Genomic DNA, 57,671 nt, shown 5'->3' with positions numbered 1-57,671 from the left:
ATGTTGGTTATATAAAAATGAATATTAATAGTGCTCAAACTGAAGAAATGGGGGAGACCTATTTAGAAGTGCAGCGCATATATTTTTTGAAAGACTTTCAAGGTGGCGGAAGAGGTTCACAATTGATAGAATTGGCCGAAAAAATTGCACAAGAACATAATAAACATAAAATTTGGCTAGGAGTTTGGGAGCATAATCCTAGTGCTCAAGCATTTTATAAACGCCATGGATTTAAAGTGGTTGGTGAACATCATTTTCAAACAGGTGATGTAACGGATACAGATTTAATTATGGAAAAAGAGTTATAATGATTGTTTTTGCAGCAGATAAAATGAAATCATAGTAATAAATATTGTGTATACCTTGAAATGCTAAATGCGTAATGAATTGTTAAAGTAAAATAATTAAATTTATAGAAAACATAAAATTCACAAAAATTAAATAATAATGAACAAAAATTAGGGTATAATAAAAAGAACCTTAGATTGTAGTTATGGATATTGTGATAATTCAGATCATATTAATGTTGACGTCTTTGGTAACAAGCCATGAAAAGATACACATGGTAGATATGTATTTCAAGATTATTCAATGAATATCGAATTATAGGAGGAGATATGTATGAAAAGATTAGTTACAGGGTTACTAGCATTATCATTATTTTTAGCTGCATGTGGTCAAGATAGTGACCAACAAAAAGACGGTAATAAAGAAAAAGATGATAAAGCGAAAACTGAACAACAAGATAAAAAAACAAATGATTCATCTAAAGATAAGAAAGATAATAAAGATGATAGTAAAGACGTAAACAAAGATAATAAAGATAATAGTGCAAACGATAACCAGCAACAATCTAATTCAAATGCAACAAACAATGACCAAAACCAAACAAATAATAACCAATCAAGTAATAATCAAGCGAATAATAATCAAAAATCAAGTTACGTTGCACCATATTATGGACAAAATGCCGCGCCGGTTGCACGTCAAATTTATCCGTTTAATGGAAATAAAACTCAAGCTTTACAGCAATTGCCAAATTTCCAAACAGCTTTAAATGCGGCTAATAATGAAGCAAATAAATTTGGTAGTAATAATAAAGTGTATAATGATTATTCTATTGAAGAACATAATGGCAACTATAAGTATGTGTTTAGTTTTAAAGACCCAAATGCAAATGGAAAATATTCAATTGTAACGGTTGATTATACTGGACAAGCAATGGTTACTGATCCAAACTACCAACAATAATGTTAATATAACTATGATGCAAGTTAAAAAAATAAAACGGTAAACTCTATAATATGAATTAGGGTTTACCGTTTTTTGCGTATTTTAAAGTATAAAATTTTACGTTTTATAGCACTTTTAAACCTCATTCACAGCCACTGAGAAATTTAAACACTATTGATTAGATGTCATCTTAGACAATATAAGTTGTGAAATAGATTCTAATGGTTGTTCTTTATGTTGTATTTGTGGATATTTAATCACTGGTATTGCCTGGGAAATTAAATTATTAATTAATAATTGTCGGTCTGTATACCAAATTTTTGATAGATGACGCCAAATATCTTCGTTAACACCTTGAGACTCAATGTATTGACTGTGATTTGGAGTGTATAATGCTACTGTTTTGTCTATAGCCATCGCATCAAATATTATATTTGAGTAATCAGTGATAACGACATCAGACATTAGAATTAAGTCTTGAGCACTAAGATACTTTGGTGCAACAAGCGCCTCTTCTGGTAACATCGCTTCATCAACACCCTGAACCACAACATGATAGGCTTTGAATAAAGCATCTGATAGTGGTAATTGTTGCGCACTCACTAATCCAATAGGTGCGTATAATAAAACTGGTTTTTGATCATTTATTTTAAACGATTTCTTATACTGTTGTTGAGTAGTACTTTCGTTACGCTTTTGTAGTAAATATTGGTGTTTAGGATTACCATAAGCCAATACATTTGCTTGGTGACTAGGAAAAGCCGTTTGATAAAAGTGGCTAATATCATCAGCAGAATGTATAACATAATCGAATTGCAACCAGCGATTATACCTTTTAGCACGATAAAAAGGTGTTTCTATATTTTTAATAGGCTCTTTACTATCTAAAAATAATTGCATTATTGGTGTGCCTTGATGTAATTGAATTAAAGTACCGTTTGGTTGTAACGTTTCAGGTATATCATTTTCAACTATAACTACGCGTGCGCTGTTAATCAATTCGTCAGCTTTTTCAGACTTAGGTGATATGAAATGTGGTCCGCGACGATCGTCAGTAACAAAATAACAGGCAGTCATTGGATTATGTTTAACGAAGTAAGTAAATAAATATTTTGAATTACCTATATATTGATGATGATCACCGATAAAAACGATGTGATCTTTTAAAACGTTTGGTTGCTTCGTATACAGGCCGAAGTTTTGTAATTGTTTGTTATCAGCACGTTGCTTTGCTATTTTATATAACCATTTAGGTAGCATAAACTTGGTAGAATACAACCAATTATCTGGCGAATTAAGTTGTTCTGAATCCTCGATAAAAAGGTTGCGAAAAGGTATAGGATGATGATCAATATAAGCCATTTTATTCAAATAAAACTGAGACATCATATCAAAATCTTCAATAGTTTTAATAGTTTCCCATATTGAAGCACTTGTTGCTAAAGGGGCTTTAAAATCAAAAACGACATGACCATCGATTGATAAATCACCTTTCAGAAGTGTCAATAAAGCTAAATCGAAAATCGTTTCTACAGAGTAATAATGTATTAAATCAAGAGTCTGTTGAATCGCATATATCAGGTTAGGATAATAATTATTGTTTTGAGCCCAATCGGCAATGTTGATCGATGATTGACCGAAATAGTGACAATCATTTTTGTATTGTCCATCCACAGTATAATCAACCACGATAGACTTAGGATATAATTGAACCGCATCTAACATCGATTGATAAATCATTATCTCATTGGCATATGGAACGACATGTGTATAACCTTCAGACTGAGCTTTCATTAATTGAGATTCAAACTTTTGCATATTAGAAACATTTATCTGTTTAATCATTGCTATAACTTCCATTTCTCATCGTAGTATCTTCCTTATTTTAGCACGGTCTTATGTAAAATTCATGAATAGTATAAGTTACTTCATTACATTAAGTACAATTCATTTTGATGAACAGATTTAAAATGAAAAATAAAACAATTAAATAGGAAAGTGATATTGTTAATAGTCTGAAAAAATGGTATATTTTAATTGTGAAAAAAATCACATTAATCTCACTGTTCTGTAAAATGTTATCGATAACAAAATGCTATAGCCAGAGCATGATTTTAATGAAGCAATTACACTACTACTTTATGGAAAGAAGAGTCAGCCTATGTTAGTAAATACGTTTAACCCATTTGATAATTTATTATTATCGTCTTTAATTGCAGCAATACCGATTGTACTGTTTTTACTATGTTTAACTGTTTTTAAAATGAAAGGTATTTATGCAGCCATTACAACACTTGTTGTAACATTACTAATTGCAATACCATTTTTCAAATTGCCAGTTGGTATCGCTTCTGGTGCAGTAGTCGAAGGTTTCTTCCAAGGTATCATTCCGATTGGCTATATCGTTATGATGGCAGTATTGTTATACAAAATTACTGTTGAATCTGGACAATTTTTAACAATTCAAGATAGTATTACAAATATTTCACAAGACCAACGTATTCAAGTTTTACTTATTGGATTTGCATTCAACGCATTTTTAGAAGGTGCAGCAGGATTTGGTGTACCAATTGCAATTTGTGCACTTTTATTAACACAATTAGGATTTAATCCATTAAAAGCTGCGATGTTATGTTTAGTCGCAAATGCAGCGTCTGGTGCTTTTGGTGCGATTGGTATCCCTGTAGGTGTTGTAGAAACGTTGAAATTACCTGGAGATGTTTCAGTATTAGGTGTTTCTCAATCAGCAACTTTAACATTGGCAATCATAAATTTCATTATTCCATTCTTACTTATCTTTATTATTGATGGTTTTAGAGGTGTTAAAGAAACATTACCAGCAATTTTAGTAGTTTCAATCACTTATACACTTACTCAAGGATTATTAACTGTATTCAGTGGACCTGAATTAGCAGATATTATTCCACCGTTATTAACAATGTTAGCATTAGCAGTATTTTCTAAAAAATTCCAACCAAAACACATTTATCGTGTTAATAAAGATGAAGAAATTGAACCTGCAAAAGCACATTCTGCAAAAGCAGTATTACATGCATGGAGCCCATTCATTGTATTAACAGTCATTGTAATGATTTGGAGTGCGCCATTCTTTAAAAACTTATTCTTACCAAATGGTGCTTTATCATCATTAGTATTTAAATTCAACTTACCTGGAACAATCAGCGAAGTTACGCATAAACCATTAGTATTGACTTTAAATATTATTGGACAAACAGGTACAGCTATTTTATTAACTATTATTATTACAATTTTAATGTCTAAAAAGGTTAACTTTAAAGATGCAGGTAGATTATTCGGCGTTACATTTAAAGAGTTGTGGTTACCAGTTCTTACAATTTGTTTCATCTTAGCAATTTCTAAAATCACAACTTATGGTGGTTTAAGTGCAGCAATGGGTCAAGGTATTGCTAAAGCAGGTAATGTCTTCCCAGTTCTATCACCAATTTTAGGTTGGATAGGTGTGTTTATGACAGGATCAGTTGTAAATAACAACTCATTATTTGCACCAATTCAAGCTTCTGTTGCACAACAAATTGGAACAAGTGGTTCACTTCTTGTATCTGCTAATACAGTTGGTGGTGTAGCGGCAAAATTGATTTCACCACAATCAATTGCAATTGCAACTGCAGCAGTAAAACAAGTTGGTAAGGAATCAGAATTATTAAAAATGACATTGAAATACAGTGTATGTTTACTAATATTCATCTGTATTTGGACTTTCATCTTGTCATTATTATAAAAAAACGTATTTCAAAATATAAATATACAGAAGGTGAGATGTTTTCTAACATCTCATCTTTTTTTTATGGATCATTAATGAAAGAAGTTTGACATTATAATAATGGTAGCGCTTTATGTTAAAATGAATAGTGAGTAATCAGCAATCAAATTAAATTGGTTGATAGCTGTTAAGGTTTGTGGTTTTGTCTTTGTGCTATCGCACATAAAGTATATAATTAAAGTAGTTTCGTTATTATAAAATATTAATATACATAGTAGATAGTAATAGAGCATCACCATGGGAACCTATTGAGACACTTATTGATTTAAAGTGGTATTAATATGTCGTATTTCTCGAACGTTCCATTATTCATTTTAAAAAGGGGGACTGTATTTGTTATGACAACACAACATAGCAAAACAGATGTCATCTTAATTGGTGGCGGTATTATGAGTGCAACATTAGGAACATTACTTAAAGAATTATCACCTGAGAAAAATATTAAAGTGTTTGAAAAATTAGCACAACCTGGCGAAGAGAGTTCAAATGTATGGAATAATGCCGGTACAGGGCATTCAGCACTTTGCGAGTTGAACTATACAAAAGAAGGTAAGGATGGCACAGTTGATTGTAGTAAAGCAATTAAGATAAATGAGCAGTACCAAATTTCAAAACAGTTTTGGGCATATTTAGTTAAAACAGGACAATTAGATAACCCAGATCGCTTTATTCAAGCGGTGCCACACATGAGTTTTGTCATTGGCGAAGATAATGTAGCTTTTATAAAAAGTCGTGTTGCAACGTTAAAGAAAAGTGTTTTATTCGAAAAAATGAAATTATCGCAAGATGAAGAAGAAATGAAATCTTGGGTACCGTTAATGATTGAAGGTCGTAAGTCTGATGAACCAATTGCTTTAACTTATGATGAAACTGGTACAGATGTTAACTTTGGTGCGTTAACTGCAAAGTTATTTGAAAATTTAGAGCAACGTGGTGTGGGAATTCAATATAAGCAGAATGTATTAGACATCAAGAAACAGAAATCTGGGGCATGGCTAGTTAAAGTTAAAGATTTAGAAACTAATGAAACGACAACATATGAATCTGATTTTGTATTTATTGGTGCTGGCGGTGCGAGTTTACCATTACTCCAAAAGACTGGGATTAAACAATCAAAACATATTGGTGGTTTCCCGGTAAGTGGATTATTCCTGCGCTGTACAAATCAAGAAGTGATTGATCGTCATCATGCTAAAGTGTACGGAAAAGCAGCAGTGGGTGCGCCACCAATGTCAGTGCCGCACTTAGATACACGTTTTGTAGACGGCAAGCGTTCATTGTTATTTGGTCCATTTGCAGGTTTCTCACCTAAATTTTTAAAAACAGGTTCACATATGGATTTAATTAAATCGGTTAAACCAAATAATATCGTGACGATGTTATCTGCAGGTATCAAAGAAATGAGTCTTACGAAGTATTTAGTGTCACAATTGATGTTATCTAATGATGAGCGTATGGATGATTTAAGAGTCTTTTTCCCAAATGCTAAAAATGAAGATTGGGAAGTGATTACAGCAGGGCAACGTGTCCAAGTAATCAAGGATACTGAGGATTCTAAAGGTAACTTACAATTTGGTACTGAAGTCATTACGTCAGATGATGGCACATTAGCTGCATTACTTGGTGCATCACCTGGTGCGTCAACAGCTGTAGATATTATGTTTGATGTTTTACAGCGATGCTATCGTGATGAATTCAAAGGATGGGAACCAAAGATTAAAGAAATGGTGCCGTCATTTGGTTATCGCTTAACAGATCATGAGGATTTATATCACAAAATTAATGAAGAAGTAACTAAGTATTTACAAGTTAAATAATAAATGAAACGGTAATGTCTTTTTTAATGTGATAGACATTACCGTTTTTTAGTTGTTAATGAAAATCATTTTAATTGTTTCAGTTGCTTGTTAATAGTGTCTACGTAGTTCTTATTTTTAAAGAATTGAATTATCCAAATTAATACATAAACCACAATGAAGATAATTGTGAATATGATTAGATAATGCACTGTTAGTGGAAACCAACCGGCAAGCATTGCTAAAGGCAAGAATCCGACATACGTTGTTATGAAATGCATTATAGTTGCTTTAGTAATGCTCCAATCTGTGTATTTAAAGATAAAATCTCCAAGGAAAAAGACGACGCCTATGAGTAACCATAAAATGATAGAAATCAACATTACGGTAGTTTCTGTGAAATGCGTATAATACAATATGCCAATAGTTGATTGTGGGTTCAGTGGATAATATTTGCCGTCTGCAAATAACATACTAAAGAACAGTGAAAGGGACAAACCAATGATTAAGCTAATAAATAATGAGTTTTTCAAATTTTTCATATTGATAAGCGCTCCTTTATAGATTTTAAATAACGTCTAGAAGAATAGGTGTAGTGTGCATCTTTAAGATACATACGTATAAGTCCATTTGGCTCTAATAATAATTTTTCAATGTAATACTTGTTGACGATTTCTGATTTGGAAATGCGAATGAAATGTTGTGGTAACTGTTTTTCTAGTTCATAAAGTCGTAATTTTAGTTTGAATTTTTGATTGCTTGTAATGGCTGTTACATTTTTATTAATAACTTGGAATGTTATAACATCTGATACATTAATGATATGGATTTCTTTGTCTATGTATCCGACTAATGTATGTGATTTGTCTAAATCATTGACTGCATTAATAATACTTTGAACGTGATCATTCATTTTAGGTGCATGTATATCAATATAAGATTCCGTCTCTTTTGCATTGATAAATAAATTGAGTTTCATCATAGGTTAATGCCTCCTTCAAAATTATTAAACCATAAATGACCATCGATATATTTAAATTTTGTTGAATGGTAGAAATTAAATGTTAAGTGGCTAGAAAGCGCTAATCAATATAAAAGATACCTCCTGAAATAAAAACAGAAATGTTTTTTCAGGAGGTAGAGATTAAAGTGAATTATTTGGCAGTGTAATAGTAAAGGTGGTTACATACTCGTTACTTTGTGTGAATTGGATTGTACCATGATGCAATTCAATGATGGATTTTGTAATTGCAAGACCTAAACCATTGCTATTATCATGTTTGCTCACTTTATAAAAACGTTCAAATAAACGTGCTTCAGCTTGTGGACTAATTGGTGAACCATCATTACTTATTGTGAAAATGATGTTGTTGTGACTATGTTGCAAAGCGATGTCAATGGCACCACCAACATCTGTATACTTAATAGCATTTATTAATAAATTACTCAATGCTTGATGTAACAAACGTTGATTTCCTAGGAAATTGATTGATTCTAGGTCAGCTAAAATGATTAACGACTTTTCATCAGCAGCAAATTGTTCATGTCGAATGATATCTTTAATGAGTTGATCGACTTGAATCTTATCATCGAATAATAAATGTTGGTGATTATCTAATTCGGATAAGAGTAACAATTCAGTTGTTAATCCGCTCAGCTGCGTTGTAATGGTATAAATATCATTTATATATTGTTGTCTTAATGTTTTATCAGAAGTTTGTTGTAACTCGCTTAATAAATGATGAATATGTGTTAATGGTGTTTTGATTTCATGAGATACATTTTGTACAAAATGCTGCCTCATTTGATCAACTTGTCCCAATGACTCTCTCATCTTATTAAAGTGATACTGTAATGTTCCAATTTCATCTTTGCGTGTTTGTTTGATAGGTGTTTCAAAATCACCATCAATTAAGCGTTCGGTCGCTAGCTTTAACTTTTTTACTGGACGAATGATTGAATAGGTTGATGCGATAACTAATGAAATCGAGATAAATAATAACAACATTAACAAGACGGCTAAGAATGTTCTAAACTCGCTAAATGTTTCTCCAATATCTGGACGCATGAATACTGCTATTGAACCGTCTTTTGTCTTAAAGTTAATACCAACAGTATTATCTGTTACATTGTCGAAAAATCCAGTTACGAATAATGCGAATGATTTATCTTTAATACCATGGTAATCTTTATTATTTAATACGTTGTTAATAGCATTTTGTGATAAAGTATCTTCTCTAAATGGCTCCCCATAAAATGTCTTATGACCTTTTTGATCAACGGTCATTATTTGGTAATTCATTTGCCCTAAATGTTTGAAATATTGTTGAATGTGCGTTGGTTTAGCTGATTGTTCATATTGTCTTGCTTCTTTAAGCGTCTTCATGATTTTCGCGTCATTAGATGCTTTTAAATTATAATGATAGTAAACATTTGTTAATACAAAACTTATTAATGCACTAAATAAAATAACCGTAATGGAATAAATCGCAATTCTAGCATAGAGTGTGTTAAACATGATTCTCCACCTTATAGCCTTGTCCTCTTACTGTTTCAATTGTAAGTGTGGCATTTAATTTTTTTAATCTTTGGCGTAGTCGCTTAATATGAACGTCAACTGTTCGCTCATCTCCTTCATAATCATAGCCCCAAATTTTTTCTATTATTTGTTCACGAGTAAAGATTTGCTTAGGACGTGCTGCAAGCATAAATAATAATTGAAATTCCTTGTTCGGTAACGTCATCGTTTTATTAGATACTTGGAGTTCCAAATAGGATTGGTTTAGCGTTAAGTTGCCAATAGTCATTTCTGAATTTGAATTGATATTATATCGACGTAATACCGCACGAATTCTAAAAATAAGTTCCTTAACCTCAAAGGGTTTGGTTACATAATCGTCAGTACCGCTTATAAACGCACGCTCTTTGTCACTAAGTGCATCCCGCGCTGTTAACATAATAACTGGTATATCATAATCATTTTTTAATGTATTACATAATTGAAAGCCGTCCATACCATCCATCATAATATCTACCACTGCAATATCGACACGCTGTTTTTCTAAAAGTTTTAATGCAGCTTCACCACTTGGTTGTGTATATGCATCAATGTGCTCTGTTTGTAAATGGCTAGCTATATAATTTAGGATTCGAGGATCGTCATCGACAACAAGACATTGCACCATAGCTATAAACTCCCTTATCTTTTTCATTTATTATACATGTAAAATATTTTTGCGTAAAAAAACAATTGTTCATATTGAGTTCATATTTCAACCTTATACTGACGCTAAAGAAGAAATAGGGAGAAGTGAATCGATATGAAATTAGCGATAAAAGAGATTATGTTTTACAAATTTCGTTATATTTTAATCACATTAATCATTCTTTTATTAAGTATTATGGTGTTATTTATTAGTGGTTTAGCTCAAGGGCTTGGTAGGGAGAATATTTCGTTATTTGAACACTTTGATAATGATGAATATGTTGTTCAAAAAATGAAAGAGCCGCAAATTGAGAAATCGCAACTTAGTGATACGCAACAGAATCAAATTAAAAAGGTAATTCATCAAGAACCATATAAAATGAATATTCAAACATTGAAATTATCTAATAAAGAACAAGATGTGATTACAATGAATGACGTTAAACAACAACGCATACAACTTAAAAAAGGTGATTATCCTAAAAATGCTCATGAGGTCGCTATTAATGGTAAGTTAGCTGCAGACAACATTAGGGTCGGGGATAGATTACATTTTAAAAATAATTCAACTAGTTATAGAGTTTCTGGTATTTTAAACGACACAATGTATGCGCATAGTTCCATTGTGCTATTGAACGATAACGGATTTAATGCATTGAATAAGGTTAATACGGCATTTTATCCAGTGAAAAATTTAACACAACAACAACGTGATGAGCTTAATAAAATAAATGACGTTCAAGTTGTGAGTGAAAAAGATTTAACAGGTAATATTGCGAGTTATCAAGCAGAGCAAGCACCGTTAAATATGATGATTGTTAGTTTGTTTGCTATTACAGCAATCGTTCTAAGTGCATTTTTCTATGTTATGACGATTCAAAAAATATCACAAATTGGCATTTTGAAAGCAATTGGTATTAAGACAAGACATTTATTGAGTGCGTTAGTTTTACAAATTTTAACACTAACAATAATTGGGGTAGGTATTGCTGTGATCATCATAGTAGGACTATCATTTATGATGCCGGTAACGATGCCTTTTTACTTAACAACGCAAAATATTTTATTAATGGTGGGGATATTTATATTAGTAGCGATTTTAGGTGCCTCACTATCATTTATCAAATTATTTAAAGTGGATCCTATCGAAGCAATTGGAGGTGCAGAATAATGGCATTAGTCGTTAAAGATATCGTCAAAAATTTCGGAGAAGGTTTGTCTGAAACAAAAGTTTTAAAAGGTATTAATTTTGAAGTGGAACAAGGGGGATTTGTCATTTTAAATGGTGCCTCTGGTTCTGGGAAAACAACATTGCTAACGATATTAGGCGGATTGTTAAGTCAAACGAGTGGTACAGTGCTTTACAATGATGCACCATTGTTTGATAAACAGCATCGTCCTAGTGATTTGCGATTGGAAGATATTGGTTTTATTTTTCAATCTTCACATTTAGTTCCTTATTTAAAAGTGATAGAGCAATTGACACTCGTAGGCCAAGAAGCGGGAATGACCAAACAACAAAGTTCAACAAGAGCAATACAACTTTTGAAAAATATTGGGTTAGAAGATCGCTTGAATGTATATCCGCATCAGTTATCTGGCGGTGAAAAGCAACGTGTTGCGATTATGAGAGCATTTATGAATAATCCGAAAATCATTTTAGCAGATGAGCCCACAGCAAGTTTAGATGCCGATAGAGCAACAAAAGTTGTTGAGATGATACGTCAACAAATTAAAGAACAACAAATGATTGGTATTATGATTACACACGATCGAAGATTATTTGAATATGCAGATCGAGTGATTGAATTAGAAGATGGCAAAATAACTGATTAGTGGCTTGTAAAGACGCTAAATGTTAATGATTTAAGACATAGTAGTATAAAAGTTAGATAACAGAATACGATTTGGGTTTACAAAAAAGCGCGTCACTATTATATAAAATGATGACGTGCTTTAGTTTATTTATTTTCAATATAACAATTGTCTAATCAAGGATTAACGAATATTTAAAGATAGTTTGACGCAATATTAGAAACAACCTATAATAATAGTTTGTTTGTGGATTAACTATTATAAATAAAAGCGGCGTAAAGACATATAAACCAACTACTTGAACAATATAACGTTAATAACAATCTATACTGATACATTACGCCTAGATAATCTTTAATGAGCACATGTAAGAAAAAGTGATATGGTGTATGACTTCCGACACCATCGATAGATAAACCTAATTTTTGGGCTAGTCGTAAGGCGCGCAATACATGAAACTGACTTGTTACACAAACAATTTTAACTGCTTCATGATACAAATTGTTGATGATTTGTTTAGAATATAAAAAGTTTGTGTATGTATTTATAGAGTGAGATTCCATTAGTATATCTGTTTTATCAACACCATGTGCAATCAAATAACGTTGCATAGCTAAAGCTTCAGAAATTGGTTCGTCTGGTCCTTGTCCGCCAGATACAATAATCTTTGTTGCTGATGCTTGTTGTTGATAGATATCAAGTGCACGGTCTAAACGCGCTGCAAGCATTGGTGTGACAAATTCGGTAAAAATACCAGCACCTAACACAATTATGATATCAACTTCTTTGTTGTATGATCTATGTCTATATGATACTGTCCAAACGAGATAACAAATAAAGGTTAGTAACAGGGAAAGACATAATATAGCTAACCACATAGACAAACCTTTCACAATAGGTGACTGAATCGTACTTATAAATAGAAGTGCTGATGTGTAGAGTACAAATTTATATGAAAAAGATAATAATTTTTTAATAAATAAGCGACTAGAAGTATGAGAAAATAAATATCTATGTTTGAATAGCATGATAATACTGATTATTATAAATGTTACAAACATAGACCAAGGGAAAGTATAGGTCATGATGCTATAGATGAGTGACAAAAATATCGATATGACAACTAAGATGTAGCATGTTAAATTTAACGTCAGAGTATAGTTGAAAATTAACGGACAAATAACGATAAGTATAAATATTAATAATAAATTCAATAACATACTGACACCTCGCTTATAATAAATATTAAATATAAATGTAGATGATTTAATTTATTAAAGCAAGGAGAACGCAGCAACATGTAAGTCTTAATTTGTTATATTATATATGGGTCAATATTTTTGTGTTTTTTAGATGTGCGATACAATGATTGCTGAGGATACTTTATAAAAATAGTAATTAGGGAGAAATAATTATGGTAAAACATTTACAAGACCATATTCAATTTTTAGAGCAGTTTATAAATAACGTTAACGCATTAACTGCAAAAATGTTGAAAGATTTACAAAATGAATATGAAATTTCATTAGAGCAGTCTAACGTATTAGGTATGTTAAATAAAGAACCTTTGACAATTAGTGAAATCACGCAAAGACAAGGAGTAAATAAGGCCGCAGTAAGCCGACGAATTAAAAAGTTAATCGATGCTAAATTAGTTAAGTTAGATAAACCAAATTTAAATATTGATCAACGTTTGAAATTCATAACCTTAACTGACAAAGGTAGAGCATATTTGAAAGAACGTAATGCGATTATGACAGATATTGCGCAAGATATTACTAATGATTTAAATTCTGAAGATATTGAAAATGTAAGGCAAGTATTAGAAGTCATCAATCATCGCATTAAAACATATAGCAATCATAAATAGGTTTTTGAAGGTGTTCAAATATAAGACTAAATATGTATGTATTGAACACCTTCTTTTTAGTTATAATTGAGAGAGTACTTTCATAAATAATGTAATAAGGTACAATTCTAAAGTAAAGTTAATCATTTCTTGAATTGTATTCTTGGGATAATATTTGTAAAATAATAATGGTAAAATAATGAAATAATTTTTGTGATATACATATAACAATTGAAGAGGAACAGAATTGAGGTGAAAGTATGAAATCTTGCCCGAAGTGCGGACAACAAGCACAAGATGATGTACAGATATGTACACAATGTGGACATAAATTTGATAGTCGTCAAGCATTATATAGAAAGTCAACCGATGAAGATATACAAACTAATAACATCAAGATGAGAAAAATGGTGCCTTGGGCAATTGGTTTTTTCATTTTAATCTTAATTATTATATTGTTCTTTTTACTAAGAAACTTCAATTCACCTGAAGCGCAAACTAAAATATTAGTGAATGCGATTGAGAATAATGATAAACAAAAAGTAGCAACATTATTAAGTACTAAAGATAATAAAGTAGATTCTGAAGAAGCGAAAGTATACATTAACTATATCAAAGATGAAGTTGGGCTTAAGCAATTTGTCAGCGACCTTAAAAATACGGTACATAAATTGAATAAGAGTAAGACCAGCGTAGCTTCTTATATTCAAACCAGATCTGGTCAAAATATATTACGTGTAAGTAAAAATGGCACGCGTTATATCTTTTTCGATAATATGAGCTTTACTGCACCTACCAAGCAACCAATTGTTAAGCCGAAAGAAAAAACAAAATATGAGTTTAAATCTGGTGGTAAGAAAAAGATGGTTATAGCTGAAGCAAATAAAGTGACGCCAATAGGTAATTTTATACCGGGGACATATAGAATTCCAGCTATGAAATCAACTGAGAACGGTGATTTTGCAGGCTATTTAAAATTTGATTTTAGACAAAGTAATTCTGAAACGGTAGATGTTACTGAAGATTTTGAAGAAGCAAATATAACTGTAACTTTAAAAGGCGATACAAAATTAAATGATAGTTCTAAAAAAGTAACTATAAATGACCGTGAAATGGCATTTTCAAGTTCCAAAACGTATGGTCCATATCCACAAAATAAAGATATTACCATTTCAGCTTCAGGTAAAGCGAAAGGTAAAACATTTACAACACAGACGAAGACGATTAAAGCCAGCGATTTAAAATACAATACAGAGATAACTTTGAATTTTGACAGTGAAGATATCGAAGACTATGTTGAAAAGAAAGAAAAAGAAGAAAACAGCTTGAAGAACAAATTGATAGAATTCTTTGCTGGATATTCTTTAGCGAATAATGCTGCGTTTAATCAGTCAGATTTTGATTTTGTATCGTCATATATAAAAAAAGGATCATCTTTTTATGATGATGTAAAGAAGCGTGTATCTAAAGGAAGTTTAATGATGATTAGTTCACCACAAATTATAGATGCTGAAAAACATGGTGATAAGATTACCGCAACCGTAAGATTAATAAATGAAAACGGTAAGCAAGTAGATAAAGAATATGAGCTTGAACAAGGCTCGCAAGACCGCTTGCAATTAATCAAGACATCAGAAAAATAGAGTATAAAACTTAAATAAGATGCATGTGTCATGGAATACAAACAACATCCTTTCAAAGTATTTACAATTAGTGTGAATTACTTTGAAGGGATTGTTTTTTGTGGAAAAATTTATGAAGTGCTGAGGTTTATATCATTTTATACCTTTTATAAGTTGTAATGATGTTCATGAAACTTGTGACTAATGCTAATATATAAAAGAGCATATTTAAATTTAGTTTCTGTTCGTGATAGTTATAAACTAATCATTATATAAAGGAGATAGTCATATGAATGATTTAACGCATTTTAACAAGCGTTCACCGATATTTATTATTATTTTAGGATCTTTGACTGCCATTGGAGCATTATCGATAGATATGTTTTTGCCTGGATTACCAGATATTAGACATGATTTTCAAACAACGACGTCTAACGCACAATTAACATTATCGATGTTTATGATTGGTTTAGCGTTTGGTAATTTGTTTGCTGGTCCAATTTCAGATTCAACTGGGCGCAGAAAGCCGCTTATTATAGCTATGATTATTTTTACATTAGCAAGTTTAGGTATTGTTTTTGTACATAATATTTGGCTGATGGTTGCATTAAGATTTCTTCAAGGAGTGACAGGTGGCGCAGCAGCAGTTATTTCAAGAGCTATAGCAAGTGATATGTATAGTGGTAATGAACTAACTAAGTTTATGGCATTATTGATGCTTGTTAATGGTATTGCACCAGTTGTTGCGCCAACAATAGGGGGCATAATTTTAAATTATTCTGTCTGGCGTATGGTCTTTGTCATTCTGACTATCTTTGGCTTCGTCATGGTCATAGGTTCTTTATTAAAAGTACCTGAATCATTAACAGTGACAAATCGTGAGTCAAGTAGTGGATTAAAGACAATGTTTAAAAACTTCAAAATATTATTGAAGACGCCACGTTTTGTATTACCAATGCTCATTCAAGGTATGACATTTGTAATATTATTTACTTATATTTCTGCGTCTCCGTTTATTATTCAAAAAATTTATGGCATGACTGCAATACAATTTAGTTGGATGTTTGCAGGAATTGGTATTACGCTCATTATATCAAGTCAACTTACTGGGTACCTTGTTGATTTTATAGACTCACAAAAATTGATGAGAGGCATGACGATGATTCAGATTATCGGTGTAATTTTAGTGACGATTGTATTGCTTAATCATTGGAACTTTTGGATTTTAGCGATAGGATTTATCATTTTAATAGCACCAGTGACAGGTGTTGCGACACTTGGTTTTACTATAGCTATGGATGAAAGTAGTAGTGGTAGAGGGAGTTCATCAAGTTTATTAGGTTTAGTGCAGTTTTTATTTGGTGGTGTTGCATCGCCATTAGTGGGGGTAAAAGGTGAAGATAATCCTATACCTTACATAATTATTATTATAGCTACAGCAGTTATATTAATTATTTTACAGATTTATAATATGAGGGTATTTAAAACAAATCGATGATAAACATAGTTTCTTCTATTATATTGAATTGAAAAATTAAAAAACAAAACTTGAGCTATTCATAGACCTATGAATTTAGCATCAAAAATAAAAATGCCGAGATTATTATGTGGAAATCTCGGCATTTTTATATTGATAGCACCGTTACATATGTACTATTATCTATCCATTTGGTTTAACTTTATCTAGTTGTTTTATAGCATTTCTTTATTAGAATGAAACCGTATTATTGGATTTGAAGTTTAATCGTATTAGCCAATAAAATGTCAGCAACTTCTTCAGGTGATTCATTACAACCATTCGAAAGCCAATTAATAAACACCCCAGCTTGACCGCCTATGATATATGTAACATAAAGCTGTTTATTGGTTACTGTAGTACTATAGTCATTCATAATTTGTTGATAGTAATCTCTCGCTAAATTTATATAGTCTATGAATAATGTTTTCATTGGATAGGTAACTAAAATGTCTTTGAAAAACTGCTCATTGTGCTTGATATACTTAGCAATAATAATGAAGAATTTATAAAGTTTAAGCTTATCCTGTTTAATATTTTCGAAATTATGATGTAGCGCGCTTAGAAGAAATTGGAATTTTTCTTTATGCTTTGAGTTGATGGTATCCAATAAATCAAATTTATCTTTGTAATAATCATAAAAAGTAGAACGATTAATATTACAATACGCGCAAATCATTTTAGTGGATATTTCTTGAAAAGGATATTCAGCCATCAAATCAACAAGTGCGTTTTGAATTTCTATTTTGGCTTGTCGTTTCATATTGTTACACCTTTGTGAATTTTAACCAACACTCTTATAAAAATTGTTGGTGTTTTTTTAGTTATCATGTCTCTATAATAAATAAAGTGAATTTTAAAAGCAAATAGGAGGAAATGTTTCATGAAAAAGATGATATTAATTAATGTCATTACGGTTGTTGTACTGTTAGCAATTGGGATTGCTGGCTTTTATTTCTGGAATAAAACAACAAGCTATGTAACAACTGATAATGCAAAAGTAAATGGCGATCAAATTAAAATAGCAAGTCCTGCATCTGGACAAATTAAATCACTTAATGTTAAACAAGGTGACAAACTCGATAAAGGTGACAAAGTAGCAACTGTTACTGTACAAGGTCAAGATGGCGAAACGAAAGATATGGATCTTAAAATGCCTCAAAAAGGTACAATTGCCAAATTAGATGGTATGGAAGGTTCAATGGTGCAAGCTGGTAACCCAATCGCTTATGCATACAATTTAGATGATTTATATGTAACAGCAAATATTGACGAAAAAGATATTAAAGATGTTGAAGTAGGTAAAGATGTTGATGTGACTATTGACGGTCAAAAAGCTTCTATTAAAGGTAAAGTTGATAGTATTGGAAAAGCAACTGCTGCAAGCTTTTCATTAATGCCATCATCAAATAGTGATGGTAACTACACTAAAGTTTCTCAAGTAATACCTGTTAAAATCACTCTAGAATCAGAACCGTCTAAACAAGTTGTTCCTGGAATGAACGCTGAAGTAAAAATCCATAAAAATTAAGGGGGTCATTAAATGACTACGACCTTCATTATTAGCTACATTATTTTAGCGCTCATTATTGTTGGGGTTATCAATTTATTTTTAATAAGATCAAGAAAAAAAGGCAAACGCCAACAAAAGGAACAACAATTTACGACACGTCAATCAAATCAATCTAAATTTAAAGCTAGTGATTTAGACAAAACAACTGATCAATCGACACAACGTATGACGCATGAAGAGTTGCGTGTTGACAATCAAGATGATCATAGCCAAGTTAGTCTAAATGGTTACACAAAGGGGTCTGAGAAAGATCAAGAAGCATTCACTAATAATAATGGTGAGGAAGCAGTTGCTGCTAAAAATCCTGAATCAGAAGAATATAAAGTGAATGAAAAAATAAAAAAAGAACATAAAAACTTTATTTTTGGTGAAGGTGTTTCACGCGGTAAAATATTAGCGGCATTATTATTCGGTATGTTTATTGCGATTTTAAACCAAACATTATTAAATGTTGCTTTGCCAAAAATTAATACGGAATTTAATATTTCTGCGTCAACAGGGCAATGGTTGATGACGGGATTCATGTTAGTAAACGGTATTTTAATACCAATTACGGCGTATCTATTTAATAAATATTCATATCGAAAATTATTTTTAGTTGCGTTAGTACTCTTTACAATTGGTTCATTAATCTGTGCGATTTCAATGAATTTCCCAATCATGATGGTTGGACGTGTATTACAAGCCATTGGTGCAGGTGTACTAATGCCATTAGGTTCAATTGTTATTATTACAATTTATCCACCTGAAAAACGTGGTGCTGCCATGGGTACAATGGGTATCGCAATGATTTTAGCACCTGCAATTGGTCCAACATTATCAGGTTATATTGTACAAAATTACCATTGGAATGTGATGTTTTACGGTATGTTCATTATCGGGATTATCGCTATTTTAATTGGTTTTGTATGGTTTAAGTTATATCAATATACAACAAACCCTAAAGCTGATATCCCAGGTATCATTTTTAGTACGATTGGTTTTGGTGCTTTGTTATATGGTTTCTCAGAAGCTGGCAACAAAGGTTGGGGTTCAGTAGAGATAGAAACAATGTTTGCGATTGGTATTATCTTTATTATTCTATTCGTTATTAGAGAATTAAGAATGAAATCACCAATGTTGAATTTAGAAGTATTGAAATTCCCAACATTTACATTAACAACAATTATTAATATGGTTGTAATGTTAAGTTTATATGGTGGTATGATTTTATTACCGATTTATTTACAAAATTTACGCGGATTCTCAGCATTAGATTCCGGATTGTTATTATTACCTGGTTCTCTAATTATGGGTCTACTAGGACCATTTGCAGGTAAATTGTTAGATACTATTGGTTTAAAACCATTAGCTATCTTTGGTATTGCTGTCATGACTTATGCAACATGGGAATTAACTAAATTGAATATGGATACGCCATATATGACAATCATGGGCATCTATGTACTACGTTCATTTGGTATGGCATTTATAATGATGCCAATGGTAACTGCAGCTATTAATGCGTTACCGGGACGACTTGCCTCTCATGGTAATGCTTTCTTAAATACGATGCGTCAATTAGCAGGCTCTATAGGTACAGCAATCTTAGTTACTGTAATGACAACACAAACTACACAACACTTATCAGCTTTTGGGGAAGAGTTAGATAAAACGAATCCTGTTGTACAAGATCATATGCGTGAATTAGCATCACAATATGGCGGACAAGAAGGCGCAATGAAAGTGTTACTACAATTTGTAAATAAACTAGCAACGGTTGAAGGTATTAATGATGCATTTATAGTTGCAACGATATTTAGCATCATCGCCTTAATTTTATGTTTATTTTTACAAAGTAATAAAAAAGCAAAAGCTACAGCTCAAAAGTTAGATGCAGATAATAGTATCAATCATGAATAAATAAAATAAATTAATTGAAGTGTGACTAATCAAAAATTATGTTGTGGGGACATGATTTTTAAAGTATCGGTGCCAAATATGGTTATCGATACTTTTTTTATTTGTTGATTTATAGAATGTTAGAGGAATTATATTAAAATTTGGCATTGACGTAGTAGGTCATTAATAAAGAAAAAGCAGGAAGTGGGTCAACGAAATGAATTTTGTGAAAATAACATTTCTGTCCCAATCCCTACTATATAACATTATTTTAAACGAGGCATGCGATTACGGAAGAATAAGCTTATAACAAGTAAACCGATGCTACAGCCAAGTAAAATGATGCCGTTATGAATAGCGTCAGCTTCTGTAATCACTTGATCTGGTGGTACATTTAAATAATATTTTTTGAAAACATCTGCAATTTCTTGTGCGAGTGCTTTAATAATATAACTGAAATACAATGTAATGACTAACATAATTGTTAACACTAAAATATTTACTACTTTTAGAACTGTGCGATTAAATACAATTGTCAGTATTGTTATGACTAGGCTAACGATACATAAAATAAAGAAACCGTTAAAGACTAAAATTAAGCGATCGATTCCTTGTTGTAAATCATTGATATTACCCAAATTAATATTTAATTGATGCATTTTTCCAATTGTCTCGTTAAAATTTTTAATGCCATCAAAATCTACAGATTCTTTGGTGAAGACAATATTAAAAATGGGTTGTTTCCACATGCTGTATCCAGCGATTGCGGTTAATATAACAACAATGATTTGAATAATCATGCTTACCAATGAACGTTTTTTCTTACCATATCGCTTACCACGATGAATATTCGGTTGTTGAAATGTCTCATCAAATGGTTCTAATCGTTGATTTGGATTTGTCATGCAAGGTACCTCCGTATAAAGTTCTTTTCTTTACTTATCAATATGTCTAGTTGTCTGTTATAATGATGAAAAATCACTGTTCAATTGTAGTCTTAAATTTGAAAGTGAAAAAGAAAATATCTTCTACATTATATACTTTTTTTGGCAAAGAATGTAGGGGATAGACAATCATTGGATACATAAAATATATAAAGGTAGGTTAAGACATTGATTAGAAACCGTGTTATGAATAGCGTTGTCAATAAATATTTGCTTCACAATCGCTCGATTATGTTTAAAAATGATCAAGATGTTGAAAGATTTTTTTATAAAAGAGAAATTGAAAATAGAAAAAAACATAAGCAGCCTTCAACATTAAATGTTAAAGCAAATTTAGAAAAATTATCATTAGATGATATGCAAGTCTTTCGCTTTAATTTCAGACATCAAATTGATAAGAAAATTTTATATATTCACGGTGGATTCAATGCACTACAACCATCACCGTTCCATTGGAGATTGTTGGATAAAATCACTTTAAGTACATTATATGAGGTTGTACTGCCTATCTATCCAAAGACACCAGAGTTTCATATTGACGATACTTTCCAAGCGATACAACGTGTTTATGATCAATTAGTATCTGAAGTAGGACATCAAAATGTCGTAGTCATGGGTGATGGTTCAGGTGGTGCACTGGCATTATCCTTTGTACAATCTCTTTTAGATAATCAACAGCCATTACCGAATAAATTGTATTTAATCTCACCAATTTTAGATGCAACACTATCTAATAAAGATATTTCGGACGCCTTAATCGAACAAGATGCGGTTCTAAGTCAGTTTGGTGTCAATGAGATTATGAAAAAATGGGCGAATGGCCTACCATTAACAGATAAGCGCATATCGCCAATTAATGGCACAATAGAAGGATTGCCACCAGTTTATATGTTTGGTGGTGGACGTGAAATGACACATCCTGATATGAAGCTATTTGAACAAATGATGTTGCAACATCATCAATACATTGAGTTTTATGATTATCCTAAGATGGTACATGATTTTCCAATTTATCCAATTAGACAATCACATAAAGCTATTAAACAAATTGCCAAATCGATAGATGAGGATGTAACACAAAATAACTAATAACATATAAATGACCCAGTTACGATTTCATGCAAGATGATATTTGACATGAAAACGTAATTGGGTTTTGTTTTTGAAAATATAGCAAGGGTTATATAGACTAATTGTTAATGAGCTTCTGAGTGAAAATCACCAATAAGTGTATTGATATGTGTGATGATAAAGTATTGCCCTTTAATTTGATAAAATTGATCTAAAAAATTATCGAATTGACGTGGAATATCACTAAGTTCTGCAAAGTTAGCTGTTTTATCATAATTGCGATGAGCAACCTCATTTTGAAATTTATCATAATGTTCTAGGAAATGTTGATCTTCAAGCTGTTGTTCCACAATAGTCATAATATTATCGATGGCTTGCTTTTGTCCTTGAACATAAGCCATATGCACGCCACGCTTAAGTAGCTGATTTGCTGGTCCGTTAATGTATAACCCTTTTTGTGCATTTAATTCTGTTAATTCAAACTTAACATCATCTAATAAATCTAGTAATTCGATATGAATCTTTTGTTGTAATGCATCTGTCATTTTAATGCTCCTTTGTGTGGAATTGCTATTTTATGTCCTAATTGTTCAGGCCAAGTGATAGTTGATTGATTTTTATAATAGTGTGCTATTTGTGTTGAAAATGATTCAGGAAAAGCATCAGAACGACGTGTGTGCTGATTAATTCCCATCATCATTACTTCATTTGTTGATGCTAGTGTACCATCTTCTTTAGTTAATGTTAAAAATAAATGCAACCGCTTATAATCGTAATCATAAATATATAAAGTAACAGTAAATACATCGCCAAGAGACAATTCTGAGAGGTATGTCGTATGTTCTTCTAGTGTAAATAGCGTATATGCTAAATTTTCGCGTTCTTTTAAAGAAAGACCGTGGCTGTAATTAAAACGATTCACGACGTCACTAAAAATGATATTATAATTTGCATCATGCATATGATTGTTATGGTCAATGAATTCAGATGTTACGGTTTGAGTATGTGTAAAAAGTTGTTTGATAATAACCATCTCCTTAGTGACTATCATACTAAAATAAATTAAGACATACACGTTATTTAATTCATGATAAAATAATAGAGAATTCGTTATTTAGGGGGAGTATCGATGGCTTTAAAGATACGGTATCAAACTACATATGAACCGTTTAAAGTAGTTGATGATATCAAAGAGATACCAAAAGATGCGACTATTGTTTGGTATGATTTTGATGAACCGAATGAACAAGAAAATGAATGGTTTAAAGCACATTTTAATTTTAATGATTTAGAAGTGGATGATGCAATTAACGGTATGCCACGAGCTAAATATAAATCTTATAAAGATTATCAATACTTAGTATTCCATAGTATTATGGGGTCAAACTATTCACCAATAGCACTAAATATTTTTATACAAGACAATGTATTAGTAACATATCATCATCAAACGTTGGAATCATTAAATAAAGTAGTCTATAAGTATATGAATACATTAGATGCAGAATTAGATTGTGCAGATGTCGTCATATTAATTTTAGATATGATGGTTGATAAATATTTCAACTTTGTATATGCACTTGAAGATAGTGTTTATCATTTTGAAGACCGCCATGTAGATGATCGCTTTAATAAAATGGTCATGGATAGTGTCTTTAAGTTACGTTCGGATTTGATTAAAGTAAAACGTGTACTGTTTCCTATGCAAGAGCTAATTGATACAATGAAACAAAATGGTGATTTGATTATAGATAATAAACATTCGCTATACATTCAACATATCGATGACCACTTGATTAAGCAACGTAATATCATTCGTACTGCTCAAGAAATGACAAACGAAATACGAGAAAATTTTGAGTCATACACGTCATTTAGAATGAATAGTATTATGCAAGTACTGACATTAGTATCAGTTATATTTTCACCGTTAACATTCATAGCTGGGATTTATGGTATGAACTTTGTAAATATGCCGGCATTACATTTACATTATGGATATTATATTTGCTTAGCTGTAATGTTTGTTATAGCTGTCGTATTAATCATCTTTTTCAGACGTAAAAAATGGTTTTAAATTAGAAATGACGAAAAGGTAGGTTTAATCATGAGTGATTTTCAAAGAGAACAGAGAAAAAATGAACATGTTGAAATAGCAATGGCCCAATCTGACGCAATGCATTCAGATTTTGATAAGATGCGTTTTGTGCATCATTCTATCCCATCAATTAATGTAAATGATATCGATTTGACATCACAGACGCCTGACTTAACGATGGCATATCCGGTTTATATTAATGCAATGACGGGTGGTAGCGAGTGGACGAAAAACATCAATGAAAAGCTAGCTGTAGTTGCAAGAGAAACTGGCTTAGCGATGGCAGTTGGATCAACACATGCGGCATTGAGAAATCCACGCATGGCTGAGACGTTTACGATTGCGCGAAAAATGAATCCTGAAGGCATGATTTTTAGCAATGTTGGTGCGGACGTACCAGTAGAAAAGGCTTTGGAAGCAGTTGAATTACTTGAGGCACAAGCGTTACAAATCCATGTTAATTCTCCTCAAGAATTAGTTATGCCTGAAGGGAATCGTGAATTTGTGACTTGGTTAGATAATATAGCGTCGATTGTATCACGAGTGTCTGTTCCAGTCATTATAAAAGAAGTTGGATTTGGTATGAGCAAAGAATTAATGCATGACTTACAACAAATAGGCGTCAAGTATGTCGATGTTAGTGGCAAAGGTGGTACTAACTTTGTAGATATTGAAAATGAACGTCGTGCAAATAAAGATATGGATTACTTATCATCATGGGGACAGTCTACAGTTGAGTCATTACTTGAAACAACGGCTTATCAAAGCGAAATTTCAGTTTTCGCGAGTGGTGGTTTACGTACACCACTCGATGCAATTAAAAGTTTAGCACTTGGTGCAAAGGCAACTGGTATGTCACGTCCGTTTTTAAATCAAGTTGAAAATAATGGCATTGCACATACAGTAGCTTATGTAGAATCATTTATTGAACACATGAAATCAATAATGACGATGTTAGATGCTAAAAATATTGACGACTTAACACAAAAACAAATCGTATTTAGTCCGGAAATATTGTCATGGATAGAACAACGTAACTTGAATATACATCGAGGATAAATAAAAGAGGAGGCGAAGGCCTCCTCTTTTATTTATGAGTTTGGTGTTTAACTAAACCATTGTATGAATCCCATAATGACTATAACACCAATTAAATCGATTAAGAATGCACCAACAATAGGTACAACTAAATATGCTTTAGGTGAGTTTCCATATTTTTTAGTAATAACATCTAAATTTGCCATGGCATTTGGCGTTGCACCAAGCCCATGACCGATAAAACCACCTACCATTACTGCAGCATCATAATCTTTTCCTAAACCTCTAAATAAAATTAAAACAGCAAATAAAATCATAACGACAACTTGAACTAAAACGATAATAATAAGAGGTATAGCAAGTTTATAAATTTCGATTAATTGAATGCTCATTAGCGCAAGAGATAAGAAAATACCTAATGCGACATCGCCAATTTGATTAGTAATTTTTAAATCTACAATATTAAAATTAAAACTTTCAGAGATATTTCGGACAATAACAGCTACAAATAATGAGCCAACGTAAATTGGAACATTAATCCCTGTTTGAGCTGTAAACAAATGACTGAAATAACTTCCAACTGCCATACAGAATACAACGATTGTAAATTGAATGAAGAATACTTCAGTGGCATTAAATTTACTATGTAAATGTTCGTTATATGCTACTTGGCTATAATCTTTAAATGTATCGTCACTATGTTGAGGCTTTAAGTTATAACGTTTGATTAAAAATTTTACAACTGGACCACCGATAAGCCCTCCAAATACAAGACCTAAAGTTGCAGCTGCAAGAGCCGCTGTCAGTGCCGAATCAATACCTAAATCTTGAATTGTCTTACCATAAGCAGCAGCATTACCATGACCGCCTTCCATAGACATGGAACCTGCTGTTAATCCTAACAAAGGTTTAATATTTAATACTTTTGCTAGTGATACACCAACTATGTTTTGAATGACTGAAATGATAGCACAAAACATAAAGTATAATAGCAAGACTTTGCCACCTAATTTAAATAATTTCAATGATGCACCAAGACCGATTGTCGTAAAGAATGCTAACATGAAGAAATCTTGAATGAATGAAGCATCTAATTTAATCTTAACCATGCCAAATGAATCCAAAGCCGCAACTAAAATAGCAAAGATTAAGCCGCCAATCACTGGTGCTGGTATACAAATGCGTTTCAAAAAATTAACGTGATTAACGATAGCTTTACCAAGTAAGTAAAGTATACAGGCTAAACATAATGTTGTAATTGCATTAAGTTCTATCATTTTCAAATCCCCCTTGTTGAATATCCCTCTCCCTAAATAAGCTTTTATATGTAAGCGTTATAAAAGGGCACTTTTAACATTATACATGCAACAAATCAATATTTCTAGTTTTTGAAAATAATATCAATAATATTAATGCATCTAAATTTAATAATTATAAATAATTCTATTGTTATATTTTATAATTAAGAACAAGTTCAATAAGAGGAGATGAATCAAAAAATATGATGGACAAAAAAACAATCAACCCATCCGCATGTTGGCGGCACGATTGATTGACTTATAAGGAGATAGATTTCATTTTCATGATAGTAATCAATGAAAGATGGCATTTATTTCCAAGTATCTTCGGGAAACATACAATCTGATTTACGCATGCGAGACACAAATGGATTACCTTTCACTGTGTAACGTAAAGATTTATGTGTCCAATCACCTTTATTTGGAATACCGATTCGTGGACTAGCAATAATATCTTTAGGATATTTACGATTCTTAGTATCAATAGACAATCTACAGTCATTTAACGTAGCGCCATCGATAGCCCGTGGAATGTTAAATGCCTTAGTCCATTTTCCTGGGCCATTCGTTACCTCGTAGCCTTTCTTACCTCTGTTATGGAACATAGCGGATAAACCGTCTTCTGGTTCAATTGCGCGGATAAGTACGCCTTCAGGTATACCTTCAGATTTTGTTACAAAATTAATGAGTAAATGCGTATGCATGACATGTGCATAAATTGTACCACCACGTTTATATAATGACGTGACTTTAGGTGTTATTTTACCGCCATAGCCATGAGCCGCACGATCATTCAAACCTAAGTATGCTTCCGTTTCCACGATGTAGCCTGTATACGTTTGAGTGGTATCCTGATAAATCACTTTGACACCTAATAAGTTTTTAGCAATTTGTCTTGTATCATTATTAACGAAATCCATAATATTCTCCTCGCAATTATATGATTAATTTAAATAAAAATGAAAAAGATATTTTTATTGTGGTAAATGTTTGATAAAATAGTATTGTTAAGAATTATAAAAATGTAAAGTATATACTTTGTTATGGAATATTTTATTTGCAGAGATTGAGACTCTTTTAAACGTGAACATTGCAGTGTGACATATTTTTAGTATAGTTAACGAAGCGTTGACTTTCAAATGAGTCTCCATATAGATGTGTACTTGTAGCGGGTTTTCATTTTACTAGTGATGAAATATAAAGTTCATTTTCCAAAGTGATTGACGATTGAAATGAAGTGGCTTGATAATGAATCTTGTAAATTATAACGGTAACAATAATTAAAAATATAAATATGATTAACGAAAGGGAGATTACAATGGAACAATTACCTCAAGTAGGTTTTATGAAATCATTCGTATTATTTTGGAAAAATTATGTAAATTTTAAGGGGAGATCAAGACGTAGTGAATATTGGTATATGGCACTATGGCATTTGATACTTATGGTTCCAGCTGTGTGTGTGCTAATAATAAACCTATTTCTATTCTTTATTTCTATAGCGGCAGATAACGAAACATTAATAGTTATGAGTATATTGATGATTATCCTTACATCTGTGTATACTTTTGTCTATAGTTTGGCAACGTTTATTCCAAATTTAGCGTTGTGCGTTCGAAGATTTCACGATATATCAAGAACAATGTTATTTCCAATGATTATGACAGTATTCAGTATTATATTTTATATAGTATTACAGATTATCGATAGTTATTATGACAGTGATTTTACATTAATGCCGATGGGTCTTAATATTTTGTTAGTACTTCTTTATTTTGTTTATTTAGGCCTAACAATTGTTATGATAGTATTCCTATGCTTTGACAGTAAGCCGGCAAATAAATATGGCGAAAGCCCAAAATACCCGTCTACAATTAAAAATCAACCAGTGACATCTGAAACACCGAAAACACCGGAAGAAACAGATAATCAATTGTAATGATATAAATATCTCGGCACAATGATGCTGGGATATTTTTTTACAAATAAGGCAATAAAGGTATGGGAAATGCGTATCTAGCGCTAATGATACTTAACATGCAAAGAAGATACTATTTAAATATTTCAATTTCAGAAATTTTAAAAATAAATTCACTTTTAAAATATTGTATTTGTAGAGAATAGAAATGTTATATTAAGATAAATACATATTGTTTTAGGAGGCAAAGTATGGGACTTGTAATTGAACATGTTACGAAACGTTTTGGCAAGATGACGGCAGTAAATGATATTTCATTAGAGTTAGAATCAGGCAAAATGTTAGGTTTTCTAGGCAGAAATGGTGCAGGTAAAACAACGACATTTCGTATGATTTTAGGCTTAAGTGAACCAACTGAAGGACACATTACGTATAACGGTAAAAAACTAGATAAAACAATGTACAATCGTATTGGTTATTTACCGGAAGAACGCGGTTTACATGGGAAATTGACAGTTGAAGAAGAATTGAAATATTTGGCAACTTTAAAGGGAATGTCAAAAACAGAAATACAACAGCAAATATCGTATTGGCTTGAGCGTTTTGATATTACTGAAAACCGCAAAAAACGAATTGATAGTCTATCAAAAGGGAATCAACAAAAAATTCAGCTGTTAGCAAGTATGTTACATAAACCAGAATTACTAATATTAGATGAGCCTTTCAGTGGTCTAGACCCAGTTAATGTTGAGTTATTAAAAGAAGCAGTTAAAGACTTAAATGATTGGGGCAGTACAATCGTTTATAGTTCTCACCGTATGGAGCATGTTGAAGAATTATGTGATGATGTTTGTATTTTAGATAAAGGTCAACTTGTTGTTTCTGGTGATATCAATCATGTACGTGCATCTAATGGTAACAAGAAAGTTGTCATTGAATCAGAAACAACACTACCAGATTTAACAAACATTAGAGGCATCATTCATAGTGAAAACATGAAGCAAGGTCTTCAGTTGACGATTGAGAATGAAGACGTAGCCAAAGATATTTATCAAGTTGTGGCACATCAAGGTTATGTTAAACGATTCCAAGTTGTAGAACCATCATTACAAGATATATTCATTGAGAAGGTTGGTGGCAAGGATGCATAAGTTTTGGGCGACATTTACTTTGACATATATCAAAAAAATTAAAGCTAAATCATTTGTAATTTTTATGATTATTATTGCTGCCTTAATGATTGGCCTATCTAACATTGATAAGATTATTAACATGTTTGATGATGGTCCAGATAAAATTGGTGTAGCAGCACCGAATGAACAAATCTATAAGGTTTTCAAGCAACAGGCGAATACATTTCATAGTGATGCTAAGTTTACTAAAGTTTCTATAGAAGATGCTGAAAAAGAAGTAAAAAAACATAAACTTGATAAAGCTTATATTATCAAGGTGAATCAAAATCGCACGTTACAAGGGACAATCATTAGTGAGAAGCGAGTAAGTCATGAAGATTCACAAAAAGTACAAGCACTGCTTACAGCTATTCAAACAAATATGGTAGCCGGGGAATTAAATATCAACAAAGAAGACTTACAAAAATTACAAGCACAAAGTAAAGTTGATAATAAGGTGATTTCTAATGATGAAGTCGATAAAGTATCAGAAGGACAAAAGATTTTCAACTATGCTTTAGCTTATGGCATTATCTTTCTAATGTTCTTCATTGTTTTAAATTATGCATCTCAAATAGCTATGGAAATTGCTAGTGAGAAAACATCGCGTGTCATTGAAATGATTATTACAAGTATTTCACCAATCCAACATATTTTTGCTAAAATTTTAGGCGTTATAGCAGTTGCCGTGACTCAGATTATTTTAATTGTATTGATGGCATTTATATGCATTTTTGCCTTTGACTTAAAAGACTTGCTACAAGGTTTTAACGTGGAAATGAATCAATTGTCTTGGCAAATTATTATTGTCGGAATTATAAGTAGTATTGTTGGAATTATGGCGTATGTATTACTTGCAGCCATCCTCGGATCATTAACATCTAGAATAGAAGATTTAAATCAATCTTTGATGCCACTGACATTACTTGGTATGATTGCATTTTATATCGCGATATTCACGATAAATAATCCTGATGGACAACTTGCTTTAATCACAAGTTATATTCCGTTTTTAGCGCCATTTCAATTAGTTGTACGCGCTCAAACTTCAGGGCTTCAAATATATGAGGTCATCTTAAGTTCTTTAATCTCAATTGTAATGGTAGCTGTCTTGATATGGATTGCAATTAAAACATATAAAGATTCAGTACTTACATTTGAACGTGGCTTATTTAATTCAATGAAACGTGTATTTAAAAAATAAAATTGATGAGAGTGACACACATTTATCATATAAAATGATGATGAAAGCGTGTTACTCTTATTTTTTTATATTTAGCTATAGAATAATGTCTAAAAAAGTGTACAATATGAATGTGAAAACGAACTTTTTAAAATGGGAATGTGAAGTAAGAAGAAATGTAAACAAATGATATGTAGCCGATAGATTATTGATAGCAAATATGTGATGGAGTGATTTCATGTTATATCCGATTTTTATATTTATATTAGCTGGCTTATGTGAAATAGGTGGGGGATACCTGATTTGGCTGTGGCTTAGGGAAGGACAGTCTTCACTTGTTGGGCTAATAGGCGGTGCGATACTCATGTTATATGGTGTCATTGCGACATTTCAATCATTTCCATCATTCGGAAGAGTATATGCAGCATATGGTGGCGTATTTATCATCATGAGTTTGATTTTTGCGATGGTCGTAGATAAACAAATGCCAGATAAATATGATGTTATCGGTGCAATCATTTGTATTGTAGGTGTTTTAGTAATGTTGCTACCCAGCAGAGCTTGAACACTTGTGGTTAGAAGGGAGAAGTAAAAATGATAGTTGAAGTTGAGCACCAAAGACAAGGTGTAGATTTAATCAAAATTGATAATGATGAAACTAAAATTATTTTTACGAATTATGGAGCAAGAGTAGTGTCTTGGAAATATCATGATAATAATATTGTTCTTGGAAATGTTGTTGAAGCGGATGAATTTTATCATAGTAATCCTTTTAAATTTGGTGCTTCTATAGGAAGATATAGCGGTAGAATTGATAATGCTAAATTTAAGTTGAAAGGTAAAGAATATCAGTTAGAAAAAAACAACGGTGAACATCATTTACATGGTGGATGTCATGGTTTGGACAATAAGTTATTTGATTATGAAATTAGAAATGAAATTGCTCAAATTAAAGTTATATTTAAGACGGTGTTGAAATCAGCTGATGATCATTTCCCGGGTGATATCGATGTGACGATTACACATATTTATGATGCGGATCACCAATGGTCGATTGAATACGAAGCAGTTGCATCAGAAGACACATTGTTTAGTCCTACGAATCATGTGTACTTCAATTTGAATCGAGATAATAATGTCGTTGATAATCATCGCATTTCAAGTAATCAATTAGATATGTATGTATTAGATGAGCGAAATATTGTTACAGGTGATATTCTAGATTTACATGAAGTGTTTGAAGATAACAAGATAAAATTGAGTGATATTTTTACATCACAACATGCGCAATTAAGCCAACAAATGACACGTTTTGGTGGTCTTGATCACCCATTTACAGTTGGTGAACATAAAATGTATGTTGAAAATCATGAATTTATGTTAGAGGTCGATACAGATATGCCTCATGTTGTGTTCTTTACTTTTAACCAGCCTGATGAGTGGGATAGTCCATTTAATATTTATAAACCACATTCTGGCTTTACATTAGAAACACAATTTTTACCAAATGATATTAATTTATATGGTGAAAAAGCACCGTCAATTTTAAAAGCTGGTGAAGTGTTCAATTCGAAAACAAGTTTCCGTATCGAAGAAAAAGTAGAAAATGATTAAAAGTATCGGCATTTATATAATATTTATGTTATTTGGCGGAATTTTGAATAGGTTATCAAGAATCGTATCAAATGAAGTGACATCATTAATATACAGTTTGAAATAAAGAAAATATATAACATAAAAAAGGAATCAATAGCATCAGTGGTTATAGATAAGACTATTATACAAACGATGTGTAAGTTGATTCCTTTTTGTTTTGAAAAGTTCATTTAACACTTATAATGAAAGGTAATTATTTCAATGTTCTGTTATACATTTTTTGAAGTTTATCGCGTCTTGTTGGTGACAGAAATGGATTGTTTAGTGCATATCGTAACATATCTTGATTTTGTCTATCATTATAATAAAGGTCATTAAGCTGTTGTACAGATAAACGATGTTCGATTGGTGCTTCTTGTATTAAGTAAAGCTGATCATTTGGAGATACATAGCCTTGTTTTAATACCCGGAAATAGAAACCTGTTTTACCAGATGTAGACATGCGCTTCACTAAATCAGGAATATTATATTTTGCTTGAATTTTCCAGCATGGTTCTCTAATTTCAGAAACCTCAATTAACGCTTCACCTAAACGATATTGATTACCAAAGTAAACATCAGATTCGTCTAAATAATCAAATGTTAAATTCTCTCCAAACATCGCATGAGTAGGTAGTGTAGGTAAATCATCTTGATACAGTGCATAATTATGTTTACTAAACCCACAAACTGCTTTATGTGGTCCACCATGATCTTTATAAGCCTGTTCATCACCAGTGAAACCAGTTGAAGATAACCATGTTGTTTGTGAAATCTTAGTTTTATCTAAAGCAGAGCGCATCGGTCTTTTCGAGCTATAAGGCAAATCTTGGATTTTTCCTGTCGAAATTGCGTGAATTGATATCATATCATTCTCCTTAACGAGTATTATTTAAAATATATTGTACTATAAAACATTTTTAGAATTGTAAATTCTGATTGATATGTTTAAAAAAATGTTAGAAATAAGGGTATGTTAATTTATATGAGTCATGTAAAATATGAATTGAATAGATTACATAAATATGGGAGGCTACCTTCATGAAAGATGTCAAAGCACTCAAGTTAATGACATTAAATGATGTTTTAAGTCAAATCAATGGTGACATGACGCTGGGAATTGGTACAGGAAGTACAATGGAATTACTCTTACCTCAAATGGCGCAACTAATTAAAGAACGTGGTTACAATATTACAGGTGTATGCACTTCTAATAAAATTGCATTTTTAGCAAAAGAATTAGGTATTAAAATATGTGAAATCAATGATGTTGATCATATCGACTTAGCAATTGATGGTGCTGATGAAGTAGATCCATCTTTAAATATAATTAAAGGTGGCGGTGGTGCGCTGTTCAGAGAGAAAGTTATAGATGAAATGGCATCGCGTTTTGTTGTGGTTGTCGATGAAACGAAAATAGTTCAATACTTAGGTGAGACGTTTAAGTTACCAGTAGAGGTGGATAAATTTAACTGGTATCACATATTACGTAAAATTGAATCATACGCTGATATAAAAGTAGAACGTCGTGTAAACGAAGATGTCGCATTTATAACTGATAATGGCAATTATATTTTAGATTGTAAGTTACCAAAAGGAATTGACCCATATAAGTTCCATGAGTATTTAATTCATCTGACAGGTGTGTTTGAGACAGGATACTTCTTAGATATGGCAGATCAAGTTATTGTAGGCACTCAAGAGGGTGTTAAAATTTTAGAAAAATAATATATAGTATAGAAAAGCGCTTGCTAGCATCATCTTTTTAAGAGGTACTAGCAAGCGCTTTGTTATTATTTGTTTTTATCTGAAGATTGTTCTTCAGTTTTTTCGATATGTTTTTCTGCATCAATTACAACTGATGAACGTCTGTCTTCTTTATAAGTCGCAGGTTCTTTTAATGATTGCTCTATTTCATCTTCATTTGAATCGTTTGTTAAATCGTCACTTTGTGGTGCTTGTTTAACTGATTCTGCTGATTCTACTGACTCCGAAGTGATGTCATGATCTTCATCATGATTAGATTCAGTTTGATTACCTATGTGATGTTGAGGTTCTGTTTTTTCAGTACCTTCATGAATGCTTGGTTCGTCAGCCACTGTATTTTCAGTATCATTTTTAGCAACACCGACCGTTGATGCAGTAGCTACACCTGTTTTTTCAGCATCTTTAATATTTGAAGAAGATTTTTCAGCCTCAGTATGATTAGTTTCTTCATCGTCATTGACATGGTCTAAATAATTATTAGGCTCAAGTTCTTCAAGGTTTCGTCTTGTTGTTAAATATGCAATACCTCGGATAATTAAGCTTAAACCAATGTATCCTACTGCAACGATTGCTGTTGAAATGGCGATGACTTTGATTGAAAATAGATCGCCGATTTCTTCGCTAAACAAGAAAATAAGTCCGAATGTCATTGAAGCATGGAATGTCGTTGCAATATAAATTGTACGTCCTTTAGTCGCTCTAATTAATTCACCAAGAATCATAGAGAATGAGAATGTATAAAGGAAGTTATAAGCAGCAAATTCTGTACCATAAGTTGTATTTGCTGAGAAAACTGAATACATCAAACCAACAACAATACTTGCAAAGAACGTGTTCATTTTCGTTTCAACAATATTTTGTAAGTATGAACGGAATCCGAATTCTACTACGAACGCCATCAGAATATGTCCAATCAGAATGTGTGTAATAGGTACTGATAAGCCTGTTGATTGTAATAAAATAAAGCTATCTGCAAATGTATTAAAGCTGTACATACCAATAATTAGAATAATTAAAGGTAAAATTAAAGCTAGCAATAGACGTTCAATTACTTTCAGGCTGATTGAGAATTTTAAACCTGCAAGTTGGACCTTTTTATATTTGAAAACGAGTATACAAATGATTGCAGCAATTAATGGTGCTAGATCTGTAACTTCAAATATAAAGTGTTTGACACCAATTATAGACTGGAAATCTCTGAGCATAATGGATAACGCCATTGTAATGACAAAGAAGACGAAAATCGTCATTGCCCATTGAAAACCAGAAATTTTATTGTTCTTCATTATATGTAACCTCCATTAGGTAACAAGCAAAATATCTTTTAGTAACAATTATACATATTACAAGCCGAGAGATAAATTGTCTATGTCAATATTAATGAAAATGTAATAGTCTTGACGTATTTTATTAACATAAATCAGCTAAGTATTCGTTATTACATAGAAAATAGGGGTAAAAGTAATGTAGATAAGTATTTTTAAGATACGGATTTAACTATGAATTGAATTCAAAATTTCCTATACGTTATACTTTAATTGTTAATAAGCCACATAAATAAGAGGGGGAAATGCTGTGTACAAGCAAGGTGAACCAAATTTATGGACTGGAAGGTTAGATAGTGAAACAGACCCGAAAAAATTTAGACATTTTCAAACAGTAACATTTGAAGATTTGTCTAAGCTGGAAAAGAGTAGTATGCCATCAGGGGTCGGTATATTAGGCTATGCTGTTGACAAAGGTGTTGCTTTAAACAAGGGGCGCATTGGTGCAAAAGAAGGACCAGATGCGATTAAACAAGCATTTGCAGGTTTGCCGGATTTGAATCAATGTGAAACTTTAGTCGATTACGGAAATGTTTATCATGATCATGAGGAATTAATTGATACTCAAAAAGAATTTGCTATGCTTGCAGCGAAGTCAATTGCTAATCATAGACAAACATTTTTATTAGGTGGTGGACATGATATTGCGTATGCTCAATATTTAGCAACACGTAAAGTCTATCCAACACAATCTATTGGTGTGATAAATATTGATGCGCATTTTGATACACGTGCTGAACAACAATCTACATCTGGAACGAGCTTTAGACAAATTTTAGAAGAAGATGAAAACACAGATTATTTAGTGCTTGGTATTGCTCAAGGTGGTAATACGCAAAGTTTATTTGATTATGCTAAAGAGAAAAAGATTGATTATGTCTTTGCAGATGAATTATTGAGTCACGTATCACCAACAATTAAAGATATGATTGAACGTTTTGTACATGAACATGATGTCATTATGTTTACGATTTGTATGGATGTCATTGATAGTGCGTTTGCGCCTGGGGTAAGTGCGCCGGCAGTGTTAGGTTTGTATCCACATACTGTTCTTGAATTAGCAAAACGTATTATTCCAAGTGATAAGGTGTCTTCAGTTAGTATTGCTGAGATGAATCCAACATATGACGCTGACAATAGAACTGCTAAGCTCGTTGCTAATTTAGTGCATCATTTTTTAAAATAATTAAAAATATTTATATGTGACGAGATTTGCATTGCAGGGCAGAATGTGAGTATTTCTTAATAGAAGTTATATTAACGTTGATATATTTGAAAAATAATTGCAGTAAGAAGACTCTTAAGTTGTAGTCATCTTACTGCTTATTTATGTTTGTTGGTCTGAATGTAATGATTTATACATGTAAATCATAAAATTGGTTGTGAAATTGTTTTACAGTTGACTGAGCAACTGCATAAGAGGCACTAATAACTTAAGTTAAAGAGCCTCTAAAAGTCCATATAAATAATCTTGGCATTGTTGTACGAATGTATGTACTTGTTCGGAGTGTTTGCGTTTTTTATGGTAATTGATATAAATTTTTCGGCCTAAGTTTGGACGAATTTTTTTATATTCTAAATTAGACGTGTGAAATGATTGGTAATAAAATCTCGGAATGATAGCGTAACCTAAGCCGAGATGAACAAATCCAACTGCTGATTCGAATCGATCTGTTTCTACAACGACATTTGGACGAATATTTCTTCTATTAAAATAGTCATCTAAGTGTTTGCGCACTTGAGAATTTTTGTTTGGTAATATGAGTGGCAAATTTTCAACATCTACCCAATTTTGATTTTTAAATGTTTCCTTGGGTGCTAATAAAATGTAAGATTCCTCATATAAAGGAATGGATCTTATATCTTCGTGGGTTATTTTTTCATTTGTTATAGCTAAATGAATATTAAAATTCAGTAATTGCTCTATAGATTGATGTTTGTCATGTATTTCATATAAACGATATTGCTGTTCAGGGTAGTCGGAATGGTGCTTTCGAATTAAATTCGCAATCCATTGATTCGTAGATTCAAGAGTCCCAATTTTTATCCTTGGTTCTGATGTAACGCTTAAATCATACATTTTTTCCATCGTGGATCGATATTGTTGAACTAATTCGCTCGCATAACGATAAAACTGTATTCCTTTTTCGGTAATCTTGATGTCTTTTGTTGAACGTGTAAATAAGTCATAACCTAAATCTGCTTCCATTTTTTTAATCGTAGCAGTTAAAGATGGCTGGCTAATATGTAAAAATTGTGCAGCTTTAGTAAAACTATTATATTTCACGATAGCCAAGAAGTATTCTAACTGAATAATTTTCATGTGTTTTGCTCCTTTTATTTATAGATTCAAGCTATGGATAATTAGTTTATTTATATTTGTTGGCTATATTTTAACATACTATAATGAATATTGAAGATAATAATGTAAGCGTTTTAAATTTAGTGGAATTAACTTCTTAAAAGAACAGGAGCGAATTTTATGAGAAAAATTCAAGCAAAAAAAGGTTTGAGTATTGAGTGTAAAGGTTGGGAACAAGAAGCAGTACTTAGAATGTTATACAACAATTTAGACCCAGAAGTTGCTGAAAGACCAGAAGATTTAGTTGTTTATGGTGGTATTGGAAAAGCAGCACGTAATTGGGAAGCTTTTGAAGCAATAGAGAAAACGTTACGAGAATTAGAATCAGATGAGACAATGTTAGTACAATCAGGAAAGCCAGTTGCTGTATTTAAAACACATGAAGAAGCGCCACGTGTATTAATTTCAAATTCAGTATTAGTACCTGAATGGGCAAACTGGGATCATTTTAATGAATTAGATAAAAAAGGACTCATCATGTATGGACAGATGACAGCCGGTAGTTGGATATATATTGGTTCTCAAGGTATTGTGCAAGGTACTTATGAGACATTTGCCGAGCTAGGTAATCAACACTTTAATGGAGATTTAGCAGGCACTGTTACACTGACAGCAGGTTTAGGTGGTATGGGTGGTGCGCAACCGTTAGCAATTACTATGAATCATGGGGTAGCAATTTGCGTGGATGTTGATGAAACACGTGTTGATAAGCGAATTGATACGAAATACTGTGATGTTAAAACAGCTGATTTAGATGAAGCATTAAAATTAGCAGAAGAGGCGAAAGAACGTGGAGAAGGGTTATCAATCGGGTTAGTTGGAAATGCTGTAGACATCCATCAAGCGATTCTAGAAAAAGGATTTAAAATTGACATAATTACTGACCAAACAAGTGCACATGATCCGCTAAATGGATATGTGCCACAAGGATACTCTGTAGAAGAAGCGAAAGTATTGCGTGAAAAAGATCCGAAAAAATATGTTGAACTGTCACAAGCTTCAATGGCAAAGCATGTTGAATTAATGCTTGAATTCCAAAAACGTGGCGCTGTAGCATTTGATTATGGTAACAATATTCGTCAAGTAGCCTTCAATAACGGAGTGAAAAATGCTTTTGACTTCCCAGGCTTTGTACCAGCTTACATTAGACCATTATTCTGTGAAGGTAAAGGGCCATTCCGCTTTGCTGCGTTGAGTGGTGATCCAAAAGATATCGAGCGTGCGGATGAAGAAATGCGCAAACTTTTCCCAGAAAATGAAAAGTTATTAAGATGGCTTGATTTAGCTGAAGAAAAAATTTCATATCAAGGACTACCATCACGTATTGCTTGGTTAGGCTATGGAGAAAGAGCGAAAATGGGCTTAGCTTTAAATCGTCTTGTACGTGACGGTGAAATTTCAGCACCAATTGTTATTGGACGAGACCATTTAGATGCTGGTTCAGTTGCTAGTCCTAACCGTGAAACAGAAAGTATGAAAGATGGCAGTGACGCGGTTGGTGATTGGGCTGTATTGAATGCACTAATTAACACAGCTGCAGGTGGTTCATGGATTTCATTCCATCACGGTGGCGGTGTTGGCATGGGATATTCACTTCATGCGGGTATGGTTGTTGTAGCAGATGGATCAGAGCGTGCTGAAAGAAGATTGGAACGCGTATTGACTACTGATCCAGGTATGGGTGTTGCCCGACATGTTGATGCTGGCTATGACATCGCTATTCAAACAGCTAAAGAAAAAGGTATTCATATTCCAATGATTGATAAAGCAGGTGATAAGTAATGAATGATTTAATAATTAATCATATAGCAGAATTAATTTTACCGAAATCAACAGATAAACCTTTGAAGGGTAAGGAATTAGATGAATTAAATGTTGTGAAAAATGGTACAGTTGTCATTAAAGATGGCAAAATTGTATATGCTGGACAACATACAGATGACTACGATGCGACTGAGACGATTGATGCTAGTGGAAAAGTAGTTTCTCCGGCATTAGTAGATGCTCATACCCATTTAACATTTGGTGGATCTCGAGAACATGAGATGTCATTAAAACGTCAAGGTAAGTCTTACTTAGAAATATTGGAAATGGGTGGCGGTATTTTATCGACAGTTAAAGCTACTAGAGAGACTTCTGAAGATGATTTATTTAAAAAAGCAGAGCATGACTTGCTAACGATGATTAAACACGGTGTGCTTGCAGTTGAAAGTAAGAGTGGTTATGGCTTAGATAAAGAAAATGAACTGAAACAATTGAAAGTTTCTAATCGTTTAGCTGAAAAATATAACTTAGATATGAAGCATACTTTCTTAGGTCCACATGCTGTACCTAAGGAAGCAGATTCAAATGAAGCATTTTTAGAAGAGATGATTGACTTACTTCCAGAAGTAAAACAATATGCGGACTTTGCAGATATTTTTTGTGAAACAGGTGTGTTTACAATAGAGCAGTCAAAACACTATATGGAAAAAGCGAAAGAAGCAGGCTTTAAAGTGAAAATCCATGCTGATGAAATTGATCCATTAGGTGGATTAGAATTAGCTATTGATGAGCAAGCGATATCAGCTGATCACTTAGTAGCTTCGAGTGACAAAGGTAAAGAAAAATTGAGAAATAGTGATACAGTTGCAGTTCTATTACCTGCGACAACATTTTACTTAGGTAAAGAAGATTATGCAGATGCGAGAGGTATGCTTGATAATAATGGTGCCATCGCGTTAGCTACTGATTATAATCCAGGCAGCAGTGTAACGAATAACTTGCAACTTGTTATGGCCATTGCAGCATTAAAATTAAAGCTTTCGCCTAGTGAAGTGTGGAATGCTGTTACGGTCAACGCTGCTAAAGCAATAGACATTAACGCGGGTACAATTAACACAGGTGATAAGGCTAATTTAGTAATTTGGGATGCACCAAATCATGAATATATTCCATATCATTTTGGTATCAATCACGCAGAAAAAGTTATTAAAGACGGTAAGGTCATCGTAGATAACACATTATCTTTTAAAGCATAAAATAATTAGAAAGCTCTAAGCATTGGTTTAAACTAATGTTTAGAGCTTTTTGTGGTTTGTAAAAACAAGTTTATCCGAGAACACGTTTTTGTATAGGTTCTTAATTATAAAAGTTAGAATAGTTTGACAACAGTGTTACGATATTATTAAACAACTGTCTATCATTAACGAAAGCAATTAACAAGAGTACATTGTTGTGAAATCATCGTTTAATAGTCAAAGATGATCATCGTAGGGTAGACAACATATCATTGACTTAAGGAAGGGGAATGACCGATGGGATTAAAAGATCAAGCTGTTACCTGGAGAAGGTATTTTCATCAATTTCCAGAACTATCCGATAAAGAATTTAAGACAACACAAAAAATTAAAGATATTTTAACAGAACATCATATTAGAATATTAGACTTACCGCTTATGACTGGGCTGGTTGCTGAAGTGGGACAAGGTCTGAGTTGTATAGCTGTTCGGGCTGACATTGATGCTTTACCGATTCAAGAGCTTGTTGAACAGGATTTTAAATCTGAAAATGAAGGTGTGATGCATGCGTGCGGTCATGATATTCACATGGCTAGTATTTTGGCTACGGCTGTAAAATTAAAAGAAATTGAGGGCACTCTTACTGGGCGTGTTAAATTCATTTTTCAACCAGCAGAAGAACTAGGACATGGCGCTTTTAAAATTATTGAAACACATGCATTAAAAGATGTACAAGCAGTATTGGGTTTTCATAATGACCCATCGCGTTCGGTAGGTACATTTGCAATCAAAACAGGGGCAATTACATCAGCAGTAGATCGTTTTGAGTTTCATATTAAAGGCGTGGGTGGTCATGCTGCAAAGCCGGAACAATGCAACGATCCAGTTATTGTGTTGGCGCAATTGATTAATAGTATTCAATCCATAGTTAGTAGAAATCTATCTGCGTTTGATGAAGCAGTAGTAACAATTGGACAAATATCATGTGGTAATACTTGGAATGTCATTGCTGATCATGCGTATGTACAAGGCACAGTGCGTAGTTTTGATCCTGTGGTACGAAAGCTTGTAGAAACACGATTACAAGATATTGCGGACGGATTGGCTCAAGCATATAATATGAAAATTAATTTAAATTATACGCATTTACCTGGCGCTGTGATGAATGATGAGGCATTGACGCATAAAGCAATTGCAGTAGCCCAACATGTTGGATATAAGGTGGAAATGATGGAACAGCCGCTTACGATTGGAGAAGATTTTTCAGGTTATAGTCAACATTTTCCAAGTGTATTTGCGTTAATTGGTTCTCATAGTGAATATGATTTACATCATCCTCAATATAAACCGGATGAAAGGATTCTGGAAAAAGTACCTGAGTATTTTGTTGAATTTGTAAAGAGACTATTGCATGAGTAATTCGAGCTTGTTTTTATAAAGAAGAAAGTAATTTTTAGTGTAATCATGATTAAGTTCCTAGGAAGATTGGGTAAATAATAACCATTAAGCGAATAAGGAGATGTTAAAAAATGGCAGCTCAAGATCCTAGAACAAAATTTAAAACAACGGATTATGAAAAACAAGAACAAGAGGTACCGGGTTTACAATCTGAAATGACGCCAGCACCTGATTGTGGCGAAACGTCTTACCAAGGTCATCAACGCTTACAAGGCTATAAAATATTAGTCACAGGTGGTGACTCAGCAATAGGGCGTGCAGCAGCAATTGCGTATGCTAAAGAAGGTGCAGATGTAGCGATTAACTATCTTCCGAGTGAAGAACAAGATGCACAAGAAGTACGCCAAGTGATTGAAGAAAGTGGTCAAAAGGCAGTGTTAATTCCTGGTGATATAAGAGATGAGCAGTTCAACTATGACCTTGTTGAACAAGCATATCAACAATTAGGTGGCTTAGATAATGTTACTTTAGTTGCTGGACATCAACAGTATCATGATGATATTCATGGATTTACAACTGAGGCATTTACAGAAACATTTGAAACGAATGTCTATCCGCTATTTTGGACAGTTCAAAAAGCATTGGAATATTTAAAACCGGGTGCGTCAATTACAACGACATCATCTGTACAAGGTTATAATCCTAGTCCTATTCTTCATGATTATGCCGCTTCAAAAGCAGCAATTATTTCATTAACTAAAAGTTTTTCAGAAGAATTAGGACCAAAAGGAATTAGAGTGAACTGTGTAGCGCCTGGTCCATTCTGGTCACCATTACAAATTTCTGGTGGACAACCTCAAAGTAAAATCCCAACATTTGGTCAAAAAACACCTTTAGGTCGTGCAGGTCAACCTGTTGAGTTATGTGGAACTTATGTGCTATTAGCGTCAGAAGAATCAAGTTATACAACTGGACAAGTGTTCGGTGTTAGCGGTGGAGTGCAAATAGATTAGGTTTGTATGAAGCTTTTAATTGAACAACATAATATTAATTTAGTTACTTCAATCCATTAAATTAAAATGAATTGGTGAAGTGTATTTTAAATAGTCGGTAAAGGTGTGTATCTTTATCGGCTTATTTTAATACTCTGTCATAAGGAGCGTTTGCTCAGGGTGTGGATTATAAGTTTTAAGCAGAATAAACTTTCTTAATGAGGATGTCAGGACAACAACGAAAAAGTTAAAAACTGTTGCGGGATTGGGTTTAGGGACGGTTAGTGGAAGAAAGTTAAATTCATTAACAAGTGAAATGCCTAAGGTTAGATATTAAATGTCAGAACGGACAAAGAATAATAGGATATGTTTTCAATTAAATAGCGAAGTATTTATATGTTAAGATGATGTAAATTACATAGAAACGCTACCCGTAGAAGTGCTGATCATAGAAACGCTGATAAACGTAAATTTGCAAACTCGATATTAAACAAAGGGGTTGTTATTATGGCATTAATAGTATCTAGAGCTATATTATTTTTGATTTTAGCATTAGCTTTTGGAATAGCGACTGTTTTTCCTGAACAAAAATTACCATTATATATAGTATTCACATTATTTGTAGCAGTTGCGATTATTATGAATGTATGGTTTACCCATCAAAACGTTAAAAAGCATATCATTAAGTTTAACAAATACGTCGCATACTTTTTATCCTTTGTCTCAGGGTTACTTTACATTGGATTTGTAATTTATACATTAACTATAGGGAGCTATGATGTTTTACCAATTATTATATTTGCAATAAGTATGGTAGTGGTTCAAATATTAGAAAATATACTGGGAATCAGTATAAAAAATACGCGTCTATCAAACAAACAGTTGAAAGTCATCTCCAAGCAACGTGTTCAGCAATTTAAAGTCATATCATTAATATTAGTAAGTGTGTCTATCGTGTTCATTTTTATTGCATTAATGCTTAAATGGTGGCTTTTACTTGTTATTAGCATTATTGTTTTGATTATTATTACAGTAGCAATGATTGTTTATGAAAAATATTATACGACTCCTGATTAATTTATGATTGACGTACTAAGGATTATCTTGTAACGTAAACGTAAATAAGCATCACTTATCTAGAGAGGTGGAGGGACTGGCCCTATGAAGCCTCGGCAACATCTCGAATGTGCCAATTCCAGTAACCGTAATGGTTTGAAGATAAGCAGGTAAAGCACATGAAAACCTCTTTCTTCATCGTTTGTGAGAAAGAGGTATTTTTAATTGGAAAGCAGGTAAAAAGGATGGAAGTACATAAAAAGAGCAATGCTTGGGCATTATTCCCCTTGTTATTATTTGTGGCGTTGTTTTTAGGCGTAGGTATTATCACAGGTGATTTTACTTCAATGCCATTAAATGTTGCAATTACGATAACGGTAATTGTGGCGTTATTAATGAATCGAAAAGAATCATTTGCTAAAAAAGTTGAGGTCTTCACGAAAGGTGCAGGCCATTCAAACATTGTTTTAATGATGTTGATTTTTATTTTAGCAGGTGCATTTTCAAATACAGCTGAAAAAATGGGTGGCGTAAAGTCGACAGTTAATTTAGGACTATCATTAATCCCAGAAAATTTAATTATTGTAGGATTGTTTGTGATTTGTATGTTTGTTTCTATATCTATGGGGACGTCTGTAGGAACTGTTGCTGCAATAGCACCTGTTGGTTACGGATTTGCACAAGCGACAGATGTACCAACTGCGCTAGCAATGGCTACAGTTGTTGGAGGTGCAATGTTCGGCGATAATCTATCAATGATTTCAGATACAACAATTGCTGCGGTTAGAACACAACATACGAAAATGAAAGATAAATTCAGAGTAAACTTTAAAATTGTATTGCCAGGTGCTATTTTAACGATTATTATTCTGTATTTCTTAACGAATGGCATTTCTTTAAATCATGCTAAAAACTATGATTATAATCTAATTAAAGTTGTACCGTATATCTTAGTATTGGTATTAGCATTATTAGGTGTAAATGTCATTATCGTATTGATTGGCGGAACATTATTAGCCGGAATCATTGGTCTCATAGATGGTTCATTCGGTTGGATGGGGCTACTAGATGCAGTGTCCAAAGGTATTATAAGCATGGAAGATATTGCTATGATTGCGTTGCTAATTGGTGGTTTAGTCGGTATTATTCAACACAATGGTGGTATTGAATGGTTGTTGCAATTTGTTCGCTCTAAAGTGAAATCAAAGCGTGGCGCAGAATTAGGAATTGCTAGTTTGGTAAGTGTCGCAGATATTGCCACGGCAAACAACACCATCTCTATTATTATGTCAGGTCCTTTAGCTAAAAATATTGCAGATGAATATGATGTAGATTCAAGGAAATCAGCAAGTATTCTTGATATATTTGGAGGCTGCTTCCAAGGTTTATTACCATATAGCCCGCAAGTCATTTCAGCGGCTGGTGTAGCTGGTATTTCACCGTTAATGTTATTCCCATACAGCATTTATCCTATATTATTAGGTGTATGCGGACTTATTGCGATTTTATTTAATTTTCCAAAGCTAAAAAAGAACACTAGTCAAGAAATGAAACATTAATGCTTAACAATATATCGATGTAGCCAAGTAAGGTGGCTTGTTATATTAACAGATCATGTTGTACTCACCGTATAACGCTAATCTTTTAAAAATGATGATCATCTATGTTTGGAACTGAGCAAAAATACGTTAAAATAAAAGTAAGAGCGAAAGTGGGTGGACAACAGTGGCAAAATTTAATGTAGAGAATGAACATGTCGAAGTTGAAATTGAAAAGCTTTATAAATTTTCTCCAGAGTTAGTATACGAAGCTTGGACAAAGAAAGATTTGTTGAAACAATGGTTTATGACATCAGCCAGAACGAATAAAGAGATTGAAGCGGACGTTAAAGAAGGCGGTAAATATCGTATTGTAGATCAACAACGTAATGGCAAAGTAAATGTGATTGAAGGCATTTATGAATCTTTAGTTATGGATGAATACGTTAAGATGACTATCGGTATGCCTGGACTAAGTGAAACGCAAGATGTCATTGAGGTAGAATTTTTTGAACGTGAAACAGGTGGCACCCAAATGCTATTTTATTATCGTTCATTAGTTGAAAAAGAAAGACGATTTACTAATTTAGAATACAAGCAAAAGAAAAAAGAATATCATGATGCCATGGTGCATGGTTTCGAATTGATGTTTGATAAGATGTACCACGTTATCGAAACATCAACACAACAATAAAATGATAAAAGGAAGTTATGATAGGCTCAAGGCCATTAAATCATAACTTCCTTTTTTCTAATTTGAAATATCATTATGTAGTAAATACTCATTATATTTTCTTACAAGTGTTTCAAAGAATATATGATAACTGATGAAGCTAGAATAGTCTGTACCATCAGTTAAGTAGAATGTGTTACTGGATACATAGACGTTGTAATTTGCTTTTTGAGCAAGGGTATTATCTTTCATTGTAGTAACAGAAATAAAGTATTTTTGTCTAAGTTGAAGCAAGTTTGTTACTTCTAATAATTCATGTGTTTCACCTGATAATGAAATAATAAAGAATAAATCATTAGGTTCACTCTTGTTCAAAATCATTTTAAGTTCATGTTCATCATGAAGTACAATGACATGATTATGTAACGTTAACAATATACGCTGTGCCTCTGAAGCAACGTTTAACTGTGCACGCCCTGTACCATACAAATATATTGTTGAAGCTGTATGCATTTTTTCAGTAAGAAGCTGGTAATCAACGCGTTCTAAATAACTGAATGTACTATCGATTTCTTGTTTGAAACTATCGATAGAGTTAGAAGGTAATTGGTGTGTCTTATTACTTTCAAATTTAAGGTACGATTTAAAATCACTATAACCGTCAAAACCTAATTTGCGTGTAAATCTGTGAATGGTTGCATTCGAGGCATGTGTGAATTGCGCTAAATCTTGTATTTTCATATTTTTACATTCATCTATATGTGTATTGATAAAGTGAGCGATATGTAAATCATTATCATTAAGTTTATCAAAGTTTCGATTAATGTGTTCATCTAAAAACATATTCAACCTCCTTGAAAATAAATGTGTGATAGATCGTTATTACATTAAAATCTTGTATGTCATTATATATATTTGTGTATTGATATAGGTTTGATTATGCGTTTAAAACGAATGTATTACAAATACAACGATGTCATATATAAGGTCGTGAAAAAATTTTCACTATATGAAAAGATAATCTGATTATACAAAATACTTTCAAAATACGTCAATGTCGTTGTAGGTGTGTAAGCGTTTACTATATATTATATTTAAATAGTAAGACATCTATTTATAAATGAATCTAATTAGATGTATTGTTAGGAAAGATGATATGGAGGGAATAGAAGATGAATGCGATAAAGCGTTTCGGTAGTGCAATGATTGTACCGGTATTAATGTTCGCTTTCTTTGGGATAGTGCTTGGCTTTGCGACATTATTTAAAAATCCTACAATCATGGGGAGTTTAGCAGATCAACATACGTTTTGGTTTAAATTTTGGTCAGTGATAGAATCTGGTGGCTGGGTTATTTTTACGCATATGGAAGTTGTATTTGTTGTAGGTTTACCACTTTCTTTAGCTAAAAAAGCACCAGGTCATGCAGCACTTGCAGCATTGATGGGTTACTTAATGTTTAATACATTTATAAATGCCATTTTAACGCAATGGCCACATACGTTTGGCGCTAATTTAGAAAAAGGCGTTGAAAATGTACCTGGTTTAAAATCAATTGCAGGTATTGCCACATTGGATACGAATATTCTAGGTGGTATTATTATTTCAGCTATTATTACTTGGATTCACAATAGATACTATAGTAAACGATTACCAGAAATGGTTGGTGTATTCCAAGGTTTAACATTTGTGGTTACAATTTCATTTTTTGTGATGTTACCATTAGCAGCAATTACTTGTGTTATTTGGCCAACTGTTCAGCACGGTATTGGTTCAATGCAACACTTTATCATCGCTTCAGGCTATATCGGTGTTTGGCTGTACCACTTCTTAGAACGTGTATTAATACCAACAGGATTACATCACTTTATTTATGCACCAATTGAAGTTGGACCAGTAGTAGTCAATCACGGCTTGAAAGCTGAATGGTTACAACATTTAAATGAGTTTGCTAAGAGTACTAAGCCATTAAAAGAGCAATTCCCTTATGGCTTTATGCTTCAAGGAAATGGGAAAGTATTTGGATGTTTAGGTATTGCTTTAGCAATGTATGCTACGACACCTAAAGAAAATCGTAAAAAAGTAGCAGCATTACTTATTCCTGCAACATTAACAGCAGTCGTTGTAGGTATTACTGAGCCATTAGAATTTACATTCTTATTCATCGCACCATACTTATTTGTTTTACACGCAGTTTTAGCAGCATCAATGGATACTTTAATGTACGCATTTGGTGTTGTAGGTAACATGGGTGGTGGCTTGTTAGACTTTATTTCAACAAACTGGTTGCCATTAGGTAAAGAACATTGGGGTACTTATGTTGCACAAGTTATTATCGGTCTGATATTTGTAGCGATTTACTTCTTCTTATTCAGATTCTTAATTTTGAAATTTGATATTCCATTACCTGGACGTAAGAAAACAGAAGAGGAAGTTAAATTATTTTCTAAGCAAGATTACAAAAATAAAAAAGGTGATAGCGTAGATTCTAAACGTGCTTCAACAGGTAATGAATACGAAGACAAAGCTGCGTATTACCTCGACGGTTTAGGCGGCAAAGAAAATATCAAAGATGTTACTAACTGTACAACAAGATTACGCTTAACTGTTTATGATGAAAGTAAAGTTGCGGATACGGAATATTTCACGCATCAACAAATGGCACACGGATTAGTAAAGAGTGGTAAGAGTATCCAAGTTGTAGTAGGTATGACAGTACCACAAGTTCGTGAAGCATTTGAACAAATGGTTGAGGATCAATCGTCCGAAGATAAATAATACAAAAAAAGACACATCACTATACGCAATCATTGTAAATGATCATCGTATAGATGTGTCTTTTATTATGATATACGAGCATTGCTCATAGATGACGATCTATAATTGGCAGATAGAATGTCGATATTTCTAGTTGCAATCGTATGTAACAATTTAGCAAATATTTCTGGCGTACATATAATATGTGCATGAGACTTATTCAACGTATAAGTGATATCAGTGTGATTTTGGAACATATTCATAATATCGATGACTTTGTCTTTAATGAAAGCATCTTGCAAGCCATCAATATTGATATCGAAACGCTTTGCAGATTGATATAAATTATCAGAATCAAGTAATTCATTTATTTTCTTTGGTGAAAGTACTTGGAAAATACTATACTGATGAAAACTTAAAAATGAAATGAAGTATGGAAGTTGTTGCTTTGGTAAGCTAATTTCTAATACATATTGATTAAACTGTTTGTTTATTGAGAATTGCAACGCATCACAAAATTGTACACTTTTGCATAACTTACTTAATTTTTTTCTAGTAGTACGGTCATTTAAACCGGCGATGTTGATGATGTATGTTTCGAATTTATCAATTAACATGTGAGGACCTCCCGAGGAATACATGGCATTAAATACACGTTTAATATTTATAAAGGTGACTTAATTTTGTTCAAGTTGATTTTACCACGCTTTTTTTCTTTATTCACTAAGACTTTTGAATGAAGTTTAAAATAATTGTTTATCAGTGATAAAATATTTGCAATAAGAAGAGAACGACTAAATAATCTTAATTTTCAGAAAAGTAATTGTAACCTTACTGGTCTTATGGTAATATTTTTCAATATTATCGACGAGGATGTGTTAACAATGTTTCAAAAATTGAGTATATTTGCCACGAAGAGTTTTTTGGTATGGATGTTAGTAGCAGCTGTTATTGGATTTATTTTCCCACAACATGTTGCGACATTAGGTAAATGGGTACCTTATTTACTTGGTATTGTTATGTTAGGTATGGGATTAACAATTACACCTAATGATTTCAAAATGGTCTTTAAAGCACCTAGAGCAGTAATTATTGGTGTCTGTCTACAATTCAGTATTATGCCCACATTAGCATTTATAATTGCAAAGTCTTTTCATTTACCACCTGATATTGCTGTTGGCGTAATATTAGTTGGATGTTGTCCGGGTGGGACATCAAGTAATGTAATGAGTTATTTAGCCAAAGCTAACGTAGCACTTTCTGTTTCTATTACGACGGTCTCTACGTTGCTAGCGCCATTCGTTACACCTGCGTTAATATATCTATTTGCAAATGAATGGTTGGAAGTATCTTTCCTGAGTATGTTGTGGTCAGTTGTTCAAGTTGTATTAATTCCAATTGCTTTAGGTATTGTTTTGCAAATTATTAATCGTAAAATTGCTGAAAAAGCTTCTACAGCTTTGCCGATTATATCAGTTGTTGCTATTTCATTAATTTTAGCAATAGTTGTAGGTGGCAGTAAGCACCAAATCTTAACTACAGGATTATTAATATTTTTAGTAGTTATTTTACATAACGTATTAGGATATACGATTGGATATTGGTTAGCTCGTCTTTTAAAATTAGATCGACAAGATCAAAAAGCAGTCAGTATTGAAGTTGGAATGCAGAACTCTGGTTTAGCTGTGTCATTAGCAGCATTGCATTTTAATCCAATTGCAGCAGTACCAGGCGCAGTGTTTAGTTTCATTCATAATATAACAGGGCCTATTTTAGCAAAGTATTGGTCAAAAAAGTTATAATTGCACTAATAGAATGAAGTGGTCATCGGACTGTGTTAAGCTTTGATAAAGAGAAAAAATAGAGGAGTAAATATATGTATAGAGCAGTTATATTTGATTTCGATGGAACAATAATAGATACGGAACAACATTTATTTAATGTTATTAATAAACATTTAGAGATGCATAATGCCGATCCTATAAGCATTGATTTTTATCGTTCTTCTATTGGAGGAGCAGCTACAGATTTGCATGACCATTTAATTAAAGCGATTGGTTCGGAAAATAAAGATAAACTTTATGAAGAACATCATCTTACTAGTACAACATTACCGATGATTGATACGATTAAATCATTGATGGCATTTTTAAAGCAACGTCACATTCCTATGGCGATTGCCACAAGTAGTGTGAAAGCGGAAATAATGCCTACCTTTAAAGCATTAGGTCTAGATGATTATATAGAGGTAGTTGTTGGTAGAGAAGATGTTGAACAAGTTAAACCTGATCCTGAATTATATTTATCTGCAGTACAACAATTAAATTATATGCCGACACAATGTTTGGCTATTGAAGATTCTGTAAATGGTGCAACAGCCGCGATTGCAGCTGGATTAGATGTTATTGTTAATACGAATAAAATGACAAGCGCACAGGACTTTTCTAATGTAGATTATGTAGCAAAAGATATTGATTACGATCAAATTGTAGCGCGTTTCTTTACGAAATAGGAGGCGTATCATGATGGGTTACATTATATTGTTTTTTCTAGCTGGTCCAGTAATTTTAGGCGTTGGAAATTTGGTGATTGGTCCTATATTTAACAAACAGACACCATTTCGCGTGCAAGTAAGATCTTTTGTTGTTGGTTCAATGATTTACTTAATACTCGCAACAATTGGCTATTTTTTACTATTACAAGGTAAACTTTAACGAGAAAACCACCTTACCTCATTAAATGGACGACCATATGTATGTGAAATGGTAGAACGTTCATGTTTATGTATGAGATAGGGTGGTTTAAATAGTTACATATATTTTAATAATAACGTCACGATGATAAGTACAATTAAGATAATATCTATGCCTACCATAATTGTAGCTCTTGTTGCATTACTTCCTTGTTCTTTTGCTGATTTCATAGCACGGTAGTTTGGCACAAAGCTAATAATTAGTAAGATTAATACAATTACACCAATTAATGCTGTTGTCATGATGAACGACCTCCTTTATTTTTTTCAATCAATTCCCAAATAAACGTAGCAATCACACCGATGATTAACCCAGTGATGACACCGATTTGTACCGTTAAAAATATGGCGCCGAAAATGATACCAATAATTAATGCAATCGGTAAAGTCGTACCGAGTTTAATCTTGCGCTCTGGAGAATTAATAATAGTAAATACTGTAAGACAAATGAGTATGAAAGCAAGTGTTGCAATAATAGTTCTTCCAACTAAATATAGGATGTCAGGTTTTTCCATACCGATATAATTTATGATGAAAAATGCTACAGCAAAGAGTACCGATATTTTTGTAGCACGTGGCAGTATTTGTTTTAACATTGATATACTCCTTTTTAATATTATTAAAATTATATCATAATTACCGAGAATAGCTGAAGTTGTATGTGACTCAACGGTACTTGAGCAACTTTTTTAATTTTTTAGAAAAATCACAAAATAATTGTTTGCAAAGTTGCAAAAGCCTGCTATAGTAGTTCTGTAAACGATTGCATGGTATGCAAATATTAATGTACCAAAATCGATGATTTATAGTATAATTACGGCAATAAGTTTTTTTATGGATTTATTTAGTATCAATCAGAGATGGGGTAAGAAGTTATGGAGAACAATGAACTACAAAGGGGATTGAGTGCCCGTCAAATTCAAATGATTGCACTTGGTGGTACGATTGGCGTGGGGCTTTTCATGGGTGCGACAAGTACAATTAAATGGACAGGGCCATCAGTTATCCTTGCATATTTAATTGCGGGTATCTTTTTATTTTTAATCATGAGAGCAATGGGGGAAATGATTTATTTAAACCCTACAACAGGATCATTTGCAACATTTGCAAGTGATTATATACATCCTGCAGCAGGTTATATGACAGCATGGAGTAATATATTCCAATGGATTGTTGTTGGTATGAGTGAGGTCATCGCAGTAGGAGAATATATGAAGTTTTGGTTCCCGGAATTGCCAACTTGGATTCCTGGTGTTATTGCTATTTTATTATTAATGGTAGCGAATTTATTCTCGGTAAAAGCGTTTGGAGAATTTGAATTTTGGTTTGCTTTAATTAAAGTTGTAACAATTATTTTAATGATTATTGCTGGTTTTGGTCTTATTTTCTTTGGTTTTGGAAATGGTGGCCATGCGGTAGGTATTTCTAATCTATGGACAAATGGCGGATTTATGCCAAATGGTATTGTTGGTTTCTTCTTTGCATTATCAATTGTAATTGGTTCATACCAAGGTGTGGAACTGATAGGTATTACGGCAGGTGAAACTAAAGATCCTCAGAAAAATATCGTTAAAGCAGTGAATGGTGTTATCTGGAGAATTTTAATTTTCTATTTAGGTGCTATTTTTGTTATTGTTTCAGTGTATCCTTGGAATCAATTAGGAGACATTGGAAGTCCGTTTGTTGCAACATTTGCTAAAATCGGTATTACATTTGCAGCTGGATTAATTAACTTTGTTGTATTAACTGCAGCAATGTCAGGATGTAACTCAGGTATTTTCAGTGCGAGTCGTATGATTTATACACTTGCTCATAAAGGTGAAATGCCGAAAATATTTACTAAAATCATGAGAAATGGTGTACCATTGTACACTGTTGTAGCAGTATCTCTTGGTATTTTAATTGGTGCTTTATTAAACGTAATTTTACCTTTATATATCGATGGAGCGAAGAGTATTTTCGTATACGTTTATAGTGCGTCTATTTTACCAGGTATGATTCCTTGGTTTATGATTTTATTCAGTCATTTACGTTTTAGAAAATTACACCCTGAAGAATTGGAAGGTCACCCATTCAAAATGCCTGGTGGCGCAGTAACTAACTATTTAACAATCTTATTCTTAATATTAGTATTGGTTGGTATGGTATTTAATGTTGAAACTAGAATATCAGTGCTTATTGGTGTCATCTTCTTAACGATTGTAACGATTTATTATTTTATTAGATATAATAAAAATAATGTAAAAGCAAAATAGTATGATTATAATGTGCGCTTATCTTATGACAAACTTGGCCCTAGCTTATTAAAGTTAAATAGCCAAAGAATGTTATGAGTAGGCGCATTTTTTTATAAATATAGCTTAAATCGAAGTTGTAGTGTGAAAAACTTATAAGTGGCAATATTATCGTTAGTTTTTACTGTGGGCTTTAAAATAAAAAATAGCATTATTAAAATAATAAACGCAATTGATATATGGAATGAATCCGTTAATCAACTGCGTTTGTTTTTAATATAAGAAATTGAATGGCCTTATCAAATCATTGGTCATATGCGTATGTTATACAAGATAAAAGACATGTAAGCTTTGAAAATGATGCATAAATTATTATATGACATGATTAAAGAATTTATATAAGACTGTTAATGTTTAAAGTTAATATTTGATAAATGTTTACGATAGTTATCTAAAGCCATTTTAGATTGTGTTATGAAATCTAATGATGCGTGATAATTTAATGCAACATAACGATAATATAAAATATCAATAGTGAACATTTGAGCAAATAATGAAGTTGTTGCTCCCATATGCATCTCATTTTCATCAGTTTTCCCATAAGTTAAAACAATATTTGATGCCTGTGCTACGGGATTATCCCTTGTACTAGTAATTGTAATTATAGGTATATGGTAGTCATCAATAACTTTAACCATTGATTGCATTTCACTTTGCGTACCATTGTTAGTAATAAGAATAACACTGTCGTTCGAATTGTGAGTTGCTAATAATGTAGCAAAAATATGTGTTTCTTGAACAAGTTGAATATTAAGACCTATTCTTGATAACTTTTGGTATAAGTCGGTAGCAACTACAAAAGATGCGCCAAAACCATATATAAAAATCGTCTCAGAACGTTTTAAACAATGACATATTTGATCAATAGTTTTATCATTTAATTCGTTATTTGCATGATTAAGTGCGCGTGTAGTACGTGTATGGAGTTTAGTTCTTAAAGATTCTGTGCTTTCGTTATTCATTAATTCAACATTGTAAATTGATGATGCTTTAGGAACATATTTAGATATATTTATTTTCAAGTCGTGAAAACCGCCATCAGTAATTTTCTTGCTGAATCGAATGACTGATGATGTACTAATATCTAATAAGCTTGCTAAGTCTTGAGACCTCATTTTAATCACCTTTTGAGGTGAATTTAGTATAAATTTAGCTATCTTTTTTTCATTTTTAGTCATATATGGATATTGACTATCTATTTCTGTTAGTACGTTTGACATATTAATCACTCCACTTTAACGCAATATATTTTATTAGCGTTGGCTATTGTTGTTTAACGCGATGGTATTTACAACTTGTAACGTAAGAGAATGAAAAATAAGCTGAATATGTTGTTTGTTTAATGATATTGAATTGTAAAACTGTAAATTTTTTTAAGATGTATAGATAAAAAATAGCATACTCCCATGTGCAAATAATATATCAATATATTGATATATTACCGTAAGTCATACTGTATATTCCCAATTTATACATTATGTACTCATCTATTTAAATCTTAGTAAATGTAGTTATATAAGACTAAATCTACCATCTTAATCATTATGATTATAACTCGATTAATGCATCTTTACAATTTGAAGAAACTTTTTAATTGTATAATTTATGTAATAAAGTGAATTTTAATAAATAACTTGTTTAAATGACATTTTATGAAAAATAGGTTAATGGGCAAATTTAATTGCAAATAATGCGTTAGATAGTTCTGTATGATAAAAATTAAGATATTGAATTTTGTTACCATAGTCGACTTGTCGGAGGGGACGTTTATTAAGTAGTGTTATAATTTCATAATAGGAAACTTGATTTTCGTTTATTATATATGATGTTTCAAAGCCTTTGAACTTATTCAATTCATTAGTAACTATTTGGTTAAATTTATAAATATGCGTTTGAATGTTCCAATCTGTCATTAAAGTATTATATTTAATCGTATCAATGATTTGAATCAAATTAGTAATTTGTTGTCTCATATACTTAGTTTCGTTTATCATGTAGAAGTACCTCCAAAAATCAATTATTAAACAGGAAAGGATATAACAGTGGAAAATGAAAAAAAGAAATACACGTTTAAAGATATAGCATGGAGAGATTTGCTTATAATTCCAATTATAGGTGTTATATTTTATGCACTCACAATTGCAGCTTACATAGGACCAATTTTGTTTGGTTATTATGAAATCGATAGTAATCTGATATTTGTAGCGACTATCACACAAGCTTTAGCATATACGATTGGGATTGGCGCATTTTATTTATTTCATTTAAAAGTGATGCCATCAAGGCTTCGAGCTGGTTTTGCGTATATCAAAAAATATTGGCTTAGATTGTCAATAACGTATATTATTGCTCTCATCTTAATTTATACATATGAATATATGACACAGTTTCTACCTAAACATTTGCAATATAGTGAAACAGCCAATGAACTTGAGCTAAATAAAATGTTTGAAGTGCCTGCATTTTTACCTGTAGCATTCTTATTAATTGTGATTGTAGGTCCAATAGTTGAAGAAATCGTATTTAGACATATTTTAATTGGAGAATTAGGTAAGAAGTTTAATTTTATAGCTATGAGTATTGTTTCGGTGTTCTTATTTGCATTTATTCATGTGACTGATGCAAAGTCGCCGTTTGAGTTTGGTCCATATCTCATACTATCCATCATATTAGTTTTCACTTATTTAAAATCTGGAAGAAACCTAGGTTCAACAATTGCATTACATATAGCAAATAATTTTGTTTCTTTCGTTATATCAGTAATAAGTATTTATGCGTAGATAAAGAGGTCGGGACATTAAGTTTTTAGGCAATGAAAAAAGCTGATTTCTATTAATTATTTGATAGAAATCAGCTTTTTTGATATGCATTTTATTATGAAACTGAATAAATAAAGATTCAATTAGCGCATCAGTATTAGGATTCACTCTAAAAAGATTAATAGTTTTATAAGAAGGTGTTTGATCTTGAGCTAACCACATCATTCGAATACTGTTATGAAGTAATTTTTCTATTCTACGGCCAGAAAATTCAGATTGAGTATATGAATATGAGGTGATTTTTAACATCATTTTTAGATGATAGGATGTTGCGCCACGATGATGTCTGAA

General features: G+C 32.3%; 57 protein-coding genes, 1 pseudogene and 1 riboswitch (1 of these 59 running past the window's edge). Of the genes and pseudogenes, 36 read left to right on the top strand and 22 right to left on the bottom strand.

What is annotated here, in order from left to right; translation table 11 throughout:
* On the top strand, positions 1–308 hold the 3' portion of the coding sequence (locus tag HMPREF3247_RS04130) for a GNAT family N-acetyltransferase (protein ID WP_000907313.1). Its footprint begins 208 nt before the window's first position; 308 of the gene's 516 nt are visible here — the last part of the coding sequence; its start codon lies off the left edge, out of view; it ends in the stop codon at positions 306–308.
* 313 nt (positions 309–621) lie between these two features.
* The gene (locus HMPREF3247_RS04125) at positions 622–1,251 is read left to right on the top strand and encodes a hypothetical protein (RefSeq protein ID WP_000827001.1); all 630 of its coding nucleotides are present in this window, start codon (positions 622–624) and stop codon (positions 1,249–1,251) included.
* A 153-nt stretch (positions 1,252–1,404) separates the two neighbouring features.
* On the opposite strand, the gene HMPREF3247_RS04120 is transcribed toward HMPREF3247_RS04125, so the two are convergent.
* Positions 1,405–3,078 (bottom strand): CDP-glycerol glycerophosphotransferase family protein, encoded by a 1,674-nt coding sequence (locus tag HMPREF3247_RS04120; protein ID WP_000595299.1) that lies wholly within the window; start codon positions 3,076–3,078, stop codon positions 1,405–1,407.
* 316 nt (positions 3,079–3,394) lie between these two features.
* Here HMPREF3247_RS04120 and HMPREF3247_RS04115 point away from each other — a divergent pair, with 316 nt between their 5' ends.
* Together HMPREF3247_RS04115 and mqo are read left to right on the top strand one after the other, a co-directional pair.
* Positions 3,395–4,993 carry an L-lactate permease gene (locus HMPREF3247_RS04115; protein WP_000960854.1) on the top strand — a complete coding sequence of 533 codons (1,599 nt, stop codon included), beginning with the start codon at positions 3,395–3,397 and terminating at the stop codon, positions 4,991–4,993.
* Between the two features lie 380 nt (positions 4,994–5,373).
* A complete protein-coding gene (mqo, locus tag HMPREF3247_RS04110) occupies positions 5,374–6,852 on the top strand; it encodes a malate dehydrogenase (quinone) (protein ID WP_000211366.1) in 1,479 nt (492 codons plus the stop codon).
* 65 nt (positions 6,853–6,917) lie between these two features.
* Here mqo and HMPREF3247_RS04105 read toward each other — a convergent pair whose 3' ends face one another.
* The 4 genes from HMPREF3247_RS04105 to hssR all read right to left on the bottom strand — a co-directional run bounded on the left by HMPREF3247_RS04105 (position 6,918) and on the right by hssR (position 10,016).
* The gene (locus HMPREF3247_RS04105) at positions 6,918–7,373 is read right to left on the bottom strand and encodes a DUF3021 domain-containing protein (protein WP_000793169.1); all 456 of its coding nucleotides are present in this window, start codon (positions 7,371–7,373) and stop codon (positions 6,918–6,920) included.
* On the bottom strand, positions 7,370–7,813 hold the full coding sequence (locus HMPREF3247_RS04100; protein WP_000977022.1) for a LytTR family DNA-binding domain-containing protein: 444 nt from the start codon (positions 7,811–7,813) through the stop codon (positions 7,370–7,372). The genes HMPREF3247_RS04105 and HMPREF3247_RS04100 overlap by 4 nt, the downstream gene beginning before the upstream one ends.
* Before the next feature lie 162 nt (positions 7,814–7,975).
* Positions 7,976–9,349, bottom strand: coding sequence for a heme sensor histidine kinase HssS (gene hssS, locus HMPREF3247_RS04095; protein WP_000483465.1), 1,374 nt, complete (start codon positions 9,347–9,349; stop codon positions 7,976–7,978).
* Positions 9,342–10,016 carry a DNA-binding heme response regulator HssR gene (gene hssR, locus HMPREF3247_RS04090; protein ID WP_000249497.1) on the bottom strand — a complete coding sequence of 225 codons (675 nt, stop codon included), beginning with the start codon at positions 10,014–10,016 and terminating at the stop codon, positions 9,342–9,344. The genes hssS and hssR overlap by 8 nt, the downstream gene beginning before the upstream one ends.
* 135 nt (positions 10,017–10,151) lie before the next feature.
* Here hssR and HMPREF3247_RS04085 point away from each other — a divergent pair, with 135 nt between their 5' ends.
* A complete protein-coding gene (locus HMPREF3247_RS04085) occupies positions 10,152–11,207 on the top strand; it encodes an ABC transporter permease (RefSeq protein WP_000761399.1) in 1,056 nt (351 codons plus the stop codon).
* Positions 11,207–11,872, top strand: a complete 666-nt coding sequence (locus HMPREF3247_RS04080) for an ABC transporter ATP-binding protein (protein WP_064129931.1) — start codon at positions 11,207–11,209, stop codon at positions 11,870–11,872. Before HMPREF3247_RS04085 ends, HMPREF3247_RS04080 begins: the two co-directional genes overlap by 1 nt.
* A gap of 230 nt (positions 11,873–12,102) precedes the next feature.
* Here HMPREF3247_RS04080 and HMPREF3247_RS04075 read toward each other — a convergent pair whose 3' ends face one another.
* Positions 12,103–13,071 (bottom strand): YdcF family protein, encoded by a 969-nt coding sequence (locus HMPREF3247_RS04075; protein WP_001549718.1) that lies wholly within the window; start codon positions 13,069–13,071, stop codon positions 12,103–12,105.
* Positions 13,072–13,265: 194 nt separating this feature from the next.
* On the opposite strand from HMPREF3247_RS04075, the gene HMPREF3247_RS04070 reads away from it, so the two are divergent.
* The 4 genes from HMPREF3247_RS04070 to HMPREF3247_RS04050 all read left to right on the top strand — a co-directional run bounded on the left by HMPREF3247_RS04070 (position 13,266) and on the right by HMPREF3247_RS04050 (position 16,820).
* The gene (locus HMPREF3247_RS04070) at positions 13,266–13,721 is read left to right on the top strand and encodes a MarR family transcriptional regulator TcaR (RefSeq protein WP_000238542.1); all 456 of its coding nucleotides are present in this window, start codon (positions 13,266–13,268) and stop codon (positions 13,719–13,721) included.
* Positions 13,722–13,960: 239 nt separating this feature from the next.
* Positions 13,961–15,343: a glycopeptide resistance protein TcaA gene (gene tcaA, locus HMPREF3247_RS04060; protein WP_000833809.1), complete on the top strand. Its 1,383-nt coding sequence runs from the start codon at positions 13,961–13,963 to the stop codon at positions 15,341–15,343.
* A 30-nt stretch (positions 15,344–15,373) separates the two neighbouring features.
* On the top strand, positions 15,374–15,502 hold the full coding sequence (locus HMPREF3247_RS04055; protein WP_001790052.1) for a hypothetical protein: 129 nt from the start codon (positions 15,374–15,376) through the stop codon (positions 15,500–15,502).
* Between the two features lie 109 nt (positions 15,503–15,611).
* Positions 15,612–16,820, top strand: a complete 1,209-nt coding sequence (locus HMPREF3247_RS04050) for a putative multidrug effflux MFS transporter TcaB (RefSeq protein WP_000999132.1) — start codon at positions 15,612–15,614, stop codon at positions 16,818–16,820.
* 226 nt (positions 16,821–17,046) lie between these two features.
* On the opposite strand, the gene HMPREF3247_RS04045 is transcribed toward HMPREF3247_RS04050, so the two are convergent.
* Positions 17,047–17,601, bottom strand: a complete 555-nt coding sequence (locus tag HMPREF3247_RS04045; RefSeq protein ID WP_000828569.1) for a TetR/AcrR family transcriptional regulator — start codon at positions 17,599–17,601, stop codon at positions 17,047–17,049.
* Positions 17,602–17,721: 120 nt separating this feature from the next.
* Between HMPREF3247_RS04045 and HMPREF3247_RS04040 the strand changes: the two genes are divergently transcribed.
* The gene (locus HMPREF3247_RS04040) at positions 17,722–18,369 is read left to right on the top strand and encodes an HlyD family secretion protein (RefSeq protein ID WP_000738250.1); all 648 of its coding nucleotides are present in this window, start codon (positions 17,722–17,724) and stop codon (positions 18,367–18,369) included.
* Positions 18,370–18,381: 12 nt separating this feature from the next.
* On the top strand, positions 18,382–20,313 hold the full coding sequence (locus tag HMPREF3247_RS04035) for a DHA2 family efflux MFS transporter permease subunit (protein ID WP_000213881.1): 1,932 nt from the start codon (positions 18,382–18,384) through the stop codon (positions 20,311–20,313).
* Between the two features lie 245 nt (positions 20,314–20,558).
* On the opposite strand, the gene HMPREF3247_RS04030 is transcribed toward HMPREF3247_RS04035, so the two are convergent.
* Positions 20,559–21,197 carry a hypothetical protein gene (locus tag HMPREF3247_RS04030; protein ID WP_000184227.1) on the bottom strand — a complete coding sequence of 213 codons (639 nt, stop codon included), beginning with the start codon at positions 21,195–21,197 and terminating at the stop codon, positions 20,559–20,561.
* 207 nt (positions 21,198–21,404) lie between these two features.
* Between HMPREF3247_RS04030 and HMPREF3247_RS04025 the strand changes: the two genes are divergently transcribed.
* Positions 21,405–22,325, top strand: a complete 921-nt coding sequence (locus HMPREF3247_RS04025; protein WP_000620864.1) for an alpha/beta hydrolase fold domain-containing protein — start codon at positions 21,405–21,407, stop codon at positions 22,323–22,325.
* A gap of 107 nt (positions 22,326–22,432) precedes the next feature.
* Here HMPREF3247_RS04025 and HMPREF3247_RS04020 read toward each other — a convergent pair whose 3' ends face one another.
* Positions 22,433–22,852: a hypothetical protein gene (locus tag HMPREF3247_RS04020; RefSeq protein WP_000128656.1), complete on the bottom strand. Its 420-nt coding sequence runs from the start codon at positions 22,850–22,852 to the stop codon at positions 22,433–22,435.
* Entirely contained in the window at positions 22,849–23,340 is a 492-nt protein-coding gene (locus HMPREF3247_RS04015; RefSeq protein WP_000234728.1) for a thioesterase family protein, read from the bottom strand. The genes HMPREF3247_RS04020 and HMPREF3247_RS04015 overlap by 4 nt, the downstream gene beginning before the upstream one ends.
* Before the next feature lie 96 nt (positions 23,341–23,436).
* Between HMPREF3247_RS04015 and corA the strand changes: the two genes are divergently transcribed.
* Positions 23,437–24,384: a magnesium/cobalt transporter CorA gene (gene corA, locus HMPREF3247_RS04010; protein ID WP_001185431.1), complete on the top strand. Its 948-nt coding sequence runs from the start codon at positions 23,437–23,439 to the stop codon at positions 24,382–24,384.
* Positions 24,385–24,414: 30 nt separating this feature from the next.
* A complete protein-coding gene (gene fni, locus HMPREF3247_RS04005; RefSeq protein WP_001279381.1) occupies positions 24,415–25,464 on the top strand; it encodes a type 2 isopentenyl-diphosphate Delta-isomerase in 1,050 nt (349 codons plus the stop codon).
* 47 nt (positions 25,465–25,511) lie between these two features.
* On the opposite strand, the gene gltS is transcribed toward fni, so the two are convergent.
* A complete protein-coding gene (gltS, locus tag HMPREF3247_RS04000) occupies positions 25,512–26,720 on the bottom strand; it encodes a sodium/glutamate symporter (RefSeq protein WP_000571584.1) in 1,209 nt (402 codons plus the stop codon).
* 332 nt (positions 26,721–27,052) lie between these two features.
* Positions 27,053–27,661 carry a DNA-3-methyladenine glycosylase gene (locus HMPREF3247_RS03995; RefSeq protein ID WP_000348294.1) on the bottom strand — a complete coding sequence of 203 codons (609 nt, stop codon included), beginning with the start codon at positions 27,659–27,661 and terminating at the stop codon, positions 27,053–27,055.
* Between the two features lie 398 nt (positions 27,662–28,059).
* Between HMPREF3247_RS03995 and HMPREF3247_RS03990 the strand changes: the two genes are divergently transcribed.
* The 6 genes from HMPREF3247_RS03990 (at position 28,060) to HMPREF3247_RS03970 (ending at position 32,628) form a co-directional block, all read left to right on the top strand.
* The gene (locus HMPREF3247_RS03990) at positions 28,060–28,680 is read left to right on the top strand and encodes a DUF805 domain-containing protein (protein WP_000436820.1); all 621 of its coding nucleotides are present in this window, start codon (positions 28,060–28,062) and stop codon (positions 28,678–28,680) included.
* A 230-nt stretch (positions 28,681–28,910) separates the two neighbouring features.
* Complete coding sequence (locus HMPREF3247_RS03985; protein ID WP_000524830.1) at positions 28,911–29,810, top strand: ABC transporter ATP-binding protein; 900 nt, start codon at positions 28,911–28,913, stop codon at positions 29,808–29,810.
* Complete coding sequence (locus tag HMPREF3247_RS03980) at positions 29,803–31,035, top strand: ABC transporter permease (RefSeq protein WP_000548699.1); 1,233 nt, start codon at positions 29,803–29,805, stop codon at positions 31,033–31,035. The genes HMPREF3247_RS03985 and HMPREF3247_RS03980 overlap by 8 nt, the downstream gene beginning before the upstream one ends.
* The gene (locus tag HMPREF3247_RS14235) at positions 31,019–31,204 is read left to right on the top strand and encodes a hypothetical protein (protein ID WP_001789152.1); all 186 of its coding nucleotides are present in this window, start codon (positions 31,019–31,021) and stop codon (positions 31,202–31,204) included. The genes HMPREF3247_RS03980 and HMPREF3247_RS14235 overlap by 17 nt, the downstream gene beginning before the upstream one ends.
* A 48-nt stretch (positions 31,205–31,252) precedes the next feature.
* Positions 31,253–31,579, top strand: coding sequence for a YnfA family protein (locus HMPREF3247_RS03975; RefSeq protein ID WP_000966695.1), 327 nt, complete (start codon positions 31,253–31,255; stop codon positions 31,577–31,579).
* A 29-nt stretch (positions 31,580–31,608) separates the two neighbouring features.
* Positions 31,609–32,628: an aldose epimerase family protein gene (locus tag HMPREF3247_RS03970; RefSeq protein WP_000634685.1), complete on the top strand. Its 1,020-nt coding sequence runs from the start codon at positions 31,609–31,611 to the stop codon at positions 32,626–32,628.
* Between the two features lie 235 nt (positions 32,629–32,863).
* Here the strand turns inward: HMPREF3247_RS03970 and HMPREF3247_RS03960 are convergent, their stop codons facing one another.
* Positions 32,864–33,517 carry an MOSC domain-containing protein gene (locus tag HMPREF3247_RS03960; RefSeq protein WP_000623452.1) on the bottom strand — a complete coding sequence of 218 codons (654 nt, stop codon included), beginning with the start codon at positions 33,515–33,517 and terminating at the stop codon, positions 32,864–32,866.
* 173 nt (positions 33,518–33,690) lie between these two features.
* On the opposite strand from HMPREF3247_RS03960, the gene HMPREF3247_RS03955 reads away from it, so the two are divergent.
* Complete coding sequence (locus tag HMPREF3247_RS03955) at positions 33,691–34,377, top strand: ribose 5-phosphate isomerase A (protein ID WP_000655864.1); 687 nt, start codon at positions 33,691–33,693, stop codon at positions 34,375–34,377.
* Between the two features lie 65 nt (positions 34,378–34,442).
* Here HMPREF3247_RS03955 and sdpC read toward each other — a convergent pair whose 3' ends face one another.
* Positions 34,443–35,702: a lysostaphin resistance protein LyrA gene (gene sdpC / locus HMPREF3247_RS03950; protein ID WP_000794442.1), complete on the bottom strand. Its 1,260-nt coding sequence runs from the start codon at positions 35,700–35,702 to the stop codon at positions 34,443–34,445.
* A 289-nt stretch (positions 35,703–35,991) separates the two neighbouring features.
* Between sdpC and hutG the strand changes: the two genes are divergently transcribed.
* Positions 35,992–36,927: a formimidoylglutamase gene (gene hutG, locus HMPREF3247_RS03945; RefSeq protein ID WP_000277968.1), complete on the top strand. Its 936-nt coding sequence runs from the start codon at positions 35,992–35,994 to the stop codon at positions 36,925–36,927.
* Between the two features lie 252 nt (positions 36,928–37,179).
* On the opposite strand, the gene HMPREF3247_RS03940 is transcribed toward hutG, so the two are convergent.
* Positions 37,180–38,064: a LysR family transcriptional regulator gene (locus HMPREF3247_RS03940; RefSeq protein WP_000691839.1), complete on the bottom strand. Its 885-nt coding sequence runs from the start codon at positions 38,062–38,064 to the stop codon at positions 37,180–37,182.
* 159 nt (positions 38,065–38,223) lie between these two features.
* On the opposite strand from HMPREF3247_RS03940, the gene hutU reads away from it, so the two are divergent.
* The 7 genes from hutU to HMPREF3247_RS03905 all read left to right on the top strand — a co-directional run bounded on the left by hutU (position 38,224) and on the right by HMPREF3247_RS03905 (position 46,780).
* The gene (hutU, locus tag HMPREF3247_RS03935; RefSeq protein WP_001226823.1) at positions 38,224–39,885 is read left to right on the top strand and encodes a urocanate hydratase; all 1,662 of its coding nucleotides are present in this window, start codon (positions 38,224–38,226) and stop codon (positions 39,883–39,885) included.
* Positions 39,885–41,123, top strand: coding sequence for an imidazolonepropionase (gene hutI / locus HMPREF3247_RS03930; RefSeq protein WP_000998750.1), 1,239 nt, complete (start codon positions 39,885–39,887; stop codon positions 41,121–41,123). The genes hutU and hutI overlap by 1 nt, the downstream gene beginning before the upstream one ends.
* A 276-nt stretch (positions 41,124–41,399) precedes the next feature.
* Entirely contained in the window at positions 41,400–42,521 is a 1,122-nt protein-coding gene (locus tag HMPREF3247_RS03925; protein ID WP_000523158.1) for a M20 peptidase aminoacylase family protein, read from the top strand.
* Between the two features lie 110 nt (positions 42,522–42,631).
* Positions 42,632–43,513: an SDR family oxidoreductase gene (locus HMPREF3247_RS03920; protein WP_000730043.1), complete on the top strand. Its 882-nt coding sequence runs from the start codon at positions 42,632–42,634 to the stop codon at positions 43,511–43,513.
* 486 nt (positions 43,514–43,999) lie between these two features.
* Positions 44,000–44,569 carry a hypothetical protein gene (locus tag HMPREF3247_RS03915; RefSeq protein WP_001185191.1) on the top strand — a complete coding sequence of 190 codons (570 nt, stop codon included), beginning with the start codon at positions 44,000–44,002 and terminating at the stop codon, positions 44,567–44,569.
* Positions 44,570–44,621: 52 nt separating this feature from the next.
* A riboswitch (SAM riboswitch) is annotated at positions 44,622–44,717 on the top strand.
* A gap of 76 nt (positions 44,718–44,793) precedes the next feature.
* Positions 44,794–46,107, top strand: coding sequence for a Na+/H+ antiporter NhaC family protein (locus HMPREF3247_RS03910; protein ID WP_000451837.1), 1,314 nt, complete (start codon positions 44,794–44,796; stop codon positions 46,105–46,107).
* Between the two features lie 166 nt (positions 46,108–46,273).
* Positions 46,274–46,780: an SRPBCC family protein gene (locus HMPREF3247_RS03905; RefSeq protein ID WP_001051556.1), complete on the top strand. Its 507-nt coding sequence runs from the start codon at positions 46,274–46,276 to the stop codon at positions 46,778–46,780.
* 57 nt (positions 46,781–46,837) lie between these two features.
* Here the strand turns inward: HMPREF3247_RS03905 and HMPREF3247_RS03900 are convergent, their stop codons facing one another.
* Positions 46,838–47,602, bottom strand: coding sequence for a MurR/RpiR family transcriptional regulator (locus HMPREF3247_RS03900; protein ID WP_000477989.1), 765 nt, complete (start codon positions 47,600–47,602; stop codon positions 46,838–46,840).
* A gap of 329 nt (positions 47,603–47,931) precedes the next feature.
* On the opposite strand from HMPREF3247_RS03900, the gene HMPREF3247_RS03895 reads away from it, so the two are divergent.
* The gene (locus HMPREF3247_RS03895; RefSeq protein ID WP_000991504.1) at positions 47,932–49,536 is read left to right on the top strand and encodes an alpha-glucoside-specific PTS transporter subunit IIBC; all 1,605 of its coding nucleotides are present in this window, start codon (positions 47,932–47,934) and stop codon (positions 49,534–49,536) included.
* A gap of 65 nt (positions 49,537–49,601) precedes the next feature.
* Here the strand turns inward: HMPREF3247_RS03895 and HMPREF3247_RS03890 are convergent, their stop codons facing one another.
* The gene (locus HMPREF3247_RS03890; protein ID WP_000904066.1) at positions 49,602–50,132 is read right to left on the bottom strand and encodes a hypothetical protein; all 531 of its coding nucleotides are present in this window, start codon (positions 50,130–50,132) and stop codon (positions 49,602–49,604) included.
* Positions 50,133–50,399: 267 nt separating this feature from the next.
* On the opposite strand from HMPREF3247_RS03890, the gene HMPREF3247_RS03885 reads away from it, so the two are divergent.
* The 3 genes from HMPREF3247_RS03885 to HMPREF3247_RS03875 all read left to right on the top strand — a co-directional run bounded on the left by HMPREF3247_RS03885 (position 50,400) and on the right by HMPREF3247_RS03875 (position 52,229).
* A complete protein-coding gene (locus HMPREF3247_RS03885) occupies positions 50,400–51,317 on the top strand; it encodes a bile acid:sodium symporter family protein (RefSeq protein ID WP_000486810.1) in 918 nt (305 codons plus the stop codon).
* 74 nt (positions 51,318–51,391) lie between these two features.
* A complete protein-coding gene (locus tag HMPREF3247_RS03880) occupies positions 51,392–52,027 on the top strand; it encodes an HAD family hydrolase (RefSeq protein ID WP_000285450.1) in 636 nt (211 codons plus the stop codon).
* Between the two features lie 10 nt (positions 52,028–52,037).
* On the top strand, positions 52,038–52,229 hold the full coding sequence (locus HMPREF3247_RS03875; RefSeq protein WP_000971980.1) for a hypothetical protein: 192 nt from the start codon (positions 52,038–52,040) through the stop codon (positions 52,227–52,229).
* Positions 52,230–52,324: 95 nt separating this feature from the next.
* On the opposite strand, the gene HMPREF3247_RS03870 is transcribed toward HMPREF3247_RS03875, so the two are convergent.
* The gene (locus HMPREF3247_RS03870; protein ID WP_000205307.1) at positions 52,325–52,510 is read right to left on the bottom strand and encodes a hypothetical protein; all 186 of its coding nucleotides are present in this window, start codon (positions 52,508–52,510) and stop codon (positions 52,325–52,327) included.
* On the bottom strand, positions 52,507–52,863 hold the full coding sequence (locus HMPREF3247_RS03865) for a hypothetical protein (protein WP_000917677.1): 357 nt from the start codon (positions 52,861–52,863) through the stop codon (positions 52,507–52,509). Before HMPREF3247_RS03865 ends, HMPREF3247_RS03870 begins: the two co-directional genes overlap by 4 nt.
* Positions 52,864–53,142: 279 nt before the next feature.
* Between HMPREF3247_RS03865 and HMPREF3247_RS03860 the strand changes: the two genes are divergently transcribed.
* Entirely contained in the window at positions 53,143–54,522 is a 1,380-nt protein-coding gene (locus HMPREF3247_RS03860; protein WP_000429677.1) for an amino acid permease, read from the top strand.
* Between the two features lie 386 nt (positions 54,523–54,908).
* Here HMPREF3247_RS03860 and HMPREF3247_RS03855 read toward each other — a convergent pair whose 3' ends face one another.
* Both HMPREF3247_RS03855 and HMPREF3247_RS03850 read right to left on the bottom strand, forming a co-directional pair.
* On the bottom strand, positions 54,909–55,781 hold the full coding sequence (locus HMPREF3247_RS03855) for a pentose phosphate pathway transcriptional regulator RpiRC (protein WP_000073195.1): 873 nt from the start codon (positions 55,779–55,781) through the stop codon (positions 54,909–54,911).
* Between the two features lie 444 nt (positions 55,782–56,225).
* On the bottom strand, positions 56,226–56,555 hold the full coding sequence (locus tag HMPREF3247_RS03850) for a hypothetical protein (RefSeq protein WP_000606726.1): 330 nt from the start codon (positions 56,553–56,555) through the stop codon (positions 56,226–56,228).
* A 48-nt stretch (positions 56,556–56,603) separates the two neighbouring features.
* On the opposite strand from HMPREF3247_RS03850, the gene sdpB reads away from it, so the two are divergent.
* Positions 56,604–57,341, top strand: a complete 738-nt coding sequence (gene sdpB, locus HMPREF3247_RS03845; RefSeq protein WP_000426696.1) for a CPBP family intramembrane glutamic endopeptidase SdpB — start codon at positions 56,604–56,606, stop codon at positions 57,339–57,341.
* Between the two features lie 90 nt (positions 57,342–57,431).
* On the opposite strand, the pseudogene HMPREF3247_RS14920 reads toward sdpB, so the two are convergent.
* Positions 57,432–57,671: pseudogene (locus HMPREF3247_RS14920) on the bottom strand (transposase); the annotation flags it as partial.

This window comes from Staphylococcus sp. HMSC36A10, assembly GCF_001838845.1.
GTDB lineage: Bacteria > Bacillota > Bacilli > Staphylococcales > Staphylococcaceae > Staphylococcus > Staphylococcus aureus.
This window is presented reverse-complemented; position numbering and strand designations above follow the sequence as displayed.

What these genes read in the sequence shown, in the direction of transcription:
- tcaA (WP_000833809.1), top strand. Translation starts at nt 13,961, where the DNA reads ATGAAATCTTGCCCGAAGTGCGGACAACAAGCACAAGATGATGTACAG.
- HMPREF3247_RS03850 (WP_000606726.1), bottom strand. Translation starts at nt 56,555, where the DNA reads ATGATAAACGAAACTAAGTATATGAGACAACAAATTACTAATTTGATT.
- gltS (WP_000571584.1), bottom strand. Translation starts at nt 26,720, where the DNA reads ATGATAGAACTTAATGCAATTACAACATTATGTTTAGCCTGTATACTT.
- HMPREF3247_RS04075 (WP_001549718.1), bottom strand. Translation starts at nt 13,071, where the DNA reads ATGTTATTGAATTTATTATTAATATTTATACTTATCGTTATTTGTCCG.
- fni (WP_001279381.1), top strand. Translation starts at nt 24,415, where the DNA reads ATGAGTGATTTTCAAAGAGAACAGAGAAAAAATGAACATGTTGAAATA.
- HMPREF3247_RS03895 (WP_000991504.1), top strand. Translation starts at nt 47,932, where the DNA reads ATGAATGCGATAAAGCGTTTCGGTAGTGCAATGATTGTACCGGTATTA.
- HMPREF3247_RS04015 (WP_000234728.1), bottom strand. Translation starts at nt 23,340, where the DNA reads ATGGTTATTATCAAACAACTTTTTACACATACTCAAACCGTAACATCT.
- HMPREF3247_RS03915 (WP_001185191.1), top strand. Translation starts at nt 44,000, where the DNA reads ATGGCATTAATAGTATCTAGAGCTATATTATTTTTGATTTTAGCATTA.
- HMPREF3247_RS04120 (WP_000595299.1), bottom strand. Translation starts at nt 3,078, where the DNA reads ATGATTAAACAGATAAATGTTTCTAATATGCAAAAGTTTGAATCTCAA.
- HMPREF3247_RS03980 (WP_000548699.1), top strand. Translation starts at nt 29,803, where the DNA reads ATGCATAAGTTTTGGGCGACATTTACTTTGACATATATCAAAAAAATT.
- HMPREF3247_RS03985 (WP_000524830.1), top strand. Translation starts at nt 28,911, where the DNA reads ATGGGACTTGTAATTGAACATGTTACGAAACGTTTTGGCAAGATGACG.
- HMPREF3247_RS03990 (WP_000436820.1), top strand. Translation starts at nt 28,060, where the DNA reads ATGGAACAATTACCTCAAGTAGGTTTTATGAAATCATTCGTATTATTT.
- HMPREF3247_RS03975 (WP_000966695.1), top strand. Translation starts at nt 31,253, where the DNA reads ATGTTATATCCGATTTTTATATTTATATTAGCTGGCTTATGTGAAATA.
- HMPREF3247_RS04020 (WP_000128656.1), bottom strand. Translation starts at nt 22,852, where the DNA reads ATGACAGATGCATTACAACAAAAGATTCATATCGAATTACTAGATTTA.
- HMPREF3247_RS03855 (WP_000073195.1), bottom strand. Translation starts at nt 55,781, where the DNA reads ATGTCAAACGTACTAACAGAAATAGATAGTCAATATCCATATATGACT.
- HMPREF3247_RS04115 (WP_000960854.1), top strand. Translation starts at nt 3,395, where the DNA reads ATGTTAGTAAATACGTTTAACCCATTTGATAATTTATTATTATCGTCT.
- HMPREF3247_RS03885 (WP_000486810.1), top strand. Translation starts at nt 50,400, where the DNA reads ATGTTTCAAAAATTGAGTATATTTGCCACGAAGAGTTTTTTGGTATGG.
- HMPREF3247_RS03995 (WP_000348294.1), bottom strand. Translation starts at nt 27,661, where the DNA reads ATGGATTTCGTTAATAATGATACAAGACAAATTGCTAAAAACTTATTA.
- HMPREF3247_RS04125 (WP_000827001.1), top strand. Translation starts at nt 622, where the DNA reads ATGAAAAGATTAGTTACAGGGTTACTAGCATTATCATTATTTTTAGCT.
- HMPREF3247_RS03880 (WP_000285450.1), top strand. Translation starts at nt 51,392, where the DNA reads ATGTATAGAGCAGTTATATTTGATTTCGATGGAACAATAATAGATACG.
- hutU (WP_001226823.1), top strand. Translation starts at nt 38,224, where the DNA reads ATGAGAAAAATTCAAGCAAAAAAAGGTTTGAGTATTGAGTGTAAAGGT.
- HMPREF3247_RS03910 (WP_000451837.1), top strand. Translation starts at nt 44,794, where the DNA reads ATGGAAGTACATAAAAAGAGCAATGCTTGGGCATTATTCCCCTTGTTA.
- HMPREF3247_RS03940 (WP_000691839.1), bottom strand. Translation starts at nt 38,064, where the DNA reads ATGAAAATTATTCAGTTAGAATACTTCTTGGCTATCGTGAAATATAAT.
- HMPREF3247_RS03970 (WP_000634685.1), top strand. Translation starts at nt 31,609, where the DNA reads ATGATAGTTGAAGTTGAGCACCAAAGACAAGGTGTAGATTTAATCAAA.
- hutI (WP_000998750.1), top strand. Translation starts at nt 39,885, where the DNA reads ATGAATGATTTAATAATTAATCATATAGCAGAATTAATTTTACCGAAA.
- HMPREF3247_RS04100 (WP_000977022.1), bottom strand. Translation starts at nt 7,813, where the DNA reads ATGATGAAACTCAATTTATTTATCAATGCAAAAGAGACGGAATCTTAT.
- HMPREF3247_RS03890 (WP_000904066.1), bottom strand. Translation starts at nt 50,132, where the DNA reads ATGTTAATTGATAAATTCGAAACATACATCATCAACATCGCCGGTTTA.
- mqo (WP_000211366.1), top strand. Translation starts at nt 5,374, where the DNA reads ATGACAACACAACATAGCAAAACAGATGTCATCTTAATTGGTGGCGGT.
- HMPREF3247_RS03955 (WP_000655864.1), top strand. Translation starts at nt 33,691, where the DNA reads ATGAAAGATGTCAAAGCACTCAAGTTAATGACATTAAATGATGTTTTA.
- HMPREF3247_RS04080 (WP_064129931.1), top strand. Translation starts at nt 11,207, where the DNA reads ATGGCATTAGTCGTTAAAGATATCGTCAAAAATTTCGGAGAAGGTTTG.
- HMPREF3247_RS03870 (WP_000205307.1), bottom strand. Translation starts at nt 52,510, where the DNA reads ATGACAACAGCATTAATTGGTGTAATTGTATTAATCTTACTAATTATT.
- corA (WP_001185431.1), top strand. Translation starts at nt 23,437, where the DNA reads ATGGCTTTAAAGATACGGTATCAAACTACATATGAACCGTTTAAAGTA.
- HMPREF3247_RS03900 (WP_000477989.1), bottom strand. Translation starts at nt 47,602, where the DNA reads ATGTTTTTAGATGAACACATTAATCGAAACTTTGATAAACTTAATGAT.
- hssS (WP_000483465.1), bottom strand. Translation starts at nt 9,349, where the DNA reads ATGTTTAACACACTCTATGCTAGAATTGCGATTTATTCCATTACGGTT.
- HMPREF3247_RS04085 (WP_000761399.1), top strand. Translation starts at nt 10,152, where the DNA reads ATGAAATTAGCGATAAAAGAGATTATGTTTTACAAATTTCGTTATATT.
- HMPREF3247_RS04105 (WP_000793169.1), bottom strand. Translation starts at nt 7,373, where the DNA reads ATGAAAAATTTGAAAAACTCATTATTTATTAGCTTAATCATTGGTTTG.
- HMPREF3247_RS04045 (WP_000828569.1), bottom strand. Translation starts at nt 17,601, where the DNA reads ATGAAACGACAAGCCAAAATAGAAATTCAAAACGCACTTGTTGATTTG.
- HMPREF3247_RS04070 (WP_000238542.1), top strand. Translation starts at nt 13,266, where the DNA reads ATGGTAAAACATTTACAAGACCATATTCAATTTTTAGAGCAGTTTATA.
- HMPREF3247_RS03860 (WP_000429677.1), top strand. Translation starts at nt 53,143, where the DNA reads ATGGAGAACAATGAACTACAAAGGGGATTGAGTGCCCGTCAAATTCAA.
- HMPREF3247_RS03875 (WP_000971980.1), top strand. Translation starts at nt 52,038, where the DNA reads ATGATGGGTTACATTATATTGTTTTTTCTAGCTGGTCCAGTAATTTTA.
- HMPREF3247_RS04030 (WP_000184227.1), bottom strand. Translation starts at nt 21,197, where the DNA reads ATGACAAATCCAAATCAACGATTAGAACCATTTGATGAGACATTTCAA.
- HMPREF3247_RS03920 (WP_000730043.1), top strand. Translation starts at nt 42,632, where the DNA reads ATGGCAGCTCAAGATCCTAGAACAAAATTTAAAACAACGGATTATGAA.
- HMPREF3247_RS04055 (WP_001790052.1), top strand. Translation starts at nt 15,374, where the DNA reads ATGGAATACAAACAACATCCTTTCAAAGTATTTACAATTAGTGTGAAT.
- HMPREF3247_RS04040 (WP_000738250.1), top strand. Translation starts at nt 17,722, where the DNA reads ATGAAAAAGATGATATTAATTAATGTCATTACGGTTGTTGTACTGTTA.
- HMPREF3247_RS03925 (WP_000523158.1), top strand. Translation starts at nt 41,400, where the DNA reads ATGGGATTAAAAGATCAAGCTGTTACCTGGAGAAGGTATTTTCATCAA.
- HMPREF3247_RS03865 (WP_000917677.1), bottom strand. Translation starts at nt 52,863, where the DNA reads ATGTTAAAACAAATACTGCCACGTGCTACAAAAATATCGGTACTCTTT.
- HMPREF3247_RS04035 (WP_000213881.1), top strand. Translation starts at nt 18,382, where the DNA reads ATGACTACGACCTTCATTATTAGCTACATTATTTTAGCGCTCATTATT.
- hssR (WP_000249497.1), bottom strand. Translation starts at nt 10,016, where the DNA reads ATGGTGCAATGTCTTGTTGTCGATGACGATCCTCGAATCCTAAATTAT.
- HMPREF3247_RS04050 (WP_000999132.1), top strand. Translation starts at nt 15,612, where the DNA reads ATGAATGATTTAACGCATTTTAACAAGCGTTCACCGATATTTATTATT.
- HMPREF3247_RS03960 (WP_000623452.1), bottom strand. Translation starts at nt 33,517, where the DNA reads ATGATATCAATTCACGCAATTTCGACAGGAAAAATCCAAGATTTGCCT.
- sdpC (WP_000794442.1), bottom strand. Translation starts at nt 35,702, where the DNA reads ATGAAGAACAATAAAATTTCTGGTTTTCAATGGGCAATGACGATTTTC.